Here is a 53,170-nt window from a genome sequence, read left to right on the forward strand (position 1 = left end):
CCGCCGATCGGACTATCCGCGGGCAAGGCCGCTACAAGGGCCGGGCTACCCCGCCACCCGTGACCGATCAACAGTGTCTGACCGGCGAGAGAACGGCATCGTGGAGCCTGCGGGGTCGCCACGTCCCTGGCTGCTCACCCACTCATCGCAGCGAGTCGAATTGTCTGCGCTTCGCTTTGGACTGGCACACCCGATTGCTCGCCACCATCAATCCTCTGACGGAACCGGAACACGAACAGGACACCACACAGGCCGGTCGTTCTGCCGCTTCCGCGAGCGCGGATCGACGCGCGCGACTTCGACTCGTCGCCTCGACGACGGGCCAGCCGCACACGTCGACTGACTTCCCCGACAGCGACAGGCAGCGACGCGCAGCGTGACCCTTGTCCGTGCTGAAGCGCAGATAGCGCAGCCCTGAACCGGCAACAGGAACGGCTGCTGCAGAAGGACTTTCCCCGGCGGGTCGTGGGCCGCCGGATGTGGCCGCACCGACCCAGCGGCCACCCAGCGGCGCGCGTGGCGAACGAATCCGACCTGGGACGGGGAAACACCCGCACCCGGCAACTGACGCGGTAGCGCGGCACTGCGAGTCCTGTGTCGCACCGCGCTTGACCGTCTCGGACGTACGGAGCGTGGATACACGTGCGCCGCGCGTCAGCGCGGCACACGAATGTCAAGCGCTGTAAGAGAAAGGAGCGCGAAGATGGCCGAACTCACCGTTTCTGGCCTGCGCCCTGTAGTCCATTCCGGACCTGTTCGAGTCGCGTTCTACGGCAAGTGTGGAAGCGCCAAGGATGCGCCGCTTTCGCTTCTGCGCCAACTGCACGCGGTCTCGGTCGCCCTGTCCGAGCGGACGCCGATCTCGGCCTGCTTTGCCGACATCGGCGTCTGGAATCGTTGGCGGGACGGCGCACCGAGGGTCCTGTCATTGGCAGGGCACCAGGTCCGAGGTGGACTCGTCGAACTGCTCCAGCAGGCACACGACCGGACTCGCGACTTCGACGTGTTGGCCTGCTTCGACGACTCACGCCTACCCAGGCGGATGACCGAGCGCCAAGCCGTACTCCGCGAACTGACCGCGTGCGGAGTTGGCGTCGCCACCCTCACCACCGCCGTGTCAGAGGACTTCCCCGGCTCGGCCACGGCGCATCAGCAGGCGTGGTCGCCGGGGTTGTTGGACTGGACCGCAGACGCGGAGAACCTGGCTCACCGCCTCACCGACCGGTCGGGCTGGACTGATGGCACGGGTGGTGATGCGCGGTGACGGAGGCACACAACACCCGCCGACGGCGTCCGCCCGGCAGGACAGACGCCAGAAGGCCACAGTCGTCCTCGGCCAGTCGGCGACGCAACGCCAAGACTGGCCAGCGAGCCGAGACCGAAGCACCGGAGGTGGTCTTCGACATCACGCTGCTCGACGGCCCCGACGGCGAAGCCCTCGCCCACCAGCAAGCCCGCGTGCTGAGGGAGGTGACCGCATGGCTGGCCCAGAACTCGTCCGCAAGTGGGCGGACGACCGCCCAGTAGGCCGCGCCCGCAGCCCGTACCGCCGACACGACGACACCGGAACCGCCGAGACGCGGCCTCGGCTGCTGCGCTTCGCGTGGGCGGGCCGTACCTCGACCTACGACCAGCAGGACCCCACGCTGTCGCTGCCTCGCCAGTACCGCGCGTCCCAACTCGTGCTGCCCGAGGACGCGCTCATCGTGGCGAACTTCTACGACATCGAATCCGGCCGCAAGGACCTCGCCGCCCGCGGCCAAAGCACCGCGCACGAGCAGTTCGACATCCCGATCCCGCGTGACGGCGGTATCCAGGACCTGCTCGCCGAGGCCGAGCGCCCGGACCGGCGCTTCGACTACGTCATCTGCGAGTCCATCGACCGCATCGCCCGCCGCACCTACATCGGCACCGATATCGAGAACCGGCTCGAGCGCGCCGGGGTGCGGCTGCTGGCCGCCGACGAGCCGTTCACCCTCGCCCACGACGGCACCGGCCGCAAAGCCAAGGTCGCCACCCAACTGCTCACCCGCCGGGTCAAGCAGGGCATCGCCGAGTTCTACGTGATCGAGATGCTGGAGAAGTCCTGGGACGGGTTCGCCGTGCACACCGAGGAGGGCTACAACGTCGGCAAGCCGTGCTACGGCTTCCAGGCCAAACGAGTCCCGCATCCGGTCCCGGCCAAGCGCGCCAAGGGCCAGAAGAAGACCTTCCTCGAGCCCAACCCAGTCGAAGCACCGGTCGTCAAGCGGATCTTCCAGTGGCGACTGGAGGAGCGACTCGGTTACGAAACGATCGCCGAGCGGCTCAACCTCGACCTGGCGACCAACCCGCCGCCCACACCGATCAACCCGTCTCGGGCTGTCGGCCGGTGGACCTACTCCAACGTGCGCGACGTCCTCACCAACCCGAAGTACACCGGGCACATGGTGTGGAACCGCCGCGCCCGCAAATCCGGCGGCAACGTACTCAACCCCGTCTCGGAGTGGATCTGGTCACCCGAACCCGTGCACGAGGTGCTGGTCGACCTCGACACCTTCATCCAGGTCCAAGAGGTCAGCGGCCACCGGTTCGGCTCCCGCACAGCCGCCGGGCCCAACACCAAGCATCCCCAGACCAAACGCTCCTACCTGTTCCGCACCTACCTGTTCTGCGACCTGTGCGGGCGGCGCATGAACGGCAAGACCCGCAAATACGTCTACTACGCCTGCGCCCCCAAGAAGGGCTACGTCCCAGCCGGCCATCCGGCCGCAGGCGGGGTCTTCGTACGGGAAGACCACCTGCTCGACAAGATCAACTCGTTCCTGTCCGACCACGTCTTCGGCGACTACCGCCGCCAACTACTCGACGCCAACCTCCGCTACCTCGACACCACGATCCAACAGGAACGAGAGCAACAGGTCGCCGGACTCCGCCGGGCCATCGCCGACACCGACCTCAAGATCAAGCGAACCATCCGCAACTTCGAACTCGTCGACGACCCCGACGAGGACTTCGTCCGCGACATCAACCATCGGCGTGCCGAACTCCGCACCCAGAAGGAACAACTCGAAGCCCAACTCGCCGAAGTCGAGCAGCGCATCCTGGCCACCCCCAACCCCGACCTGATCGACGCACTCCCCGTGACGAAGATCGAAGTCGACCAACTACCCGAAGAGCTCGCCCGCGCCCTCTTCGAAGCCCTCCGGCTGGAGATCCGCTACAACAGAGACACCCACACCGCCACCTGCCGGGTCACCCTGACCGGCCCCACCATCACAGCCGCCAGCCGGGTCGCCCACGACGCCGCCGTCATATCGCTCGACCAGGCACGCCAGCGCCGTGAGCAGCGCAAACAAAGCAAAAGGGAACAGGAGTCACCCACAGCGGGTGACAATCCTGTTCCCATCCTTGTAGTGCCCCCGGTAGGATTCGAACCTACGACACCCGCTTTAGGAGAGCGGTGCTCTATCCCCTGAGCTACGAGGGCGTTGCCCCGACAGCCTAGCGGCAGCCGGGGGCGCCGCGTCACCGCATTCGGTTGAACATCGCTCGATGGTCGATCGCCCACTGCTCGAACGTGCCGGGAGGCCGCCCGAGGATCCGGTTGACGTGCTCGGTCACGTACTCCGCGCCACCCGCTCCTGCCCAGCTCGTACCCAGGCTGACCTGCGCAATCGCTTCCGCCGGCATGCCTGCGGCCTCCAACTGTGGGCGAAGGCCGACATCGACGGTCCGCACCGGGCGGCCGAGCACGCGTTCGAGGACGGCTGCCTGATCGTCGAACGTGAGCAGCTCCGGGCCGGTCACGTCGTAGCGCCGACCGTCATGTGTGCTGTCGAGCAGGGTCGCCACCGCGACCGCGGCCACGTCGCGTGGGTCCACGATGGGTTGGCGAGCCGTGCCGAACACGTTCGGGATCTGGTCGCCTTCGGCGATCATGGCCTGGTACCGCAGGAAGTTCGACGCGAAGCTCGGCGGCCGCAGGACGGTCCACGCCAACCCGCTCGCCGCGATGGCCTCCTCCGCTTCGACGTGCCACGCGCCCACCGTGGCACCCTCGAAAGGCTCGCCACTGCCGATCGCCGACAGTTTCACGATCTTCCGCACCCCCGCGGCCGTGGCCGCGTCCACCAGCGCGATGTCGTGCTCCGCGGACGGCACGGGCGGCACGGTGACCAGGAAGACGGCGTCGACGCCGGCGACCGCGGCGGTCAGCGACACCGGGTCGGTGAAGTCGGCGCGTACCGCGTTCGGCAGGTCGACGGGGTTGCGGGACATGGCGCGGAAGGGCACGCCGCGGTCGGCGAGCAGCCGGACGACGTGCCCGCCGATGGTGCCGCTGGCGCCGGTGACAAGGATCATGGACCGACTGTCGTGCCCGCACCGGCCGGTCTATAGGAAGTTTCGGCACGGCTCGTTGTCGGCGGTCGCGGTTACCGTGGCGGCATGGGAACGCTTGTGGTGCCGAACGAGTTGCGGCCGTGGGTGGTGGGCATCGACGTGGCGGCCGCGTCGGGTGCGGACGCGGTCGACTTACCCGACCACGCCACCACTCTCGTCGTGCGCACCACTCCCGGGGAGCGACGTTCGGTGGTCGTGATGGGGCCGAGGACCCGCGCGGCGTACCACGTCGCCGATCCCGGGCCGTCGTGCGTGCGCGTGCGGCTGCGGCCGGGACGTGCGCAAGCCCTGCTCGGACGGCCTGTCCGGGATCTCGCCGACCGGGTCGTCCAGGTCCGCGTGTTGCCCGGCCTGGACGTCGACGGCCTTGTCGAGGACCCGGTCGGTGCGTTGGCGGTCGCGGTCGCGGAGCGCGGGGTGGGCGACGACCTGGTCGGTGAGGCGGCCGAGTTGCTCGCGGAAGAAGGCGTGGCAGCGACGGCGCGGCGGCTGCACGTCAGCGAGCGGCGACTACGTGCGCTGTTCGCCGACGGCGTAGGGCTCTCGCCGAAGCACTTCGCGCGGATCGACCGGGTGCGGTCGGTGCTCGCGACCGCGTCCGGCAGGCGGTGGGCGGACGTCGCCGCGTCGGCCGGGTACTACGACCAGTCGCACATGACCAGCGAGTTCCGCCACCTCATGGGTGTGCCGCCCGCCGCGTACGCCGCGGGTCGGCGGCCCGTGGCGCGCCGCTGCGGCTGACGTCATCCACAAGTTTGTTCGAAACGCTTGACATGCTTAACGCTTGCGTTAATAGTTGTCATTGTGCGAACCGAAGTGGACGAGGTGCTCGTCGCCCTCGCCGACCCTGTCCGGCGGCAGGTGGTCGACGAGTTGCGGCAGGGCCCCAGACGGGCCGGCGAGCTGGCCGACTCGGCGGGGATGAGTTTCCCGGCGATCAGCCGCCATTTACGGGTGCTGCGTGCCTCCCGGCTGGTGGAGGTCCGCGCGCTCGACGAGGACGCGCGAGTGCGCGTCTACCAGCTACGGGCGGAGCCGTTCGCGGCGCTGCGTGCCTGGCTCGACCAGGTCGAGGCGTTCTGGACCGAACAGCTCGACGCCTTCTCCGACTACGCGAAGAAGAGGAAACAGGAATGACCGAGGCCAACGTGGCGGTCGAGGTGGAGGTCGACCCGGCCACCGCGTTCGACCTGTTCACGAGGGACATCGCCGCGTGGTGGCGGGCGGACCGCTCGCTGTGGGGCGCGCCGGACGGTGAGCTGCGCTTCGAGAACGGCGCGCTGATGCAGGGCGACATCGAGATCGGGCGGGTGTCGGCGTGGGAGCCGGGGCCGCGTCTCGCCTTCAGCTACGGCCCACCCGGGGTCGACCCCGCCGAGCGGACCGACGTTGAGGTGCGGTTCGAGGCCGTACGAGGTGGCACACGGGTCGTCGTGCGGCACGGCGGCTGGGAGAAAGCGAACTGGGCAGGGCTTTTAGCGGGCTTCGCCCGGCACTCACTGGAACGGATGCTGCTCGCCCGGCTGGGGGACTTCCTCGACGCGATAGCGGACGGGAACGTCGAGTTCTTCGCGCGGAACCTGACGGACGAGGCGATGCTGATCTTTCCCGGTGATGGCAACACGTACACCAAGGAACAGTGCGTCGCCGCCATGGTCGACCACCCCATTTACCACAAGTACGAACTGACCGATCCACACATTGTCCACATTGGAGACTCGACGGCGGTGCTCACGCACCGGGCCACCGTCATGCACGAGCAGCACGAACGACCGATGTCGGTCGCGGTGTCGTCGGTGCTCGTGCACCGGGACGGCGAGTGGCGCCTCGCGCTCCACCAGTGGACCCAGTGAAGGGGAGAAACCATGTACTACGTGATCCGAGCGCCGGACCTGCCGCGCGCCAAGGAGTTCTACGCGACTGTGTTCGGCTGGACCTACACCGACGACAACCACATCCAGGGCAGCTCTCCTGCCGGCGGGCTGGCCGAGGGAAGCCCGGGTACCGATCTGTACTTCGAGGTACCCGATGCGCAAGCGGCCGTGGCACGGCTGCGTCAACTGGGTGGGGACGCTGCCGACCCGGTGTCGTACACGTCGGGGTGGAGTTGTACGGCCGAGAATGGCTCGCTCGCGTTGTGGCAGCCCGCGGAAGGATATGCGCAGACCAGCCCCAAATGCGCGGAAGGCGACCTTTTCTACTACGTCGTTCCGGTGGCGGACGACTCGGTGAAAGATCGTTATCAGGCAGCGCTGGGTTGGGAGTTATCGACGGGTTCCCATCCGAACGGGTGGAACATCGAGAACTCCGCGCCACCCGGTGGTCTCTTCGTGGACCACGCCGGACGACCTGACCTGTACTTCCGGGTGGCGGACGTCGACGAGGCCGCGCGACGCATCCGGGACGCCGGCGGAACGGCCGGGGAAACGCAACCCAATTCGGCAGGCTGGCACGCCGCGTGTCGCGATGATCAGGGGGTGGAATTCAGCATCGGCTCGCTGCGTCAGAACTGACTTCCCGTACTAGGGTTCCTTCCGACGGCGGTTTGTGGGAGGGGGTCCGGGTTTGGGTGACGGACGGCTGGAGATCGACCGCATCTCCAAGCGCTATGGCGACGTGGTCGCCTTGCGGGACACGACTTTTGACGTCCGGCCAGGCGAGCTTTTCGGATTCGTCGGCAGCAACGGCGCGGGCAAGACGACGACCATGCGCATCACGCTCGGCGTGCTCGCCGCGGACTCGGGTGAGGTGCGCTGGAACGGCGAACGGATCACGCTCGAGACCCGGCGGCGCATCGGGTACATGCCCGAGGAACGCGGGCTCTACCCGAAGATGAAGGTCGGCGAGCAGCTGATCTACCTCGCGCGCATGCACGGCCTCTCGGCGGAGGCCGCCCGGCGTTCGATGGCGGACTGGACCGAGCGGCTCGGCGTCGCGCACCGGCAGGGCGACGACGTCCAGAACCTGAGCCTGGGCAACCAACAGCGCGTGCAGCTCGCGGCCGCGCTGGTGCACGACCCGAGCATCCTCGTGCTGGACGAACCGTTCTCCGGGCTTGACCCGATCGCCGTCGACGTGATGAGTGACGTCTTGCTGGACAAGGCGGCTGAGGGCATACCGGTGGTGTTCTCCAGTCACCAGCTGGAGCTCGTCGAACGGTTGTGCCACCGCGTCGGGATCATCCGAAGTGGACAGATGGTCGCGATCGGCGAGGTCGACGAGCTGCGGTCCAGTGGCGCGGTCGAGCTCGTGGTCGTCGCGCCGAACGCCACGACCGGCTGGGCGTCCGGTCTGCCGGGCGTCACGGTGCGCGAACAGGACGGTGCCCGCACCGTGTTGGAACTCGCCGACGACGCGGACGACCAGGTCGTGCTGCACGCGGCGCTGGCCACCGGGCCGGTGACCGAGTTCAGCAGGCGGCGGCCGTCGCTGACCGAGCTGTACCGGGAAGTGGTGACGCAGGAAGCCAGTGAGGGCACGGTGCCGGAGTCCGCGCAGGACAAGGTAGGTGTGACGGCATGACCGCTCCGGATGTCCGGCTCAGCTCGTGGGACGCGACGCGGCTCGTCGCGAGCCGCGAGGTCACCACGAAGATGCGGTCGAAGGCGTTCATCATCACGACCGTCGCGACACTCGTGCTGCTCATCGGGTTCGCGTTGGTGATGAAGCTGTCCGGCGGCTCGGGCGAGACGGTCGGCGTCACACAGCAGACGCAGGTGCTCGCCGAGCCGTTGAAGGCGACGGCGGGGCAGATCGGGCAGAGCGTCGGCACGAAGGTCGTCAGCGAGGAGGAGGGCAGGAAGCAGGTCGCGGACGGTGCGCTCGACGCCCTGATCGTCGGCGGCGTCGACGGTCCGCTGCGGGTCGTGGTCGAGAAGGACCTCGACGGCGACCTCGAGAACGCGCTCAACGTGCTCGCGGGGCAGCTCGCCCTCGACCGGGAGATCACCGCGCTCGGTGGTGACCCGGTGCGGGTCCGGTCGTCGGTCGTGGGTGCGGCCGTGGACGTGGAGCCGCTGGAGGAGCCCTACCCGTACCAGCCGGAGCAGCTGGTGCTGGGCATCGTCGCGGGCATCCTGATCTACATGTCGTTGCTGCTGAACGGGCAGCTGGTGGCGCAGGGGGTGGTCGAGGAGAAGTCCAGTCGCGTGGTCGAGTTGCTGTTGTCGACCATCCGGCCGTGGCAGCTGATGGCCGGCAAGGTACTCGGCATCGGGTTCGTCGGGTTCGTCCAGATGGTGGTGATCGGCGGCGGTGGTATCGCGGCGGCGCTCGCGCTCGACGTGCTGTCGATATCCGCGTCGGCCGCCATCGGCACCGTGGTGTGGCTGATCGTGTGGTACCTGCTCGGGTTCGTCATGTACTCGCTGGTGTTCGCCGCGCTCGCGGCGTTGGTGTCGCGGCAGGAGGACGTCGCGGGCGTGATCACGCCCGCGCTGATGTTCGTCATCGTCGGTTACGTCGTCGGCATCTCGGTGCTGCCGTCCGAACCGGACAACACGCTCGCGGAGGTGCTGTCGGTCATCCCCGTGTTCGCGCCGACGTTGATGCCGATGCGGCTCGCGATGGGTGGCGTGCCGGTGTGGGAGGCCGTCGTCTCGGTCGGACTCGTCGTCGTGCTGATCCCGCTGCTGGTGTGGTTGGCGGGGCGGATCTACGCCAACGCGGTGATGCGCAGCGGGGGCAAGGTCAAGCTGCGTGACGCGATGCGACCCGCATAACCGCTGGTCACTCAGGGCAACGAGGTACGATCATTACTGTCAAGTAGACCCGCCATGACCGCCCACTGTCGGGGAGGCGTTCGTGATCAAGGTGCTGCTCGCGGATGACGAAGATCTCGTCCGCTCAGGACTCCGCACAATTCTGACCAGCGCCGGCGACATCGAGGTGGTCGCCGAGTGTGACGACGGGGTGCACGTTGCCGACCTCGTTCGGCAGCACCGACCGCACGTCGTGCTGCTCGACATCCGGATGCGGTCGGCCGACGGCATCGTCGCGCTGCGTAAGATCCGCGCGCTCCCGGAGCCGCCGGTCGTCGCCATGCTGACCACCTTCGACGTCGACGAGTACGTCCAGGAGGCGCTGCGCATCGGCGCGAACGGCTTCCTGCTGAAGGACACCGAACCGGCTGTGTTGATCAAGGCCGTGCGTGACCTGGCCCGCGGCGGCGCGGTGCTCGACCCGAAGGTCGCGGCCCGCGTGCTGTCGGCGGTCGCGGACGGTGAGCGCGCGGCCGAGCCGGCCCGGCGACTGCTGGCGTCGCTGTCCGACCGGGAGCGGGAGGTCGTCGCGCTCATCGGCCAGGGGCTGTCCAACGCCGAGATCGGCAGCGCACTGCACCTGTCGGAGGCGACGGTCAAGGGCTACGTGTCGGCGGTGCTCGGCAAGATCGGCGCGGTGAACCGGGTGCAGGCGGCACTCGTGGCGTACCGGGGCGGCCTGATCGCTTGACCTCCACCTTGCTTGAGGTCCAAGACTGGGCCGCATGCGAGCGGTAGAGGTGACGAGGCACGGTGGGCCGGAGGTCCTGGCAGTACGCGAGGTGCTGGACCCGGTACCGGCCGATGGCCAGGTCGTGGTTGAGGTGGCAGCGGTCGACGTGTTGTTCGTCGACACGCGGATCCGACTGGGCTGGGGCAAGGAGTGGTTCCAGGTCGAGCCGCCGTACGTGCCGGGTAACGGCGTGGCTGGCCGGGTCCGCGAGGTCGGCGGAGGCGTTGACGAGTCGTGGCTGGACCGCCGCGTGCTCGCGTACACCGGCGAGAACGGCGGCATGACGCCAACCGGCGGCTACGCGGAACGCGCGGTGGTGCGCCTGTCCGACGTGGTGCCCGTCCCGGATCGTCTGGGCCTGCCGGAAGCGCTGACGCTGCTTCACGACGGTCCGACGGTCGTGGGAATTCTGGAAACGGCGGACGTGCGGCCGGACGAACGAGTGCTGATCACCGGCGCGGGCGGCAGCCTGGGCACCTTGCTGATCCCCATGCTGAAGGCACGCGGTGCGGTAGTGGTCGGCGCGGCGAAGGGCCCTCGCAAACTGGACTTCGTTCGAGAATGGGGTGCTGACGAGGCCGTCGACTACGCACAGCCGGACTGGCCCACGCGGGTGGGCGGTGTGGACGTGGTGCTGGACGGTACGGGCGGTGACATCGGCACCACGGCGTACCGGCTGGTGAACCCGGGCGGCCGGTTCCTGGCCTACGGCTCCTCCGCGGGTGACTTCGCAACCACGGAGCCAGCGAGAAGCGGTGTGCGGGCGGTGTCGATTCTCGACATCGGCAAGGGGGTGGATCGAAGCGCGGCAGTGACGGACATGCTCGCGGCCGCGGTGGACGGCACGATCACCCCACTGGTGGGTCAAACTTTCCCGCTGGACAAGGCGGTAGCGGCCCACGAGGCGATCGAAGCCCGCCAGACTGTGGGAAAGACACTGCTGATCCCATAACGAGCGGACATCGAGCACGACCCGCGTGGCCTCCGGCCCCGGAATCAAGCGTAGTGGCGGGCACCGACAATCGGCGGCGGGCAGTGGGCGGTTGTCCACAGAACCGTTGTGAGCGCGGGTTTGTCGGTGCCGTGCCGTAGCGTGGTTCGAGGGGGCCGGAGGCCAGACCTCAGCGCGCCCTGCCCGGGTACGGCAGCAGCGCCATCTCCCGGGCGTTCTTGATCGCGGTCGCTACCTGGCGTTGTTGTCGCGGGGTCAGGCCGGTCACCCGGCGGGCGCGGATCTTGCCCCGGTCCGAGATGAACTTGCGCAGCAGCGCCGCGTCCTTCCAGTCCACACTCGACACACCTTCCTGCGCCAGCAGGTTCCGCTTCCTGCGTGGCGCGCCTGGACGCGGCCTCACCAGCTCGACTTGCTGACGCCGGGCAGTTCGCCGCGGTGGGCCATCTCCCGCAGCCGCACCCTCGACAGGCCGAACGTGCGGAAGTACCCGCGCGGCCTGCCGTCGACCGCGTCGCGGTTGCGGATCCGTGTGGCGGACGCGTCGCGAGGCTGACCGCGTAGTTCACGGGCCGCCGCCTCGCGCTCGGCCGTGCTCGAACCAGGGGCGGCGATGATCTTCTTCAGTTCCGCGCGGCGCTCGGCATAGCGGGCCACGATCTCGCGTCTGCGGTCGTTCCTGACGATCTTGGACGTCTTCGCCATCAGCGCTCCTCGCGGAACTCGACGTGTACGCGCGCCACCGGGTCGAACTTCCGCAGCACCAGGCGGTCCGGGTCGTTGCGGCGGTTCTTCCTCGTGACGTACGTGTAGCCGGTGCCCGCCGTCGACCGCATCTTGACGATCGGCCTCAGTTCGTTGCGTGCCATCTAGATTCGCTGTCCCTTCGCGCGTAGCTCGGCGACCACCGACTCGATGCCGCGCCGGTCGATCACCTTCATTCCCTTCGTGGACACCCGCAGCCGCACCCACCGCTGCTCACTCGCCAGCCAGTACCTGCGTCGCTGCAGGTTCGGCCGCCACTGCCGCGTCGTGCGGCGATGCGAGTGCGACACCTGCTTGCCGAAGCCGGGTGCCCGGCCCGTGACCTGACATACCGCCGACATCACACCTCCACGTATCGACAACGATTTCCATCTTCAGGTATTCCACTGTACGGTAATGACAATGATTGTCGATAGCGGGGAGGTTTGTCGTGCAGGACACCCGGTTGGTGCTGGTCACGGGGTTGGACCGGGGCGTGACAGGTTGGGTCGCAGGCCGGCTCCTACGCGAGGAGCCGGGCACGGTCGTCGTGCGCCACGACCTCAGCGGGCTCGCGGAAGGCATCGTCCGCCGCACGGTGCGCACCGCTGACGGGCCGCCGAGCGAGACGGTCCTCGAACTGGCGCACGGCTGCGTCTCCTGCACGCTGCGCCTGGACACCCTCCCTCTGCTGCGTGCGCTGGCCGCCAAACCGGACGTGCGCCGGATCGTCCTGCACCTCGACCCGGGCGTCGAGCCCGAGCCCGTCTGCTGGGCACTGCACAACGTGCTGGTCGGCGACGTCACGATCGCCGACGTCGCCACCGTCGAAGCCGTCGTCGCGGTCGTCGACGAGGGGCGCTGGCTGACCGCCGCGACCGGCGACGAACCGCTCGGCCTCACGCCGGAGGACGACCGCACGCTCGCCCAGGTCGCCATCGGACAGGTCGAGTTCGCCGACGCGATCGTGGTCACCGGTCAGGCCGCCGACGGCTGGGCCGCCGCCCGCGCCACGGCTGTGCTGGACCGGCTCGCGCCCGCCGCGCCGCGAGCTTCGTCGGTGCACCGCCTGCTCGACACCATCCCGGCCAACGCCCGCCGCGGTGAGGTGACCGACGCGCACGCCCCGCTGCTGGCCTGGAGTCCGCCGTTGGAACCCGACTGCGGCGTGGCGCTGACCGTCTTCGAGGCGCGTCGGCCGTTCCACCCGGGCCGGCTGCACGAGGCCATCGACGTGCTGCTGGAGGGCGTGGTTCGCACGCGTGGCCGGATCTGGGTCGCGACGCAACCGGACGTCGCGCTGTGGCTGGAGTCCGCGGGCGGCGGGCTGCGGGTCGGACACGCCGGCGCGTGGCTGGCCACCGTGGACGACGCCGCGTGGCAGCGCGCGAGCGAGCACCGCCGCGCGAAGGCGGCCGTGGACTGGCACCCGAGGTGGGGCGACCGGATGCAGGAGATCGCGATCCTCTCGCACGACGCGTCCCCAGGTCACCTGGTCGCGACGCTGCGCGAGGCGCTGCTGACCGACGAGGAACTGGCCGCCGACTGGCACGGCTACGAGGACCCGTTCCACGCGTGGGAACCATTGGAGGACAAGGCATGAAGAAGAACATCCATCCCGACTACCACCCGGTGGTGTTCCGGAACGCGTCGACGGGCAGTCAGTTCCTGACCCGTTCGACCGCGACGTCCACAGTGGACATCGAGTGGGTGGACGGCAACCGCTACCCGCTGGTCGTCGTCGACGTCACCGCCGACTCGCACCCGTTCTGGACCGGCGGACGACGCATCGTGGACAGCGCGGGCCAGGTCGAGAAGTTCCACCGCCGTTACGGAAAGCGAGGCAACTGATGGCCGTCCCGAAACGGAAGAAGTCCCGCAGCCGCACCAGGTCCCGCCGCGCGCAGTGGAAGGCGGCGGCGCCCGACCTGGTGGAGGTGACGACCCCGGACGGTCGGAAGCTCAAGGTTCCGGGGCGTCTGGTGGCGGCGGCTCGCCGGGGTCTGTTGTAGCGCCGGCCGACGGTGGTGCCAGCGAAACGCTGAGATTGTCCGCCCCCAGGACGTAACGTCGGCCCCCACCCATTCCCGGGGGCTCCCCGCTTGCCAGTCTACCGGTGCTTGCCGACGGTGGGGGTGATGTCGATCTTGGTTGTGGACAACCGGTGCGGCTGTGGACAAGTCACCGCGGTGACACGTCGCCGAGTTGTTTGGTGCCGTCCGGGGAGTCTCGCCACTGGGCGAACGGTTCGTTCAGGTGCCAGCGGGTGCCGTCGTGGTCGAGGAGGCGGAGCGCGCAGTGTTCGGGGTTGGACAGCGACTCGAACAGGTCGATGCTCCACGAGAACATGCGCCGGCAGAGCAACCGCATCGTCAGGCCGTGGGAGACCACCAGCACCGTGTTCGGGTGGGACGGGTCCTTGCCGATGCGCTGTTCCAGCTCGTTCAGGAACGACGCCACCCGGTCGTCGACGTCGGCACCGGACTCGCCGTGGGGGAGGCGGTAGAAGAAGTGGCCGAACTCGTGGCGGCGCTGCTTCTCCAGCTCCTGTTCCACCGGGTCCTGCAGGTTGCCCCAGTCCTGTTCGCGGAGCCGCGGCTCCGGGACCACCCGTTCGGTGGGCACGTCCAGCAGCGCGAACGTGCGCTGGGCGCGGACGTACGGGCTCACGTACGCGGCCACCGGACCGTGCAGCAACGCGCGCACCGCCGACCCCGCCGCCCTCGCCTGGGTCTCGCCTCGGACGGTCAGTGGCAGGGCGTGGTCCGGGGTTCTCGTGTAGGCCAGCTCGTCGACGTTGCCGAGGCTCTCCGCGTGGCGCAGCAGGATGATCCGCACGGCACTATCGTGCCCCGTCCGGACCTATTACAGTTCGACCGCCGGCCTATACGAGGAGTGTCACATGATCAAGTATGTCGCCTTGTACAAGCAGCCCGCCGATCCCGAGGCGTTCGAGAAGGCCTACTTCGAGCAGCACAAGCCGTTGATCGACAAGGTTCCCGGGCTGGTCCGCCAGGAGATCGCTAAGGTCGGGCGCACCTTCGTGCCCAACTTCCTCGAAGGTTCCGAGCCCTACCTGATCGCCGAGCTGTACTTCGAGTCGAAGGACGCCATGAAGGCCGCCTTCGCCTCCCCCGAGTGGCAGGCCTCCGGCGCCAACCTGACCGAGATCGGTGGCATGGAGCTGGTCGCGATGTTCTCCGCCGAGGTGGTTGAGTGACGCGCTTCGCGGCGGTCGTCGGCGGCGGGACGATGGGGGCGGGCATCGCGCACGTCCTGCTCGCCGCCGGGGACCGGGTCACCGTCGCCGAGGCCGGGGACGAGCGGGCGGCCGCGGCGAAAGAAGCAGTGGCGCGGTCGCTGCGGAAGGCCGAGGAGCGCGGGAAGCTCGACGGGACCGCCGACGAACTCCTGGCGCGGCTGGACGTCGTGAGCGCGGTGGACCGGCTGGCGGGCGACGTTCAGCTGGTCATCGAGGCCGTGCCCGAGGACGTGGCGCTCAAGCAGCGCGTGCTCGCCGACATCCGGCGGGCCTGCCCGGCCGCGTTGCTCGCCTCCAACACCTCGTCGCTGTCGGTGCGGCAGCTCGGCGACGACGTGATCGGCATGCACTTCTTCAACCCGGTGCCCGTGCAGACCCTGCTGGAGCTGGTCGTGCACGACGGGCTCGGCGCCGAGCAGGTCACCGCCGCCCGGGAGTGGGGTGAGTCGCTCGGCAAGACGGTCATCGAGGTCCGGGACTCGCCCGGGTTCGCCACGTCACGGCTCGGGGTGGTGGTCGGGCTCGAAGCCATCCGCATGCTCGAGGAGGGCGTCGCGTCCGCCGAGGATATCGACACCGGCATGCGGCTGGGCTACGGCTGGCCCATGGGGCCGCTGCGGCTCACCGACCTCGTCGGCCTCGACGTGCGGCTTTCCATCGCCGAGCACCTGACCCGGGAGCTGGGGCCGCGCTTCACGCCGCCGGATCTGCTCCGAAACAAGGTGGCGCGCGGCGAACTGGGTCGCAAGACTGGGCGGGGATTCTTCGACTGGGACTGACAGGGAGCGCATGTGATCGTCCGGCCACCTCGGGATGATGACGACGAGCAGATCTACGAGGTTTCGAGGCTGGCGTTCGGCGGTCCGCGTCAACCGGAGCCGCGCTCGCTGTGGTCGGCCCAGCCGGGCTGGCACGGCCTGGTCGCGGAGCTGGACGACCGGGTCGTCGGCACCCTGAAGGTCCGCGACTACCGGCAGTACTTCGGCGGTGCCGCCGTACCCATGGGCGGTGTCGCGAACGTGGCCGTCGCGCCCGGCGCGCGCGGGCACGGCGTCGCGAACGCGCTGATCGACGCGATCCTGCCGGAGATGCGTGACCGCGGGCAGTGCGTCTCGGCGCTGTACCCGTCGGTGCCGCCGCTCTACCGCGGCCGCGGCTGGGAGCAGACCGGCAACTACGAACGCGTCACGCTGCGGCCCGAGTACTTCGCGATGCTGCCCAGGCCGGCCGAACGGCTCGTCATGCGCCGGGGCGCGAAGGACGACATGCCCGGCCTGCACGACTGCTACCAGCGGTTCGCGCGGGACGTCGACGGCATGCTCGACCGCGCCACCGACTCGTTCAAGGTGGAATGGCTGCTCGACCAGGACATCCTCGAGGTCGTGCCGGGAGAGGACGGCACGGTCCGCGGCTACCTGACCGGTGAGCGACCCGACGGCGAGAAGCTCGTCGTCCACGACCTCGTCGCCGACGACGTCGACACGCTGCGCACCCTGTTCGCGAACCTCGCCCGCTGGGCGGGGATCATCGAGCAGATCTCGCTGCGGATCGACGACCCGGCCTGGTGGCAGCTGGTCCTGCCGCAGCCGGTGCTGCACGACGTGCGCAACCACCCGTGGATGCTGCGGGTCGTCGACCTGCCCGCCGCCGTCGCCGCGCGGGGCTGGCCCGTCGCCGCCCACCTCGCCGACACGGCCGTGGACATCGAGGTGGCCGACGAGCACGCGCCATGGCAGTCCGGCAGGCACCGGCTCGTCGTCGAGTCGGGCACCGTCCGGTGCGAACCCGGTGGTCAGGGCACGGTGCGGCTGCACGCCCGGGCGCTCGGCCCGTGGTTCGCGGGCTCCGCGGACACGGCCATGCTGCGGCGGGCCGGCGTGATCGAGGGTGACCTGGTGGCGGCGCGTGTCCTGGATCTCCTGACCGGTGCGCCCCGGTTACCCCGAATGGCCGATTCGTTCTGACCTTCTCAGGCAGGTCTCAGCACGGCGGGTAACACTGACCGCATGCGCATCCTCGTTGTCGACGACGACCGTGCCGTCCGCGAGTCGCTCCGGCGGTCTCTGCAGTTCAACGGCTACCAGGTCGACCTGGCCAGCGACGGCCAGCAGGCACTCGAGTCGGTGACGAACTCCCGGCCCGACGCGATGGTGCTCGACGTGATGATGCCGCGCCTCGACGGGCTGGAGGTGTGCCGGCGGCTCCGCGGCACCGGCGACGACCTGCCGATCCTCGTGCTGACGGCCCGGGACACCGTGTCGGACCGGGTGTCCGGCCTCGACGCGGGCGCCGACGACTACCTGCCGAAGCCGTTCGCGCTGGAGGAACTGCTGGCCCGGCTGCGTGCGCTGCTGCGCCGCCGCACGTTCGACACGAGCGGACCCGCGCCGCAGGTGCTCGCCTTCGCCGGGCTGGAGCTGGACCCGAACACCCGCGACGTCAAGCGCGGTGACCGGTCGATCAGCCTGACCCGCACCGAGTTCGCGCTGCTGGAGCTGCTGCTCGCGCACCCGAAGCAGGTGCTGACACGCAGCCGCATCCTCGAGGAGGTGTGGGGCTACGACTTCCCGACCTCGGGCAACGCGCTCGAGGTGTACATCGGCTACCTGCGCCGCAAGACCGAGGCCGACGGTGAACCGAGGCTGATCCACACCGTGCGCGGCATCGGCTACGTGCTGCGGGAGACACCTCCGTGATGTTGCTGTCCGGGGCAGCGACGTCAGCGAAGAAACGGGTGTCGCTCCGGTCGCGGGTGACGTTGCTCGCAGCCAGCTGTGTGGCAGGCGCGGTGGCGTTGGTGTCGCTGGGGGCGTACTGGACCGTCCGGGAGAACCTCTACGCGCAGCTCGACGAGTCCCTGTGGCAGAAGGCGCAGGCCACGGTCGACAACAAGTGGATCATCAAGACCCCGTCCGGCGACCAGCTGCCCGTCGGCCTCCTCGGGTTGTCGGGGGTCGAGGTCGCGGTCGTCGACGACACCGGCCACGTGTCGATCGGCACGACGGAGAGCCTGCCGCCGGTCGGCCCGAAGGAGATCGCCGTCGCGAAGGGCGAGGCGCCCAGCATCCGCACCGACGCGAAGAGCGACTCGCGGGTCGTCGCCGTGCCCTACCAGGGTGACGCGCTGGTGCTGGCGCAGTCGTGGGGGCCGACGAAGAGGCAGCTCGCGGACCTGTCGCTGGTGCTGCTGCTGATCGGCGGCGCGGGGGTCGTGGTCGCGGCCGCGGCGGGCACGGCGGTGGCACGGACGGGCCTGAGACCTGTGCAGCGCCTGACCCGGGCCACCGAACGGGTCGCCCGTACCGGTGACCTGCGACCGATCCAGGTCGACGGCGACGACGAGCTGGCCCGCCTGTCGCACAGCTTCAACCTCATGCTGTCCGCCGTGTCGGACGCGCAGAACCGGCAGCGGCAGCTCGTCGCCGACGCAGGGCACGAGCTGCGCACGCCGCTGACGTCGCTGCGGACCAACCTGGAGCTGCTGCTGTCGGCGGAGAAACCGGACACCCCGCAGCTCTCGGAGCACGACCGCGTCGAGATCCACGCCGACCTGCGTGCCCAGCTGGACGAGCTGACCCAGCTCATCGGTGACCTGGTGGAGCTGGCCAGGGAGGACGCGCCGCCCATCGCGCACGAGCGGGTGGACATGGTCGAGGTCGTCGAGCAGGCGCTCGCGCGCGCTCGGCGACGTGCCGGCGACGTGCACTTCGAGGTGGACCTGCAGCCGTGGTTCCTGGTCGGCGAGCCGCACACGCTGGAGCGCGCGGTGCTGAACCTGCTGGACAACGCGGTGAAGTTCTCGCCACCGGACGGGACCGTGCGCGTCGACCTGCGGCCCGCCGCGCACGGCTACGCCTTCCTCCAGGTCGCCGACGCCGGTCCCGGCATCAAGGACGCGGACCTCCCGCACGTGTTCGACCGCTTCTACCGCTCCGACGAGGCACGGACCCTGCCCGGCTCCGGGCTGGGGCTCGCGATCGTGAAAAGCGCGGTCGAACGGCACGGAGGTGCGGTGTTCGCGGGTAGATCGGCCGACGGCGGGGCACTCATCGCGATGAGGCTGCCCGGGAGTTCAGAGCCGATTCTGTAACTCCGCATAGGTTGGTCTCAGGCCGTTCTCAGGACAGAGGCGGAAGGTGGTCACATGAGCGGAGCTTGCGGAGCGAACCAGAAGGCACCGGACCGCGAGCGGCTTCCCGGAGCCCGCGAGGGGGAGGCATGAGCGAGGACAACCGGCCCGCCGCCGGTCAGCCCGACGGCCCGGCGGACGAGGGGACGCGGAGCGAGTGGGCGGCACCGGATTCGCCCGCCACGCAAGGGAAAGCGGGCGGCGAGGAGCCCGTTGAGCAGGCCCCGGTAGCCGCACCGGACGCGAGTGGGTCTGCCGACGGGACACCGGGCCAGCAGGCCGCGCAGTCCAGTGGGTGGGCCGCGCCCCAGCAGAGCGAGTGGGCCCGGCCGTCGTACCCGGCAGCCCCGGCGCCACAACAAGGCCAGTGGGGTGCTCCTGCGAACCCGCCGACGCGGGAGCAGGTGCTGTTCGGGTCGGCCGTCGGCGCGCCGACCCCGCCCACCGGGAACTACCTGCCCAACCCGAACCCGCCCAGCCGCCCGCAGCGGGACGTGCCACCGCGGCAGGAGCGTCGCGGCAGCGGCGCGCTCGTCGCGGGGGTCGCCGCGCTCGCGTTGCTCGTCGGCGGTGGCGCGGGGGCGGTCGGCGGGTACGTCGTCGCCGACAACACGGCGAGCGCGCCGGTCGCGAACGCGCTCGACGAGAAGCCACCGGCCCAGCAGACCTCCGCGGCTCCCGCGGGGTCGGTCGAGGCGGTGGCGGAGAAGGTGCTGCCCAGCGTGGTTCAGTTGCAGGTGCGGGGCCGGTCCTCAGCAGGGGAGGGCTCGGGCTTCGTCATCAGCTCCGACGGGCTGATCGTGACGAACAACCACGTGGTCGAGAGCGCCGCCGACGGCGGGCGCATCGAGGCCGTGTTCCAGGACGGCACCACCGCCACCGCCTCGATCGTGGGCCGCGACCCGACGTCGGACGTCGCGGTCGTCAAGGCCGAGGGCAGGACGGACCTGCCGGTCGTCGAGCTGGGCAGCTCCGACGCGCTGAAGGTCGGACAGGGCGTGGTGGCGATCGGGTCGCCGTTCGAGCTGTCCGGCACCGTCACCTCGGGCATCGTCTCCTCGCTGCACCGGCCCACCCGCGCGGGTGGCGAGGACGGTTCGCAGGCGACCGTGCTGGACGCGATCCAGACCGACGCCGCGATCAACCCGGGTAACTCCGGTGGGCCACTGGTCAACATGCAGGGCCAGATCGTCGGCATCAACTCGGCCATCTACTCACCGCGGGCCGCGAACGGGCAGGCCGGCTCGGTCGGCATCGGGTTCGCCATCCCGATCGACCAGGCCAGGCGCACCGTGAAGGAGATCGCCGAGACCGGCAAGGCGACGCAGACCGTGCTCGGGGTGAGCGTCCGCGACGGCGAGGACGGCGGCGCGCTGATCGCCGACGTGGTCGCGGGCGGGGCCGGGGAGAAAGCGGGCCTCAAGCCGGGTGACGTGGTGACCAAGCTCAACGACCGCCGGATCGACTCGTCCGACGCGCTCGTGGCCGCGGTCCGGTCCCACGCGCCGGGCGACAAGGTTCGGCTCGAGTTGGACAACGGTTCGCGCACAGTTGAGGCGACTCTTGCCGGTCAGACGGTGGAACCACAATGATTGACTCGGGAACCAGTTGAGTCCTCCGAAACGCTCGGCCGCAGGACGCGGCCGAGACCAACTCCGGCTCGATGCCCCCGGGCCGGGAAGAGCTCCAAGCGGGGCTCTGCGCGACGCCGCACGCGGACGGTAACCCCTCGCTCGCCCGCGTGCGGCGTTCGCCTGTCCGGCACCGTCAGCCGACCACGGGACGGGTGCGGGCGCGTTTCAGTTCGAAGAACCCGGGCGTGCCGGACACCAGCAGCACGCCGTCCCACAGCTTCCCCGCCGCCTCGCCGCGCGGGACCGGGGAGACGACGGGCCCGAAGAACGCGGTCACCTCGCCGTCCGGGGCGGTCACGTGGATCGCCGGGGTGCCGAGGTCCTCACCGACGGGACCGAGCCCGGTGCGGTTGCCGTCGAGCAGCGCGTCGTCGAGGTCGGTGGTGCCTGCCGCGTCCGCCAGGTCCGCGGGCAGGCCCGCCTCGGTGAGGGCGGCGGCGTACAGGTCGCGGCCGAGGGGTTGTTTCTCCAGGTGGATGCGGGTGCCGAGCGCGGTGTAGACGGCACGCACCTCGTCCGGGCCGTACTTCTGCTCGACGGCCTTCGCGACCCGTGCGGGACCCCACGCGGTGTCCAGCCACTCGCGGTACCAGGCCTCGACCGCGCGCCCCTCGTTGAGCACGGCGAGGGACAGGACGTGGAAACGCACCCGGACGTCCCGCACCCGCTCGACCTCGAGAAGCCACCGCGACGCGATCCACGCCCAGGGGCACTTCGGGTCGAACCACATGTCCACGTTCGTCATGCGGCCAACACTAGGAACTGGATTGGTCCCGTCCAAGTGCCAATCTCGACCGATGCTGTTGGGCCAATCCGACGATGACGACCGCGACCCACACGATCCCGAGCGCGACGGCGAGCCCCGTGCCGTAGTCGCGGTCGTGCAGGCCGGGGTTGGTGGCGCCGCCGTACGGCCGCCACAACAGGGGCACGCTGAGCAGCGTCAGCACACCGGTCAGCACGGCCCCGACGGTGACCGGCGCGTGCCACGGCCGGGGCAGGAACTTCGTGAGCCCGAGCCCGACGAGCCCGACGACCGGTGCGACGAGTCCGTCGTGGACGATCGGCCCGCCGACGAACCAGGCCGCGCCCTGGACGGCGTTGACCGTGCGGGAACTCGCGAAGTCCCACGCGAGGACGGCGCCGTAGCCGAGCAGGGCGAGGCCGGTGAGCGCGAGGAGCCAGCGCATCAGAGCACCTCCAGGCGGTGGACCCACTTGGTCTGCAGGACGCCGGGCCGGCTCGGCGCGATGACGCGCGCCGGGAAGCCGTGGTCGAGCGCGAGGGTTTCGCCGTTCAGCCGGAGCGCGAGCAGCGTTTCCGGGTCACGTGTATGGGTTCCGGGGAGCGTGCTCGTGCGGTAGGCGCCGCGACGTTCCAGCGAAGTCACGTGCACTTCGCTGCCCTCGGGTGCGCCGACCAGGTCGATGAGGTCGGCGATCGGCACGCCGGTCCAGGTGGCGGACTGGCTCCACCCCTCGACGCACGCGATGGGCAACTCGGCGGTGCGTTGCGGCAGGTCGGCCAACTGCGCGAGCGACAACCGCGTGGTCCCGGTCCGCGTCACGATCTCGAGCCGCCACCCGGGGTCGACGGTGACCCGCGCCGCCCCCGCGGTCCGGTTGACGGGCAACCCCTGCGGCCCGCGATCGGACCGCCACGACAGCGGGGAGACGTCGCGCAGGAACGGAACAGTGGCCCCGGCGGTGGCGACGACGGCGACTCCAGAGGCGAGGAAACCGGTCCGCAGGAAGGCGCGGCGGGACGCGTCGACGGGCGTGGCGAGCCCACGCCGCACGATCGGCAACTTGACGGCGACGTGCAGCAGCACGGACCCCATCGCGATCCACGCGACGGCGTAGTGGGCGGCGAGGAAGTAGAAGGACCAGGGATAGTTCTGGGCGACGTTGAAGAGGCCGGTGGTCAACTCGAAGAAGGCGGCGCCGGAGAGGACGAGGATGGAGAGGCGTTCAAGCGCGTGCGGCAGCGACCGGACGACGGGGCGGCTGAACAGCTTCGGGTAGACGGACCAGAGCTTCGCGAGGAGCAGCGGGATCGCGGCCACGCCGGCGACCACGTGCACGCCCTGCGTGATCCGGTAGAGGTCGGCGGGACGAGCGGGCCACCAGAACCACGACGGCGGGTGCTGGATGAGATGGCTGAGCAACCCGGTGACGAAGCAGAGCAGGAACGCCACCCCGAGCCAGAGCCCGATCCGGGCGGTGACCTTCTCGTGGTGGGCGGGGCCGCGGAACTTCGCCTCGTCGGGTTGAACCCGCTGGATGAACCGGCCGAGCCCGCTGTCGGGAGCAGGCATGAACCTGTGGACAACTCCCCGCGACCGCAGGGAACTGTCGGTGCTCGCCGTTACGCTGGTTTTCGGGGGGCCGGCGGCCGTCTTCCTCTCCTCCGAGGTCATGACTTCGTCAGCTCCGTGAACCAGCGGCCGCCCGCCGCGTGTAGCCAGGCGACGGCAAGTCCCGCGCGGTCCGCCGTCTCCGGCACCGCGTCCGCGCCCAGCCACGCCCACTCGAACCAGCGGGCGTCCTCGGTGTCGCCAGTGGACACCCGCACCTGCCCACACCGCAGCCCAGCGCCCGGCGGGTCCACCTCCACGAGCGCGCTGCCGCCCGCACGCAACAGCTCCCGCACCCGCCCCAGCAATCGCACCGGGTCGCCGCCGATGCCGATGTTGCCGTCCGCCAGCAGCGCGTGCCGCCACGTGCCCTCGCCCGGTTGCGGGTCGAACACGTCCCGCTGGATCGCCGGTGCTCCCGCCTCGATCGTCAGCCGCACCGCCACCGCGGACACGTCCGTGCCCAGCGCGGGCACCCCGCGCTCGCTCAACGCCGCCGTCAACCGGCCCGGACCGCAGCCGATGTCCAGCGTCGGGCCGTGGCAACTGCTCAACAACAACTCGTCACCGGGGTCCGGCGTCGCCCGCCAGCGCTCGGTCGGCAGGCTGATCCGCTCGCCTGTCGCCAGCTCCAGCCAGCACCGCTCGCCGAGCAGTCCCGGCTCGAAATGCGTGTCGATCATCAGACCGCCTCCCGGAACGCGTGCGCGAACCGCGACGCGGGGACCTGTGCCGCCACCCGGGCCGCGTCCTCCACGGTGTCCACATCGGACAGCACGGGTAGGTGGTCGACGCGCAGACCAAGTTCCCGCAACGCGAACAGCGTCAGCTCGCCCGTGTCCGGCCGCGACATCGGCACCGTGCGCAACACGTGCGCGTCGGCCGCCCGGCGCAGCCCCAGTGCCCACCAGCCGCCGTCCGCCGCCGGGCCGAGCACCGCGTCGGCCTCGGCCAGCCGGGTCAGCGCACCGGTCAGCAACGCGGGGCGCAGCTGGGGGGTGTCCATCCCGACCTGGAGCACGGGTGAGTTCGGAAAGCGCTCTCCGACGTCGGCGTGCGCGTTCGCCAGGCGGTCGGCGAAATCGGTACCGCGCTGCGGGATCACCACACAGTCGGAGAGCGCTCTCCCAAGCTCGGCGGATCGCTCCGCTGCCCCGAGGTCGCCGGTCAGCGCGCACACCGGTACCGCGTCGGCGACCGCACGCACACAGTCCACTGTGTCCAGCAGCGCCGCCGCGGCGAGCCGGGCCGCGTGCCGCGGACCGACCGCGGGCGCCAGCCGAGTCTTCGCGAACCCGGCCACCGGCGCCTTCGCCACGACGAGCAGCACGGCGGTCATCGCAGCACCGCCGCCATGTCGCGCACCGCGCGCATCGTGCCGCGCACCGACCCCGACACCTTCGACCGCGTGCCCGCCGCCCTCGGCCGGTAGGTGACGTCGCGCTCCACGACCGTCCAACCCGCGTCCGCCGCGCGTACCAGCAGTTCGAGCGGATACCCGAACGCGCGGTCGCGCACCCCGAGTGCCAGCAGGTCCGCCCGCCGCGCGGCACGGGCAGGCGCGATGTCCGACACCGGCAGCCCGCGCCGCCGCACGATCGTTGCCAGCACGCGGTTTCCCACCCGCGCGTGCCAGGGCCACACACCGCGGGAGAGCGCTCTACGACGGCCTACCGCGAGCCGTGCGCCCGCCTCGACCTCGGCGACCAGCGCCACCAGTTCGCCCGGGTCCAGCGAGCCGTCCGCGTCGAGGAAGCACACGATCTCGGCGTCGGCGTGCGTGAGGCCGGTGTGCACGGCGGCGCCGTAGCCCTTGCGCGGCTCGTGGACGACGGTCGCGCCGTACGCGGCGGCGACGTCGGGTGAGCCGTCCGTGGAGCCGTTGTCCACCACGATCGCCCGGTAACCCGGCGGCAGCGCCGTGAGCACCCCGGGCAGCGCGGCGGCCTCGTCGAGACAGGGGAGCACCACGTCGACGGGTGCGGTCGAGGTCGTCATGTGTTTCGACGCTAGGTCCGCCCGGGACAGTGGAGAAACCCTTGCGGTGCTTACCGAATTGTGACGGCGGGGCAATCATTACGGAGTTCTGACGGGTCGCCGGACGAGCGTGCGGAGAGCGCTCTCCCGGCCTACGGTCCACCCGTGGTCCTCGCCCCTCCCGCGACGAAGAGAAGCGTCCGCGGCGACCTCGTCGTCGGCGCGGCGGCGCTGTGTTTCGTGTTCCTCGCGACCGCCGTGGGGTTCCTGACCGACGCCCGCAACTACGGCGCCGACCTGCACCCGAAGGCGGCGCCGCGGTTCGGCGAGTACCCCGTGCTGGCCGACCTGTACCCGCGGGTGGCGCCCGCCTCCCTGTGCGCGGTGGTGGTCGCGGTCGCGGCCGTCGTGTGGGGGCCGGTGCTGGCCGAACGCCTGCGGTGGCGCGTGCTGCTCGCCGCCGGGTACGCGCTCTCCGTGGCCTGGATCTTCGCGTTGGCGCTGGTCGACGGCTGGCAGCGCGGGGTGGCGCACAAGCTCGCGTCCGGCGGCGAGTACCTCGGCGTCGTGGACGAGATCACCGACATCCCGGTGTTCCTCGCGACGTTCTCCTCCCGGATCCTCGACTTCCAGCCGGACTCGTGGCCGACACACGTGTCCGGTCACCCGCCGGGCGCGACGCTCGTGTTCGTGTGGCTCGACCGGATAGCGCTCTCCGGCGGCGGCGCGGCCGGTGTGGTGTGCGTGCTCGCGGGCGCGGCGGTGGCGGTCGCGGTGCCGGTGACCGTCGCCGCGCTCGGGCGGCAGGACCTCGCGCGTGCGGCGGTGCCGTTCGTCGCGCTCATGCCCGGCGCGATCTGGATGGGTGTGTCCGCCGACGCCATGTTCGCGGGGGTCACGTCGTGCGGGATCGCGCTCTTCGCACTCGGCGCGAGCCGCGGCGGGCGACTGCTGTGCCTGGCGGGCGGTGTGGTGCTCGGGTTCGGGATCTTCCTGTCCTACGGACTGCTGCTGATGGGCCCGATCGCGCTGGCCGTCGTGCTGGTGACGAAGAACTGGAGAGCGCTCTCCTACGCCGTGCCCGGCGCGCTGGCCGTGGTCGCGGTGTTCGCGCTCGCCGGGTTCTGGTGGCTCGACGGGTACCACCTGGTCGTCGAGCGCTACTACCAGGGCATCGCGTCGCACCGGCCCTACTGGTACTGGGTGTGGGCCAACTTCGCGTGCCTCGTCCTCGCCGTCGGGCCCGCCGCGGTCGCCGGGCTGCGCCGCACGGACTTCCTCGCGTTCGGGAAACCGCTCTCCGGGCTCGTCCGCGGCGCGGCGCTCGCAGTGGTGACCGCGACCGTCACGGGACTCTCGAAGGCGGAGGTCGAACGCATTTGGCTACCGTTCGCGGTGTGGTTGGTGCTGGCGGCCGTGCAGCTGCCGCCCGAGTCGCGACGCTGGTGGCTCGCGGCGCAGGCGGGACTGGCGCTGGTGGTCGACCACGTGTTGCTGACGACCTGGTGAGGTGGCCGTGATTCAGACGACCCAGTCGACCGTGCTCGTCGTGGACGACGACCTGACCGTGCGGGACGTGGTGCGGCGGTACCTGGAGCTGGCCGGGCACCGGGTCGCGCTCTCCGACAACGGCGAGGACGCCCTCGCGTGGATCGCCGAGCACGACCCCGACCTGGTCGTGCTGGACCTGATGCTGCCGGGCATCGACGGGCTCGAGGTGTGCCGCAGGCTGCGGCAGACCAGCGCGGTGCCGGTGGTGATGCTGACCGCGCTCGGCGAGGAGGAGAACCGGATCGCCGGGCTGCAGCTGGGCGCGGACGACTACGTGACGAAGCCGTTCAGCCCGCGCGAGCTGGCGCTGCGGGTGTCGTCGGTGCTGCGGCGGTCGGGCGGTTCGGCGCCGTCGACGGACGTGGTCGACGGTGACCTGCGGCTCGACGCCGGTGCCCGCCGCGCGACGCTCGCGGGTGCCGAACTGTCTTTGACGACCCGCGAGTTCGACCTGCTGGCGTTCCTGATGACCCACCCCGGCGAGGCGTTCACGCGTGAGCAGCTGCTGGAGAAGGTGTGGGGCTGGGACTTCGGGGACCAGTCCACTGTGACCGTCCACGTGCGACGGTTGCGCGAGAAGATCGAGAGAACACCCGCGAAGCCGTCCCGCATCGCGACGGTGTGGGGAGTGGGATACCGCTATGACCGCACGTGAACAGCCGCCGATGATCGACCCGAGCGAGCCGTTCGGTGCGATGGTCACGCACGCGTTGCACATCCTGCCGTTCGCGCTCGCGTTCGTGCTGCCGGTTGTGGCGATCGGCGGAGTGGTCCTGTACTGGGTACGCCGCCGGTCCCTGACCACGACGATGACCGTGCTGGTGCTCGTGCCGCTGGTCGCGACGCTGACCGGGGTGCTGGGCATCAGCGGGTTCATGTTCAACACGACCCTGACCACGATGTCACTGGTGTGCCTGCTGGTGCTGCTGGTGACGGTGCCCGTGGCGCTGCTGCTGGGACGTGCGATCGCGCGCCGCAGCGTCTGGGAGCGCGAGGCCCGCGAACGCGAACGTGCGGCGGAGGCGTCCCGGCGGGAGCTGGTGGCGTGGATCAGCCACGACCTGCGCACCCCGCTGGCGGGCATCCGCGCGATGGCGGAGGCGCTGGCCGACGGGGTGGTGTCGTCGCCGCCGGAAGTGGCGGGGTACGCGAGCCGGATCAGCGGCGAGACCAACCGGCTGTCGGGAATGGTCGACGACCTGTTCGAGCTGTCGCGGATCACGGCCGGTGCCCTGCAGCTGACGATGTCGCAGGTGGCGCTGCGCGAGGTGGTGTCGGACGTGCTCGCGGCGCAGGTGCCGGTGGCGCAGCGGAAGCGGGTGCGGGTGCTGGCCAACGCGGCCACGGCGCCGGTCGTGCTGGGGTCGGATCCGGAACTGGCGCGGGTGGTGCGCAACCTGGTGTCGAACGCGATCCGGCACACGCCGCCGGACGGGACGGTGGCGGTGGCGGTGAACGTCGACGGCCGGGACGCGGTGCTGGCCGTCGACGACGGGTGCGGCGGCATCCCGGACGCCGAGTTGTCGAGGGTGTTCGACGTGGCGTTCCGGGGGAGCTCGGCACGGACGCCGTCACGGACGGGCGAGGAGCAGGTGGGCGGCGGGCTGGGGCTGGCCATCGCGAAGGGGTTGGTGGAGGCGCACCGGGGGCGGATCGACGCGCGCAACCTGGGGCCCGGCTGCCGGTTCGAGGTCCGGCTGCCGCTGGCGTCGGTGTGAGGCGTGGCCGCCACGGCACTGGGCCGAACCACGTCCGCCAGACGCCTCCGGCCCCCTCGAACCACGCTACCGCACGGGGGTGACAGGCGAGGACGTTCGCTGTGGTGGTTGTGGACAGGTGGTGCGGCTGTGGACAACCGCCAGGTCGGGGACCTCGACTGTCGGTGGGTTGCCCTACGCTGGTGATCGGGGGCCGGCGGCCGCCCTCACGTCAGCGCCGCCGCGGAGCGCAGTGGGGCCTGCGCGAACTCGGCTATTCCTTGCTCGAACGTGATCTTCGCTGTGAAGCCCAGTTTCTCGCGGGCTGCCGTCGGGTCCGCCACCACGTGCCGCACGTCGCCCGGGCGGGTGCCCCCTACCACCGTCGGTGCCGGGCCCTCGCAGGCTTTCGCCAGCTCCGCGGCCAGTTCGCCGACCGTGTGCGGTGTTCCCGAGCAGACGTTCACCGGGACCAGGGTGCCCGGCGGTGTCGTGGTTTCCGCCGCCAGCACGTTGGCTTCGGCCACGTCCCGCACGTGCACGAAGTCCCGTCGCTGGTTGCCGTCCTCCAGCACCGTGGGCGACTCACCTCGTTCCAGTGCCGAACGGAACAGGGACGCCACCCCCGCATACGGTGTGTCGCGCGGCATCCGCGGGCCGTAGACGTTGTGGTACCGCAGTGCCCACACGCCGCCGCCGGTTTGGCGTGCCCACGCCGACGCCAGGAACTCCTGAGCCGCTTTCGTTGCCGCGTACGTGCTTCGCGGGTCGAACGGGGCGTCTTCCGGGACCAGGCCCGGACGCAACGGCTCGCCGCAGCGCGGGCACGGCGGGTCGTAGCGACCATCGTCCATATCGGACCGCCGACGTGGGGCCGGGGGGACCACGCCATGGGTGCGGCACTCGTAGCGGCCTTCCCCGTAGACCACCATCGACGAGGCCAGCACCAGCCTGCGCACCCCCGCCTCGTGCATCGCGGCCAGCAGCACCGCCGTGCCGTAGTCGTTGTGCAGCGCGTACTCCGGGGCGTCCGCGGGGGAGACGCCGTGGCCGACCACCGCCGCCTGGTGGCACACGACGTCCACGCCGGCCAACAGGCCCGCCAGTAGCGCCGGGTCTCTCACGTCACCCACCACGCCGGAGTACGTCCCGGGCCCGCCGTGTGCCTTCGGTAGCAGGTTGTCCACCAGCACGGGGTCGTGGCCGTGTTCGGACAGGGCCTCCGCTATGTGGGATCCGATGAAGCCGGCGCCGCCGGTGACCAGCACTCGCATGGTGGCGACCGTAGGCCCGTCCGCGGTGGTGGGCGAGTTCGTGCCGCCTCACGTCACCGAACCGTCAGATTTGTGTGGTCGCCGGGCAGGACACCGGGCTCACCTACAGCGAGTTCGTCGACGCGCGGGACTTCGATCTCGACCTCGACGAGGAGTTCGAGTTCGGGTTGCGGCACGTGCTCGCCGGCCTGGCGGGTTGCCGATGGCGGAGCGGTAGGTCCGGCTACGGTGAGCGCATGGAACGGAGCGCGCAGCGGCTCGGCAGAGCCCTCATCGTGATCGTGGACGACCGGGTGGCGCACGGGGAGCACGAGGACACCGTCGGGCCGCTGGTCACCGAGCTGTTGGAGGAGAACGGGTTCATCGTGGACGGGACCGTCGCGGTGGCCGGGGAGACCGTGGACATCCGCAACGCGCTGAACACCGCCGTGATCGGCGGCGTCGACGTGGTCATCACCGTCGGCGGGACCGGGGTGTCGCCGCGCGACGTGACGCCGGACGCCACGCAGGGTGTGCTGGACCGCCCGATCCCGGGCATCGCCGAGGCGATCCGGTCGTCCGGGCTCGCCGCGGGCGCGGTGGACGCGGGCATCTCGCGGGGGCTCGTCGGGATCTCCGGCAGCACGCTGGTGGTCAACCTGGCCGGGTCGCGGTCCGCGGTCCGCGACGGGATGGCGACGCTGTCCGCGCTGGTGCCCGCGGTGATCGACCAGCTGTCGGCCCTGGACTGATGCCCGACCGGCCGCGTCGGGAGCGTGAGCCCGACCTCGACGAGATCTTCGGCGACGTACTCCCGTCGACGACCTCCGACGAGCGCGACCCGGCGCCGCCGGAGGAACCCGACGACTGGTACGAGCGGGAACGCCCGCCGCACCACGACCGCGACTGACCGCCCGAGACACACGAGAGCGCTGGGAAGCACTGCCTTCCCAGCGCTCTCGTCGTGCTCAGGTCAGTAGGGCCGCTGCGGAGGCATGCCGCCGCCCTGCGGAGGCATCCCGCCGTACGGGGGCATGCCACCCTGCGGGGGCATGGGCGGCTGCTGCGGGGCGCCCATGGACACGGGCTGCTGCTGCTGGCGGAGCAGGTCGCGGATCTCGGTGAGCAGCTCGACGTCCGTCGGCTCGGCCGGGCCGGGCTCCTCACCGCGCTTGCGCCGCTCCTGGATCTTCTTCAGCGGCATGACGATCAGGAAGTAGACGACCGCCGCGACGATCAGGAAGTTGATGATCGCGGTGATGATCGCCGCGAAGTCGACCGTGGATTCCGGGTTGCCGGACACGATCGTCCACGCGAGGCCGGTGACGTTCGCGCCGCCGATGGCCGCGATGAGCGGTTTGATGAAGTTGTTGGCGATGGCGGTCACGATCGCGGTGAACGCCGTACCGATGATCACGGCGACGGCGAGGTCCACGACGTTCCCGCGCATCAGGAAGTCCTTGAAACCCTTGAGCATCGGCGGGCTCCTTTCACTCTGGTCTGACGCAGCAGCGTAGTGACCTACGGAGGGTGCGGGGCGGTGGGCGCGGGCTCACGGATGGGCTCACCCGATCGAGGTATTTTGGTGCCGTCAGCGGAGGGTCACCGCCACCGGACGGCCCAGGGACGCGGCGGCCACTCTCGTCGCTTCCGCTCTCGGGAGGGCCAGCACGACCAGGCGGCCGTCCGCCGTGTTGTCCGCCGGGCGGATGGTCAGGACCGCCGCGTTCTCGGCCAGGACCTCGGCCTCCGAAGCCGCCGAAGCTTCCGAAGTCTCCGTGGTCGCCGAGACCGTCACCACGTCCACGCGTAAGCCCGGGGTCAGCAGGCCCGCCACCGCCGGGTCGGCCAGCCGGAACGGCACGGCCGCCGCCGAACGGTCACCCGTGGTCAGACGCGTGTTCTCCGCCCCGAGCAGGCGGGCCGACGTGACGGGTTCGCCCGCCGTTGTGGCGCCCGCCAGCACCCGGCCCGCCACCTGGGACGGGTTGGTCAGCGCGGCGGACGGGCGTAACGCCGGGGCCAGGTGCGACACCGTCACGTCCGTCGCGCGCAGCGTCGTGCCCGGGGGCAGGTCGCGGGCGGCCACCAGCATCGGGACCGTGTCGGCGTTCCGTGCCTGGGGGCGGAGCGCGAGCACGGCCGCGGCCAGCAGCAACAGCACGGCCACCGCCCGGCGGACGGCGAGTCGGCGCGGCCAGCCGCGGAGGGGGAGTTTCATGGGGCCGACGGTACGGCCGGGGGACGACGCGGGCGGGTTGTTACCGGCCGGTTGTGGACAACTCGGTCGGCTGTGGACAGATCGTCAGGACGCGACCTTGTCCGTGGAGGACGACGACGTGGTCGAGGACGACGTGGTCGAGGACGACGTCGTGCCCGAGGAGGACGACGACTTCTCCGACGAGGACGACTTGTCCGACGACGACTTGTCCGAGGACGAGGACGACGAGGCGGTCGTCGACGACTTGCTCTCCGAGCGGCTGTCGGTGCGGTAGAAGCCGCTGCCCTTGAACACCACGCCCACCGAGCCGTACAGCTTGCGGAGCTTGCCGCCGCACTCGGGGCACTCGGTCAGCGAGGGGTCGCTGAAGGACTGCACCGCGTCGAAGCGGTGGTCGCACGCCGTACACGCGTACTGATAAGTGGGCACCGGTGGCTCCCTCTTCACCCAGGGTCGCTGGCACTCGTGACGATGGAGTGCTAACGACCATGATGCGCCAACGCGGCACCGTAGCGCAAACGCCCTCTAGCGATTCACGCGAAGCGCAAGAGGCCGCGGTTGGGTGTGAGGACCGCCGTCATCCTGATGTCGTGCGGCTCCGTGGGCAGCGCCTCGAAAATCTCCTGGTCACGCACGACGGCCACCAGGTGGGTCCCGGTGGCCGTGTCCGCGAGCGACCGGTCGTAGTGACCAGCGCCACGTCCGAGGCGAACGCCGTTCCGGTCCACCGCGAGCGCGGGCACGAGCACGAGGTCGGCGATCCGCAGCGCGAACGACCCCAGCAGCTCGCCGATCGGCTCCCGCAAGCCGTACGGACCTGGGCGTAGCGAGTCCTTGCCCTGGTACCAGCCCCAGTCGAGCGGCCCGTCACCGGTCACCACCGGGAGCAACACCCGGGCACCGAACTCCGCGAGGTCCTCCAGCATCTGCGCGGACCCCGGCTCCGAACCGATCGGCACGTACGCGCACACGGTCTGGCCGGGACGCACGATCCTGCCGCTGGTCAGGTGGGTCGACAGCGAGATGGCCTCGGAAAACCGCACCGCGGCCGGCACCCGTCTGCGTTCGGACAGCAGCTCCTTGCGCCACCGCCACTTGGTGTGTGCGGCTGACTGACTTGGATCACTCCCAGGCCGGGCCACGACATGAGGTTAGAGTCGTTGTCCATGGCGCAATCCACCGCAGTCACTTCCGGCCACGGCGCCGCCCAGGCCGCAGGCATCCGAACCGCCATAGTTCCGGCCGCCGGCCTGGGCACCCGGTTCCTGCCGACCACCAAGTCCGTACCGAAAGAGCTGCTCCCGGTGGTGGACACACCCGGGATCGAGCACGTCGCCACCGAGGCCGCGGAAGCGGGGCTCGAGAGACTCGTCATCGTCACCTCGCCCGGCAAGGACGCCGTCGCACAATATTTCCGGTCGCAACCGGAACTGGAGGAGGAGCTGCGCGGCCGCGGCAAGGAGAAGCTCGTCGCGAAGATCCAGCGCGCCCCCGGTCTGCTGAAGAAGGTGGAGACCGCGATCCAGGAGAAGGCGCTCGGTCTCGGCCACGCCATCGGCTGCGCCGAGGACAACCTCGACGCCGACGAGCAGGCCGTCGCCGTCCTTCTGCCCGACGACCTCGTGCTGCCACGCGGCGTGCTCGGCCGCATGCTCGACGCCCGCGCCAAGCACGGCGGCACCGTCCTGTGCGCCTTCGACATCCCGAAGGAGCAGATCTCCGCGTACGGGGTGTTCGACGTCGAGGACACCGACGACCCCGACGTCAAGAAGGTCAACGGCATGGTGGAGAAGCCGCCCGCCGAGGAGGCGCCGTCGACCTTCGCCGCGGCGGGCCGCTACCTGCTGGACCGGGCCGTGTTCGACGCGATCAAGCGCATCACGCCGGGCGCGGGCGGCGAGCTCCAGGTGACCGACGCGATCGCGCTCATGATCGCCGAAGGACATCCCGTCCACGTCGTCGTGCACCGGGGTGGACGTCACGACCTGGGCAATCCTGGAGGTTTCCTGCGTGCCGCCGTGGACTTTGCGCTCTCCGACCCCGAGTATGGGCCTGAACTGCGCGAGTGGCTGCGCGGACGAATCCAGGAGTAGCGGACACACGGTGAGGTCACCGCGATGAGGTCAGTCGACGAGCAGCTCGGGCGGGCGCTCGCCGCCGCAGTGCGACCCGCACCCGTGCGCGTGGCCATCTCCGAGGCGCAGGGACTGCTGTGCGCCGAGGAGGTCGTGGCCGAGCGGGCCTTGCCGGGGTTCGACCAGGCCGCGGTGGACGGCTACGCGGTGCGCAGCGTCGACGTGCAGGCGGCGGGCACCGACCCGGTCCTGCTGCCGGTGGTCGGGGAGATCGCCGCCGGGTCCCGGCAACCGCGCAGGCTCCAGCCGGGGCAGGCCGTGCGCGTCGAGACCGGCGCGCCGCTGCCCACGCTCGCCGACGCCGTCGTGCCGCTCGGCTACACCGACGGCCACCACGCACGCGTGACCGTGAACCAGCCGGTGCCCTCCGCCGCGTTCGTCCGGCGCACCGGCGAGGACGTGCAGACCGGGGATGTCGCCGTGCGGCGCGGGTCGGCGATCGGCGCGGCCCAGGTCGGGCTGCTCGCCGCCGTCGGCAGGGCCAAGGTGCTCGTGTACCCGCGGCCCCGGGTGTCGGTGATCTCGCTCGGCGACGAACTGGTCGACATCGACCGCACCCCCGGCCAGGGCCAGGTCTACGACGTCAACTCGTACTCGCTCGCCGCCGCCGCCCGGGACGCCGGCGCCGAGGTCAACCGCGTCGGTGTCGTCGCCAGCGACTCGCGGCGGCTGCGGGAGACCATCGAGGGCCGCCTGCTGCTGAGCGAGATCGTGGTCATCGCGGGCGGTGTCGGCGGCGAGACGGCGCAGGAGATCCGCTCCGCGCTGTCCGAGCTCGGCGACATCGACATGACCCGCGTCGCCATGCACCCCGGCTCCGTGCAGGGGTTCGGGCGGCTCGGGCCGGACGCCGTGCCCACGTTCTTCCTGCCGAGCAACCCGATGAGCGCGCTCGTCGTGTTCGAGGTGATGGTGCGCCCGCTGATCCGTGCCGCGCAGGGCAAGCGCAACCCGCACCGGCGCCAGATCACCGCCCGGCTACTGTCCCCGATCGTGTCGGTCAAGGGACGCCGCGGTTTCCTGCGCGCACAGCTGCTCCGGGACGAGAGCAACGGCGAGTACCTCGCCCAGCCGCTCGGCCAGTCCGGGTCGCACCTGCTCGCCTCGCTCGCCGAGGCCAACTGCCTGATCCTCGTCGACGAGGAGACCACCGAGGTCGTCGTCGGCGAAGAGGTCCAGGTCAGTTTCCTGGCCCAGCGTGGCTGAGTTGAACCACCGACAGGGCCCTGTCGGCCGCCACCCCGGATGGCCGGCTCGCCTCGGACCGCTGCGCGTGCGCGCCGGGATCCTGGAAGTTCGCAAACCCAGACTGTCCGACGGCGCGGCGTGGAGCCGGATCCGCCGCCGCGACCGGCGCCACCTCGAGACGTGGGAACCGACCGCGCCGGGCGACTGGGACAACAACAACGCCACCTTCGCGTGGCCCGGCCAGTGGTCCACACTCCGCGGCCTCGCGCGGCGCGGCATGTCGCTGCCGTTCGTGATCACCGTCGACGGTGCGTTCGCCGGACAGGTCACCGTCGGTAACATCGTCCGCGGGTCGCTGTGCTCGGCCTGGATCGGTTACTGGGTCGGCACCCACGTGGCCGGTCGCGGCGTCGCGACGGCCGCCGCCGCGCTCGTCGTCGACCACTGCTTCCGCGAGGGCGGACTGCACCGGCTCGAGGCCACCGTGCGGCCGGAGAACACGCCCAGCGTCCGCGTTCTGACCAGGCTCGGCTTCCGTGAGGAAGGGCTTTTCCGCAGGTATCTCGACGTCGCGGGCGCCTGGCGCGACCACCTCTGCTTCGCGATGACCACAGAGGACGTCCCGAGTGGACTCGTGTCCCGGCTGGTCGCCCAGGGGCGCGCTGAGCACGTGTGATCACCCGGACGCGCGTCGGCGCGCCTCCGACACAGATGTGACTGTTGTGACTAACGTGGCAGACGAGTCGTCGCACGTAGTCACACATGTCTGCGCGGGGGAGGTGCCGAGGCATGCCGAGCTCACTCGTCGTGGTCGCGCTCGTGGTCGCGTGGCTCGTCGTCCTCGTGCCGATGATCGTGCGCAAGCGGCAGGAGGTCGCGAAGACCGGCGACTCGGAGCTGGGTGCGCGCGTGCTGCGCAGCGGTGACGGAGAGGCGGACACGGGGGCGGAACCCGAGGCGGAACTCGACACATTCGACACGGAGGAGGCCGCCGTGCACGAAGACGACGCTGTCCGGGATGATTTCGAGGAAGAATTGGTGGCGAACGTCACTGACGCCTCGGAGGGTGTACCGGATGACGACCCGGGCCAGGCCGACATGAGCTACTACGAGGACTTCCCCGCGCGCCGCTACCGGCCCGGCAGAGGTGGCTTCGACCCCGAGGCCGCCGCCGTCATCGCGCGCGCCAAGTACGCGTTCCGCCAGCGCGTCGTCCTCGCCATGATCGTCGGCGCCGTGCTCACCGCCGTCGGCGCCGTCGTCTTCTACCCGCCGCTCTGGTGGGCACACGGTGCCGTCGACCTCGCCCTCGTCACCTACCTCGCCTACCTGCGCCGCCAGGTCCGCATCGAAGACGAGATCCGCGAGCGCCGCCTCGCCCGCATGCAGCGGGTCCGGCGCGCCCAGGCCCTCGCGCGGCCCCGGTACGTCGAGGAACCGAGGACCGTCGAGGAGTACGTCGAAGAGGTCTACCAGGACGAATCCGAGCCCGAGGTCCGCCGCGAACGCGTGCTCGACGGCCCCGCCGCACCCGTCACCCACCGCGGCAACGCCGTGCTCGTGGACGTCGACGACGAGGACCCCGCCTTCGACGACCTCGACGACCCCGGCAACTTGCCCTACCGCCGTGCGGCAGGCGAATAGCGGTCTGATACGCTCTCCGAGCACACAGACCAGGGGCTGTAGCGCAGTTGGTAGCGCGACTCGTTCGCATCGAGTAGGTCCGGGGTTCGATTCCCCGCAGCTCCACGCATGGGAGGCGAGTGCTCGCGGAGAGCGCTCGCCTTTTGCGTTTCGCCATTGTGTTGGGGGGCCGAGCCCCCCATCCCCCCACGGTGCGGTTTCTTCCTGACCCAGCCTGGGCGTCTTTTGGGGCCAGGAGTCAGTGCTCTTGGTGCCTGACCCGGCGTGGGCGTCTTTGGGGCCAGGAGTCAGTAGTCAGTGCTGTTGGTGCCTGACCCGGCGTGGGCGTCTTTCGGGGTTGTTACCAGTCTTGGTCGCTGTTGTAGACCGAGTTGACGTAGTTGTCTTCGTCTTCTTCTTGTTTTTGGGGCTTTGGTTGTGCTGGTGGGGTTGCTTGTGTGTCCTGCAGGGTTTCCAGGGTTTTTGTTACTCGGGGGTCCTCTCGGAAGGTGTTCAGGGTTGTTGTCAGTGCTGCTTCCGCCTTCCTTTGTGCTTCTTGTTGGGTGGTCAGGATCAGGGTGGCCAGGGTTGTGGGGGGTAGCTTCAGTGCTGCTGGGGTCAGGTGTAGTGCTGTTTGGTGTTTCGCTGTTGCTTCTGCTCGGACGGTGCCGTCCTGGGACTCGGCTGTGTGTGGGGTCGTCAGGGATGACTGGATGTCCGCCAGCGTCGTGTGGATGGGGTCGGGCACCTGGTCAGGATAGGGCGGCCGCCGGGTGGGTTTTGGCGTTTTCCCTCGGGTCGCCGGGGTGGTCCGATAGCGTCTCGGGGCGCGGTCTTCGTCTGTCTAACCGCTGGGCTTGGAGGGGCTATGCCGGACGGGTTTCAGGTGGAATCCGGGTTGCTGCGGAGTGCCGCCGGGTCGGTTGAGGAGTGTTGCTCCCTGATCGAGTCCGGGCGGAAGTCCGGTGCGGCCGCCACCGTGGGTTCCGGGTTGGCCGGGTTCGCTGTCGCCGGCGCCTGTACCTCCGCCGGGGAGGCGTCCGGGGCGGCGTTCACCGCCGTCGCCAAGTCCTGGCGGGCCTGGTCGGACGCCGCCGACCGCGGTGCCGCGGACTACTCGCGCAGCGATACGGGTGGCGAGATCCTGATCCGTGGCGCCGGCGCGGACCTGGTGGTGTGACCGTGGCTGTCGGCAAGACGCAGGCGCTGCACGGGGACATCGCGGCGCTTCGTGCCCAGGCGGAGGAGTTTCGTGCCAACGGCGCCCTGTTGCGGTCCGGCAACCAGGCCGCTGTCCGGGTGCTCGGTGACCTGCTCGGCACCTGGTTCGGCACCGCCGCCAACGCTGCCGCCGAGTCCATGGGGCGGGCCGAGCAGCAGGTTCGGAAGCTCTCCGACGCCCACACCGACGCGGCCGACGCCGCCTCCGCCGGCGCGGACGGCATCGAGGGGTACCAGCGGGTCGCCCGTGCGGCCATCCTGCAGGCCGAGGCCGAGGACTTCACCGTGGCCGAGGACGGGGCGGTGACCGCACCCTCCGCGCTGCTGTACGTCGCGGGCGACGCCGATCCAGGGCAGGCCGTGACCGCGCAGCACGCCCTCGACGAGAAGGCGCGCCAGTACGAGACGACCATCAAACAGAACCTCGCCGGCATGGCCGCCGAGGACGCCGAAGCCGCCGCGGCGATCAGCAGCGCCTTCGCGAACCTGTCCGAAGAGGACATGAACCCCGAAGGGCCGCCGTCCGACCACAACGTCGAAGACCGCTCCGGCGACCCGCTCTACCCCAACGGGGAACCGAGCCTGTCCGACATCGACCAGGGCGACTTCGGCGACTGCTGGTTGCTGGCGGCGCTCGGCTCGACGGCCATGACCGACCCGCAGAAGATCAAGGACCTCATCACCGACAACGGTGACGGCACCTACACCGTGCACTTCGCTGACGGCGACGTCACCGTCAGCGACGACGCGCTGCTGGACCAGGGCAACGACCAGGCCAAATGGGTGGCGATCGTCGAAACCGCGTACGCCGAGCACGAAGGCGGCTCGTACGACGAGATCGAGGGCGGGGACGCCAACGAAGCCTACGAGGACCTCTTCGGCGCCAACACCGGCAGCTTCGACCCCGACACCACCAGCGACCTGTTCTTCGGGGACAACAAGTCGCCCGACGACTCGTACAACGACATGCGGGAAGCCCTCGACGACGGGCGGCCGGTCACCGCGAGCGTGCGCGACCGGATCGGCATCGACGGCGGGCACGCGCTGATCGTCACCAACGTGTACGAGCGCGACGGCGTGCAGTACGTCGAGCTGATGAACCCGTGGGCCTCGAACAGCGACGACATCATCAACGGTGTCGAGGCTGCGGGCGGAGAAGCCCATTCCGACGGGAGGATCGTCATGAACATGGACGACTTCTCGGAGGAGTTCTACAAGGTTCGCTACGTAGAGGACTGGGATTAGTGAAGCGGGCCGTGGCCGCGATCCTGTTGGCGATGGCGGTCGGTGCCTGCTCAGCGGACCAGAAGGAGCAACCCATGCGGACCGACACCACGACCACCGAGCGGCCGGTCGACGGCGGCGACCAGGCGACCGACCCGGCCGAGCCGATCACGGAACTGGTCGCGGACGCCGACCTGATCGTCACGGGCACGGTCGTCGAGGCCGCACCACCCGTCGACGGCACGACGTACGGCCCGCAGACCGCCACGATCGAGGTCGAGACCACGCTGAAGGGCGACGCCGCGCCGGGGAAGCTGGCGATCACGAAGCCCGAGTCGTCCTACTTCCTCGCCGAGCGCACCGCCGCGTCGACCGACCGGAAAGCCCGCTCCGGCGGCATCTTCGTCCTGCGGAACACCGGTGACACGCCGACGCTGTTCGGCCACGTCGGAGTCCACGACCACGAGTTCGCGCCGCAGTGGTTCGCCCGCGCGCTCGCCGGCCTGCCCGCCAAGCTCCCACCGCCCACCACCGACCAGCTGGCGGACTGGGCGACCAGGGCGGACGTGATCGTGTTCGCCGCCGCCACCGGTGACGCGGGCAGCGTCGAGACACACACGCCACGGCTCGACTGGGCCGGGACCGGGACGCTGGAACCGATCGAGGTGCTCAAGGGCGACCTGGCCGGAGCCGTCGCGGTGACCAGAGGACCGCAGCCGACCACCCCAGGCGGCACCTGGGGATTCCCGGTGGGGAGGGAACGGACCGGGGTGTTCTTCCTCGACACGTCGAGCAGGCCGCCGACGGTCGTCAACACGGCCGCGCCGTGGGACGTGCACGTCCAGCAGGTCCGGCGGCTGCTACGGCGCTGACGTCGTCATGAAACCGGCCACGAGCCGCGCCACCTGACGGGTCAGCTCCTCCGGGTCGCCCGTGTGGTGGGCCAGGTGGCCGTCCAGCCACAGGCTTGCCAGACCGTGCACCAGGCTCCACAACGTCAGCGCCAGGACGTCCTCGTCCGCCTGCCGCAACACGCCCGCCGCCATGCACGCCGCCACCGTGTCGGTCAGCGCCGTGAAAGCCTCGTCGGCCGCTTCCTTGCCCTGAGGGCTCTTGTGGGACTGCGTCAGTTCCGGGCGGAACATCAGCTGGAAGTGGGCCGGGTTGTCGTGGGCGAAACGGACGTACGTCTCGATCAGGGCCGGGAGGGCCTCGGCAGGCGTGCGTGCCTCCGCCTGTGTGGTGCGCAGTGCCGTGGCCAGGTTCTTGAAGCCGTCGTCGGCCAGAGCCGTCAGTAGGGCCGCTCTGTCCGGGAAGTGGTGGTAGGGGGCGCCCGGGCTCACACCCGCGGTCCTGGCCACCTGGCGGAGGCTCACCGCGCCGATGCCCTCGGTCCTGATCAGGTCCAGAGTCGCCCGCAGCAGGGCATCCCTCAGCGCGCCGTGGTGGTAGTTCGTCCTGGGCACGTGATCAGCCTAGGTTGCCGCCGCCACACCGCTCATGTATACAGTGCTCAGATCATGTGAACGCTGTATAGATTGGGTGGTCGGCATGAGTGGACGGGTGTTGGTGACCGGGGCTTCCGGCTTCATCGCGCGGCATGTGGTCGCCGAGCTGCGGGGAGCCGGGTACCGGGTGCGGGGGACCGCGCGGCGGGACGTCGACGGCGTGGACGAGCTGGCCCGGGCCGATCTCGGGGCCGACGCCGGGTGGGCCGAGGCCGTCGACGGGTGCGACTACGTGATGCACGTGGCCTCGCCGTTCCCGGTCGGGGTGCCGTCGTCGGAGGACGAGCTGGTGCGGCCTGCCGTGGACGGGACGTTGCGGGTGCTGCGGGCCGCGAAGGAGGCCGGCGTGCGGCGGGTCGTGGTGACGTCCTCGGTCGCCGCGATCGCCAGCGGGCACCGGGACACGGTGGTCCGCACCGAGTCCGACTGGTCCGACCTGGAGCGCAGCGCCGCGTACGCGAAGAGCAAGACGTTGGCCGAGCGGGCCGCTTGGGACTTCGCACAGGAGTCGGGGCTCGAGCTTGTGGTGGTCAACCCCGGGATGGTTCTCGGGCCGCTGTTGTCCTCTGGCGTCAGCACCTCCGTGGACGTCGTTCGGCGGTTGCTGGTCCGGGAGGTGCCCGGGTCGCCGAAGATGGGGTTCCCGGTGGTGGACGTGCGGGACGTGGCGATCGGTCACCGGCTTGCCATGGAGTCGTCGATCGCGGCCGGGCAGCGGTACGTCCTCGCCGGGGACTTCGTGTGGATGCGGGAGATCGCCGCCGTTCTCGCCGAGGCGTTCGGCCCGCGTGGCTACCGCGTGCCCACCGGGGTCATGCCCACCTGGCTGTTGCGGATCGTCTCGCGGTTCGACCCCTCTGTCCGCCAGGCCCTCGACTTCGTCGGACGGACCGAGTTCGTGAGTGCCGACAAGGCCCGGGGCGAGCTCGGCTGGACCATGCGGCCGGTGCGGGACACGATCGTCGACACCGCCGAGCGCCTCATCGAACTGGGACTGGCCCCGAACCCGTCGAAGAAGAAGGTGGCTGTCTAGTCCAGGCAGAACTCGTTGCCTTCCGGGTCCTTCATGACGATGTGGCCCGCGCTCAGCGGTGGCGACGGTTCGTGGCGTTCGTGGCGGGTGGCGCCGAGGGCGACCAGGCGCTCGGCTTCCTTCTCCAGAGCCGCCATGCGTTCGTCGCCGCGCAGGCCGGGAGCGGCGCGAACATCCAGGTGCACGCGGTTCTTGGCGGTCTTTCCTTCCGGGACCTTCTGGAAGAACAGGCGCGGGCCGTTGCTCGTCGGGTCGACCAGGGCGGACGCGTCGTTGCGGTGTTCTTCCGGGATGCCCATGGCCGCCAGGGCCTCGTCCCATGTGGTGAAGCCCTGAGGTGGGGCCTGGAGTTCGTAGCCCATGACCTCGGCCCAGAAGGCCGACAACGCGGCCGGGTCGCCGCAGTCGACGGTGATCTGTACTTCGCGGGGCATGTCAGGTGGTCTTCCTGGTGTGGGCGTAGAGGTCGCGCAGCAGGCACACCTCTGACAGGTGGTGGATCGTCTCGCGGTTGATGTGGAGGATCAGGGCGGCCAGCGGGTGGTCGGCGTACCGGCCTTCCGCCTCGCCGCACGGGCGGGCCAGCTCATCCTCGCCCAGCGACTCGACGCCCGCCAGCCAGGTTTCGTACTCCTCGTCCAGCTGGGCGAGGGCCTCCTCGGCAGTCGCGGCGTAGGCGAACGAGTCGTAGTCCGTCGGTTTCCCGCCGAAGTGGGACGCGCTGCGCATCGCCAGCACGCCGACGATCACGTGGCCCAGGCGCCAGGCGATCGTCGTGAACGGAGGTGGGACCGGCTCCGGGAACGCGAAGTCGATGGTCATCTCGCCGGAACCGGCCTGCACCGGGGCTGTGCCCGTGCCGCGGGGGCGGACGCTCCAGCTGTTCGGCGCCGGTTCCCAGAAGTACTCGTCGTCGGTCATGCCGTCGAGACGGGGACGCAGCTGGTGCGTCCAGTGCCAGGAGAGCTGCTCGCGCAACAGCGGGTTCCAGTTCATGGCCGAACCCTGTCACGGATAGCGGACAGCTACGTTCCGCGATTCGTGCGACGATGACGTCCGTGACCGTCGAGGGGACTACCGAGCGGGTGCTGCGGCTCCTCGCGCTGCTGCAGCGGCGGCCGTCGTGGACCGCGGGAGAACTCGCCGCCGAGCTGGGGGTCACCGACCGGTCGGTGCGGCGGGACGTGGAGCGGTTGCGGGCGCTCGGGTACCCGGTGCACGCCACGGCCGGGGTCGGCGGTGGCTACCAGCTCGGGGCCGGGACGCGGTTGCCGCCGCTGCTTCTCGACGACGAGGAGGCCATCGCCACCGCGGTCTCCCTGCGGATGGCGTCCGGCGGGACGGTCGCCGGAGCCGGGGAGGCGGCGTTGCGGGCGCTCGCGAAGCTCGACCAGGTGATGCCGCCGCGGTTGCGTGCCGAGGTGCGGGCGGTGCACGGCGCCACCGAGACGCTCGTCGGACCCGGCGTGGAGATCGACGCGGAGTTGCTCGTGACGCTGGCGCGGGCCTGCCGGGACGCGGTGCGGGTGCGGTTCACCTACACCGGGCGCGACGGCGCCCCCGGTGAGCGGACGGTCGAGCCGGTGCGGATGGTCGCCACCGGGCGGCGCTGGTACCTGATGGCCTGGGACGTCGAGCGCGCCGACTGGCGGACGTTCCGGCTCGACCGGATGCGGGACGCGGCCGCCACCACCTGGCGTTTCCGGGCGCGGGAGCACCCGGACCCGGTCGCGTACGTGCAGCGTGCCGTCACCGAGGCGCCGTACCGGCACGTCGCCCGGATCCGGCTGCGTGCCCCGGTCGAACGGGTCCGGGAGCTGGTGCCGCCGCAGGTCGGGCGCGTCGAGGACGACCGCGACGGCTGGTGCGTGCTCGTCACGGGTGGCGTGGAGCTGGACTTGATCGCGATGCACGTGGCCCGGCTGGGCTTCGAGGCCCGGGTGCTGGCACCACCCGAGCTGCGGGAGGCCGCCGCTCGTCTCGCCCGCCGGATGGCCGAGCTCAGTCGATGACGTCGGCGCCGTCCAAGGCGGCGTCCATGGCGATGCCCGCGAACTCCACCGGCAGCGCCACGAGCACCGCGTCGCCCTCCGGCCTGCCGCGTTCCTTGATGGTGAGGCCGATCAGCGCCAGCATGCCCGCGAGGTGGCGGGTGCACCGGTCGGCGAGAGGTTCGGGGTCGACCAGCGGCACGACGTCGTCGCGTTCCCACGCCTCCACCGCACGCCGCGCCAGCTCGGTGGGCAGCCGGACCACCACGGGCGGCAGGTCCGCCTTCCGCAGGAGCTCGCCCAGCTCGGCGAGGGTCGCCGCCTCGGTCGCTCGTGTGTCCATGACCTCAGGATCCCGGGCGCGGCAGGTCCGCGCATCCGGGAACGCGCCGCCCCTGGACGCGCGGGCACCGCAGCACGTCGTCGCGCGCATGTCGCCGATTGACTTCATGTCGACTTCAAGTCGCAGCATGGGGCCATGTCCACACTGCGTGATCTGCTCGACGCCTTCGACGAGCTGCCCCAGGCCACCGAACTGCGTGCCCGTTCCTACCACGACCTCGGCGAGGTGGTCGTCGACGTCGGCTGCGGCGGCGGGCGCGCGGTCGGCGAGCTGGCCCGGCTCGGCGCCCGGGCGATCGGGGTCGACCGGGACCCGGAGATGGTCGCGGCCGCCGCGGCGCGCTGGCCCGCCGGCGAGTTCCACGTCGGCGACGTCACCGCGCTGCCGCTCCCCGACGCGTCGGTCACCGGCTACCGCGCGGACAAGGTCCTCCACGTCGTCGAGGACCCGGCCCCGGCGCTCGCCGAGGCCCGGCGCGTGCTGCGGCCCGGTGGGCGGGTCGTGCTCACCGGGCAGGACTGGGACGCGATCGTCGTCGACTCCGCCGACCCGGACCGCACCCGTGCGCTCGTGCACGCCCGCGCCGACACCATGCCGAACCCGCGTGCGGCACGCCAGTACCGCAACCTGTTGCTGGACAACGGGTTCACGGACGTCACCGTGGAGGGACACATGAGCGTGTTCACCGATGCCCTCGCGCTGCCGATGCTGGCGGGCATGGACGACGACCGGTGGTTCGACGAACAGGCCGACCGTGCCGCACACGACCGGCTCCTGGTCGCCGTTCCCGTGTTACTAGCCGCTGGGACTCGCGGCGATTGAGTGCCGGTCAAGGCGCGTTGCCCCCGCGGTTTCCGTTTCCCACCATGGGATGCGGGTGGTGCGTCCCCGCAGAGCCGCTGGCCGGCAGCGGCGCTCACGACAGCCACGCTGCCGGCCAGTTACCAGTGGGCAAGTTCTTTCCAGAAGATGACGGCTCGCGTAACTCGCCACCCCGGGCAGCGTGCGGATGGTCCGATTTCCTTCCCTACCAAGGAGGAAACCATGGGAACCATCAGAAGCGGGGCTCTCGTCCTGGCGCTGCTGGCGCCGCTCGCCGTCGTCACGACTCCCGGCGCATCGGCGGCCGAGGCGGCGACCACGCACACGATCAAGGTCGTCACCTACAACGTCGGGAACGCGGGCGGCCTCCGGGGCGACCTCGTCGACCTCATCCGGGCCGAGCGGCCCGCGGTCATCGGACTGCAGGAGGTCGCCGACCGCGAGACCGCCGTGAAGGAGGCCGCGGCCGCGACCGGGTACGTCGCGATCTACGAGTCGGATCGCAAGGCGGTCAAGCACAACGCCATCCTCGTGCGCGGTGACATGACTGTCGCCGCCCACGGCGCCCGCGAGATCTCGCCCGAGACCAGGGTGCACCCCGCGACCCCCGGCACCGGACCGGAGACACCCGACAGCTGCGGCTGCCTCGTGCCCCCGAAGTACGTCAACTGGGTCCGTGTGCGCGGCGGCGGCCACGTGTGGGTCGTCGGCGTCGTGCACCTCACCCCGTCCGCCCAGCGGTACGACCTCAACCGCGAACTGCACAACAAGCAGGTCCGCAACAGCGCGGAGTGGTTCGCGACGCGCGCGGCCGAACCGGTCATCATGGGTGACTTCAACGCCCAGCCGGGTTCGAACCTGATGGACGGGCTGCGGCGGGTGGCCAGGCCGTTCAGCGCCCCGAGCTTCGGCGACGCGCGTATCGACCACGTGTGGACCAAGAAGGACGCGACCGGATCGCGGGTCGCCGCCCTGTCCGGCTACGGCAGCGACCACCGCCCGGTCCGCGTCCGCGTGACGGTGCCCCGATGAGCGGCAGACTTCGTCGCGCCATCGCGGCGACCGCGGTCGCCGTCGCGTGCGGTGCGGGCCTGCTGACCGCGGTGCCCAGCGCGGCAGGCGCGACCGGACCACGTGACGAGTCACTGGACTTCCGGTTCCCCGCCGCGGATCCGATGCGTGTGCCGGGCACGAACACCTTCGTCGCGTTCGGCGCCAGCATGCGCGGCAACAAGCTGCCGTACACGAGGTTCGCGTTCTCCGGCGGCACCTTCCAGCGCCGCGGCGCTGTCGACGGCGACGCCTGGAGCGACGTCCGGTTCCCCGACGGCTACTGGGCCAGGCCGAGTTCACCGCTGTGGACGCCTGCGATGTATCCGCGCCGGGAGGACGGCCGGATCGTCTACTACCTGTTCTACAGCGCGGCGGTGCCCGGCCCCGAACCCGCGGGCCAGGCCAAGCACTGCATCGGCTACGCCACCTCGCTGCGCTACACGGGCGGGTTCGTCGCCAACGCCCATCCGCTGTTCTGTCCCGAGCGCGGGTGGGCGATCGACGGCGACATCAGCAGGAGGCGGGACGGCGTCTTCCTGACGTTGCGCAACGGTGCGTGGACCCGGAACCGGGTCACCGCGCTGGGGGCCGCCAGGCTGGAGTTCGACCGGCCCCGCCACGTGCGGCGGCTGGGGGAGAGCGACGTGAAGAAGCTCATCGACAACGCCGACCTGGAGTGGACCCACCACCAGAGTCCGCCGGACGACGTGCTCACGATCGAGAACCCGAACGCCGTCCGCATCGGTGGCGAGTGGTACCTGTTCTACTCAGGGAACAACTGGTACGCGAACCGGTACGCCACGGGTGTCGCCTACTGCGGGACCGCCCTGATCGACAACCGGTGCACACCCATGTACGAGCAGCGGGCGTACTTCTCCTACCGGCCCGACCCGGACGGCGAGCCGCGGTTCCGGCCGGGGCTGCCGGACAGGTTCCGCAAGAAGGGCCTGCCGGGCAACAAGCGGGGACCCGGCGCGTTCAACGCGTTCCAGGCGCCTGACGGCTCGTGGTGGGCGACGTGGAACTACATCACCGACGCCAGCCCGCTCGACGATCCGGCGCGACGGAGCAGGCTCGGGCGGTTGACCGTGACGGGCAGCGGACCCACCGCCGAGTTCAGCGTGACCTGGTAGGTCGCGGCGGCGGGCACGGTCGCCGTGCCCGCCGCCGCTTCGTGACGGACGACGCCTTGCGCGTGGCACCGGCCATCGGCGAAGCTCCGGGGTGGCCATGCGCACGCTGATCATCGACAACTACGACTCGTTCACGTACAACCTGGCACACCAGGTCGCTGCGGTGACGGGTGTGGCGCCGACGGTCGTGCGCAACGACGAGCCGGTCGACCTGGACGCGTTCTCCCACGTGATCCTCTCGCCGGGACCGGGGCGTCCGGAGCGGGCCGCCGACTTCGGCGTCTGCGCTGAGGTCATCCGCACCACGCACCTGCCGCTGCTCGGGGTGTGCCTCGGCCACCAGGGCATCTGCCACGTGCACGGGGGTGCGGTGGGGCCCGCGCCCCGGGTCCGCCACGGTGAGACGTCGGCGATCCACCACGGCGGCACGGGGTTGTTCTCCGGGTTGCCGTCCCCGTTCACCGCGGTCCGGTACCACTCGCTGGCGGTCACGCGGCTGCCCGACGTGCTCGAACCCGTCGCCACCAGCGACGACGGGGTGCTGATGGCGGTGCGGCACCGGACGCGGCCGCAGTGGGGCGTCCAGTTCCACCCGGAGTCGATCCGCACGGCGCACGGGCACCGGCTCATCGCGAACTTCCTGGACCAGCCCCGGCAGCGGCCGTCCGTGACCGTCCACGCCCGTCGCCCCGCGCCGGTGGTCCGGCACCGGCGGGTGCGGACGGCGGCGAGCGCGGAGACGGTCTTCGACACCCTCTATGCGCGGGCCGACTTCGCCTTCTGGCTCGACAGCGCCGACGAGGGCGCGGCGGGTGGCCGGTTCTCGATCCTCGGCGACGCGAGCGGGCCGCTGGCGAGGGTCGTCACGGCGGACGTCACGGCGGGGACGGTCACGGTGCGCCGGGCGGACCGCGCGGACGAGGTCGTGCGGAGCGGGTTCCTCGACTGGCTGGCGGCGGACCTGGCTCGTCGGCCGGTCACACCGCCGGACCTGCCGTTCGACTTCGCGCTGGGGTGGGTGGGTTACCTCGGGTACGAGCTGAAGGCCGAGTGCGGCGCTCGTGCCGAGCACCGGTCACCGCACCCGGACGCGGCCATGATCTTCGCCGACCGCGCGATCGTCGTCGACCACGCGACGGACGAGGTGCACCTGCTGACCCTGACCGACGACGACTGGCTCGACGACACCGAGCGCCTGCTGGCGGGCCTGCAAGATCAACTCGCCCCCCAGGACAGAACCGAAACCCCCACCCATTCCCGGGGGCGTCCCGCCGTGCCAGTCTACCAGGGGGGACCGGCGGGGGGCCCGAAGTCGATCTTGCCTGTGGACAACTCGGTGGGCTGTGGACAAGTCGCCGAACTCGGGACCTTGCGCGCACGGCACGACCGGGCCGAGTACCTGGATCTCATCGCCGCCTGCCAGGACGAGATCGTCGCGGGCGAGACCTACGAGGTGTGCCTCACCAACGAGCTCACCGCCGACGGCAAGCTCGACCCCTGGCCCGCCTACCGGCGCCTGCGCAGGGCCAACCCCGAGCCGTTCAGCGCGCTGCTGCGGTTCGGTGAGCTGAGCGTGCTCTCCGTGTCACCCGAACGGTTCCTGCGGGTCACACCGGACGGCGTCGCGGTCTCCCAGCCCATCAAGGGCACCCGGCCGCGCGGCGCCACCCCGGCCGAGGACGACGCCCTGCGCGACGGCCTGGCCACCGCCGCGAAGGACCGCGCCGAGAACCTGATGATCGTCGACCTCGTGCGCAACGACCTCGGCAGCGTCGCCACCCTCGACGGGGTGACCGTCGAGCGGTTGTTCGCCGTCGAGACGCACCCGACCGTGCACCAGCTGGTCAGCACCGTCCGCGCCACGCTCGCGCCCGGCCGCACGGCCGTCGACGTGGTGCGCGCGGCCTTCCCCGGCGGGTCCATGACCGGCGCGCCGAAGCTGCGCACGATGGCGATCATCGACCGGCTCGAGGGCGGTCCCCGTGGCGTGTACTCCGGCGCGCTCGGCTGGTTCTCGCTGTCCGGCGCCGCCGACCTCGGCATGGTCATCCGCACGCTCGTCGCCTCCGCCGACCGCGTGTCCTACGGTGTCGGCGGGGCGATCATCGCGTTGTCCACTCCGGACGACGAGGTGGCGGAGACCGTCGTGAAGGCCGCGCCGCTGCTGCGCCTGATCGGCCAGGAATTCCCAGGGGAAGGGACGCGATGACGATCCTCGACGGGCTCGACCACCCGATCGTGCAGGCCCCGATGGCGGGTGGCGGGTCGACGCCCGAGCTGGTCGCGGCCGTGTCGAACGCGGGCGGGCTCGGGTTCCTCGCCGCCGGTTACCTGAGCGCCGACGCCGTGCGTGACCAGATCACCCGGACCCGCGCTCTGACGGACCAGCCGTTCGGACTCAACCTGTTCGTCCCCGAACGCACCAGGGTGGACGACGCGGCCGTGGCGGCGTACGCGGCCGAGCTGGCCGCGGAGGCCGACCGGTACGGCGTCGCGCTCGGCGACCCCGCCGGGGGCGACGACGACTGGGACGCGAAGCTGGCGCTCCTCGCGCGGGCGCACGTGCCGGTCGTCGGCTTCACGTTCGGCTGCCCGGCCGCCGACGTCATCGCCGAGGTGAAGCGGCACGGCTCCGAGGTGTTCGTGACCGTCACGTCCGCCGACGAGGCCCGCGAGGCCGTCGCCGCCGGTGCCGACGGGCTGGTCGTGCAGGGTCAGGAGGCGGGTGCCCACCGCGGCACCTTCACCAACGAGGGCGTCGACCACACCGGGCTGATTCCGTTGCTGCGCAAGGTGGCCGCCGTCGCAGGCGTGCCGCTGGTGGCCACCGGCGGGCTCGCGACCGGCGCGGACGTGGCGGCCGTGCTGGTCGCGGGTGCGGCCGCCGCGCAGCTGGGCACGATGTTCCTGCCCTGCCCGGAGAGCGGGGCGAACCCGCTCCACCTCGCCGCGCTCGCCGCCGGTGACACCGCCACCGCCGTCACCCGCGCGTTCACCGGCCGGCCCGCACGCGGGCTGGTGAACCGCTTCCTGTCCGAGCACTCGGCAGCGGCCCCCGCGGCCTACCCGCACGTCCACCAGCTGACCCGGGACCTGCGGAAAGCGGGCGACCCGCAGGCCATGTCGCTGTGGGCAGGGCAGTCGTACGAGTTCGCCAGGCCGGTGCCCGCCGCGGACCTGGTGCGGGAACTGGCGGACGGGGCACGGACGGCACTGGCCGCCGCCGCACGGCGCTGGGCTTAGCGAGATAGGCGCGCAGCACGGCCGCGCCGATCCTCGGCAGGTCACCCGTACCGCGATACACCAGGTACAGGGGCTCGCGACGGGGCTGGAACTTCGCCTTGAACGCGTGCAGCGAGCCGAACCCGTACAGGGGCTCCACGAGCCTGCCCATGCCGTCCAGCACGCGCTGCACCGCGGACGCCCTGTGGTCACCGGTACGGACCAGCGGCGCGCCCGACAGCGACACCAGCTGGGCGCCCTCCTCCTGGAACGTCATGCAGGCCTCGGCGATCAGGAACTCGACCACCGGCCGGAAGCCGTCGGCCTTGCGGCGCATCATGTCGAGCGTCCAGCCGCGTGGTGTGCCGTCCTCGCTGAGGACCGGCAGCCAGGACGTGACGCCGTGGACCGTGCCGTCGGCGTCGACCGCGAGGCCGACGCGGACCCGCGGGTCCATGGCCTCGGTGACACCGCCGAGCGTGAACCCCAGCTCCGGGGTGCGCCTGCCGCGCAGCCAGCTCGCCGAGACCTCGCGGACCTGCCGGATGATCGCCGGGCTCTCGTCGGCCAGGGTGACCATGCGGAACGTGACGCCCTCCTTGGCGGCGCGGTTGCGGGCGGTGCGGACGTCCTGCCACTTCCTGCCGCGGAACTCGAGGCCGGGCAGGTCGACGACGGTGTCCTCGGCGACCTGGACCCGCTTGGCGCCCACCGCGTCGGCGGTGTCGGCGGTGACGGAGAACCACGCGGGGACGAGGCCTTCGCGGTCGCAGTACGCCGCGAACTCGGCCGGTGCCGTGCGTCGGAAGGATGCGGAGCCGACCGGGTCGCCGATAACGATCGCGACACCGTTGTGTCGCCGGAAGGCAACGTAACCGTCCACTCCGTACAGGTACTCGGTGCCCGGCCAGGTCGTCATCCACGACAGGGTGCCGCCGCCGTGGGTTTCGAGGAGTTCGACGGCGCGGTCGGAGCCGGTGACCTTCGCGGTGCGGCGGACGAACAGCGGGCCGAGCGGCAGCGCCACCGCGACGGCGACCAGGTGCACGACGTCGGCGAGGTGCCCGATCACGAACAGTGACCCGATGGCATAGGCGACGAGACCCGTCCGGGTCCAGAAACGCCACCGCGGGGCGAGGGTGGCGGTGCCGACCGCGGCGGCGGCCAGGGCCCCGCCGGACGGGCCGACGTCGAGTGCCGACGTCAGCGCGCTGCCGGTCGCCGCGACCAGTGCGGCGGCCACCACAACCCCGGTGACGTGGCCGATCGACCAGACCAACGCCGCCCGCGCGGTGCCGAGCCGGTGCTCGGCGAACCCCACGAACGCGGCGAAACTCGCCAGCACCGCCACGTAGCACAATGGGGTGATCGCGAACGGCGCTCCGGTGAGGACGGTCCACCAACGCCCCTCCTGGAAGGCGGCGTAACCGTACGCAACGTGATCACCCCATGGGTGTTCCGCTACCTCGGTGACAAAAGTGCCAAGGAGGACGCCAAGGGTGGTTATGACGACGAGTCCGCCTACGGTGAACGGGTGACGGCGTAACACCTGGGTTGGCACGGTGTCCTCCTTGTTCGGCACACGAACAAGCCTCGCCCGGACCACGCGAGGAGGCACTGGCGCCACCACCCGGGTTCTGGGTAGGGCCAACCCCCCGCTACCGTGAGTCTGATCTCGTCGACCGACCACTCAGGACACTTGGAAAGACACGCGAATGAGCCGTTACATCCGGGCCTCGGTGGCCCTCGCCTCGGCAGTGGCCGGGGTCGTCCTGTTCGCCGCGCCTGCCTTCGCCCAGTCTGACGACGACCCGGTGTCGGGGGACGACCGGGCAACCGCCCACTCGGGCAACGTGGTGGGGGAGAAGGACTGCGCCACGCTGTACCCGGGCAGCCACGAGGTCACGGCTGACCTGACCGCCACGGCCGACGGCGAGGGCGAGAACGGCACCTACCTCGACATCACGGCCGTCGCGGACGGCGTCGAGGTCCTCGGTGTGATCGTCAAGGGCGGCAACGCGTACAACCAGTACGACGTGACCGCCCTCGGCGACCTGCCGTGGCTCGACCTGCACTCGCCGATCAACGCCAGCGGCAAGCCCGCCGCCATCAGCCACTGGTTCGCCTGCGGCATCGGTGAGAGCACGACGACTCCCACCGAGCCCACCGAGACCACCACCACCACCACGACGACGACGGACGACTCGACGCCCGCCACGACGACCACCACGGGCGGCTCGGAGGTCAGCGGCACCGAGACGACCACGACGTCCGCCGACGTCGCGCCCGCCGCGCAGGACGAGGACCTCGCCGCGACCGGCTTCAACGGCGGCTGGCTCGTCGCGCTCGCCGCGGGCCTGCTGCTCGCCGGTGGCGCGGTGCTGACGCTCCTGCGGATCCGCGCACGTAGCTGACCCTTTCTCGACCACACGGGACGCCTCCGAACCGGGGGCGTCCCGTTTTTTGTCGGTGGCCCGTGTCATGGTGTCGGCATGACAGAACTTCCGGCGTGGCTGCGGCAGGGGGTCGACGCGATCTCCGCCTGGCAGGACTCGTTCGCGTCCTTCGAGACGCACCCGAGTCAGCACGTCGACCCCGACGCGTTCAAGGCCGGTTTCGAGGAGCTGGTCGACCGGCTGGGCGCGGCCAACTACCCGTACTTCCACCCGGACTACGCCGGGCAGATGCTCAAGCCGCCGCACCCGGTCGCGGTCGCCGGCTACCTGACGGCCATGCTGGTCAACCCCAACAACCACGCCGACGACGGCGGCGCGGCCACGTCCAGGATGGAACGTGAGGTCGTCGCCGAGCTGGCGGCGATGTTCGGGTTACCGCAGCACCTCGGCCACCTCACCGGTGGCGGCACGGTCGCGAACCTGGAGGCGCTGTTCGTCGCGCGGGAGTCCCATCCCGGGCGCGGGGTGGCCTACAGCGCGGACGCGCACTACACGCACGCCCGCATGTGCCACCTGCTCGGTCTGGAGGCGCACCCGGTGCCCGTCGACGCGGCGGGCCGGATGTC

General features: G+C 70.8%; 64 protein-coding genes, 2 tRNA genes and 2 pseudogenes (1 of these 68 cut by a window edge). 41 read left to right on the forward strand and 27 right to left on the reverse strand.

Going from position 1 to position 53,170, the window contains the following annotated elements; genetic code table 11:
• Positions 1–703: 703 nt before the first annotated feature.
• Entirely contained in the window at positions 704–1,264 is a 561-nt protein-coding gene (locus ACIBVP_RS27865; RefSeq protein ID WP_396109316.1) for a hypothetical protein, read from the forward strand.
• Here the strand turns inward: ACIBVP_RS27865 and ACIBVP_RS27870 are convergent.
• Complete coding sequence (locus ACIBVP_RS27870) at positions 1,215–2,108, reverse strand: hypothetical protein (protein WP_396109317.1); 894 nt, start codon at positions 2,106–2,108, stop codon at positions 1,215–1,217. The genes ACIBVP_RS27865 and ACIBVP_RS27870 overlap by 50 nt on opposite strands.
• Between ACIBVP_RS27870 and ACIBVP_RS27875 the strand changes: the two are divergent.
• Positions 2,073–2,495 (forward strand): annotated as a pseudogene (locus ACIBVP_RS27875) (recombinase family protein); the annotation flags it as partial. The gene ACIBVP_RS27870 and the pseudogene ACIBVP_RS27875 sit on opposite strands and share 36 nt — an antisense overlap.
• On the opposite strand, the gene ACIBVP_RS27880 reads toward ACIBVP_RS27875, so the two are convergent.
• From ACIBVP_RS27880 to ACIBVP_RS27895, 4 genes are all read right to left on the reverse strand, one after another.
• On the reverse strand, positions 2,496–2,840 hold the full coding sequence (locus ACIBVP_RS27880) for a hypothetical protein (protein ID WP_396109318.1): 345 nt from the start codon (positions 2,838–2,840) through the stop codon (positions 2,496–2,498).
• Entirely contained in the window at positions 2,841–3,146 is a 306-nt protein-coding gene (locus ACIBVP_RS27885) for a hypothetical protein (protein WP_396109319.1), read from the reverse strand.
• Positions 3,147–3,396: 250 nt separating this feature from the next.
• Positions 3,397–3,469, reverse strand: a tRNA-Arg gene (locus ACIBVP_RS27890).
• A 38-nt stretch (positions 3,470–3,507) separates the two neighbouring features.
• On the reverse strand, positions 3,508–4,344 hold the full coding sequence (locus tag ACIBVP_RS27895) for an NAD(P)H-binding protein (protein WP_396109320.1): 837 nt from the start codon (positions 4,342–4,344) through the stop codon (positions 3,508–3,510).
• 84 nt (positions 4,345–4,428) lie between these two features.
• On the opposite strand from ACIBVP_RS27895, the gene ACIBVP_RS27900 reads away from it, so the two are divergent.
• The 8 genes from ACIBVP_RS27900 to ACIBVP_RS27935 all read left to right on the forward strand — a co-directional run bounded on the left by ACIBVP_RS27900 (position 4,429) and on the right by ACIBVP_RS27935 (position 10,828).
• A complete protein-coding gene (locus ACIBVP_RS27900) occupies positions 4,429–5,124 on the forward strand; it encodes a helix-turn-helix domain-containing protein (protein ID WP_396109321.1) in 696 nt (231 codons plus the stop codon).
• Positions 5,125–5,187: 63 nt separating this feature from the next.
• Positions 5,188–5,520, forward strand: a complete 333-nt coding sequence (locus ACIBVP_RS27905; protein ID WP_396109322.1) for an ArsR/SmtB family transcription factor — start codon at positions 5,188–5,190, stop codon at positions 5,518–5,520.
• Positions 5,517–6,236, forward strand: coding sequence for a DUF4440 domain-containing protein (locus tag ACIBVP_RS27910; RefSeq protein ID WP_396109323.1), 720 nt, complete (start codon positions 5,517–5,519; stop codon positions 6,234–6,236). Before ACIBVP_RS27905 ends, ACIBVP_RS27910 begins: the two co-directional genes overlap by 4 nt.
• Before the next feature lie 12 nt (positions 6,237–6,248).
• A complete protein-coding gene (locus ACIBVP_RS27915; protein ID WP_396109324.1) occupies positions 6,249–6,896 on the forward strand; it encodes a VOC family protein in 648 nt (215 codons plus the stop codon).
• Positions 6,897–6,948: 52 nt separating this feature from the next.
• The gene (locus tag ACIBVP_RS27920) at positions 6,949–7,905 is read left to right on the forward strand and encodes an ABC transporter ATP-binding protein (protein WP_396109325.1); all 957 of its coding nucleotides are present in this window, start codon (positions 6,949–6,951) and stop codon (positions 7,903–7,905) included.
• Entirely contained in the window at positions 7,902–9,104 is a 1,203-nt protein-coding gene (locus ACIBVP_RS27925) for an ABC transporter permease (protein WP_396109326.1), read from the forward strand. Before ACIBVP_RS27920 ends, ACIBVP_RS27925 begins: the two co-directional genes overlap by 4 nt.
• An 82-nt stretch (positions 9,105–9,186) precedes the next feature.
• Complete coding sequence (locus ACIBVP_RS27930; protein ID WP_396109327.1) at positions 9,187–9,834, forward strand: response regulator; 648 nt, start codon at positions 9,187–9,189, stop codon at positions 9,832–9,834.
• A gap of 34 nt (positions 9,835–9,868) precedes the next feature.
• A complete protein-coding gene (locus tag ACIBVP_RS27935) occupies positions 9,869–10,828 on the forward strand; it encodes a zinc-binding dehydrogenase (RefSeq protein ID WP_396109328.1) in 960 nt (319 codons plus the stop codon).
• A 169-nt stretch (positions 10,829–10,997) separates the two neighbouring features.
• Here ACIBVP_RS27935 and rpsR read toward each other — a convergent pair whose 3' ends face one another.
• From rpsR to rpmB, 4 genes are read right to left on the reverse strand one after another with little or no spacing between them, the layout of a single operon-like run.
• Complete coding sequence (gene rpsR / locus ACIBVP_RS27940; RefSeq protein WP_396109654.1) at positions 10,998–11,234, reverse strand: 30S ribosomal protein S18; 237 nt, start codon at positions 11,232–11,234, stop codon at positions 10,998–11,000.
• Complete coding sequence (gene rpsN / locus ACIBVP_RS27945) at positions 11,228–11,533, reverse strand: 30S ribosomal protein S14 (RefSeq protein ID WP_396109329.1); 306 nt, start codon at positions 11,531–11,533, stop codon at positions 11,228–11,230. The genes rpsR and rpsN overlap by 7 nt, the downstream gene beginning before the upstream one ends.
• Positions 11,533–11,697: a 50S ribosomal protein L33 gene (rpmG, locus tag ACIBVP_RS27950; protein WP_396109330.1), complete on the reverse strand. Its 165-nt coding sequence runs from the start codon at positions 11,695–11,697 to the stop codon at positions 11,533–11,535. The genes rpsN and rpmG overlap by 1 nt, the downstream gene beginning before the upstream one ends.
• The gene (gene rpmB, locus ACIBVP_RS27955) at positions 11,698–11,934 is read right to left on the reverse strand and encodes a 50S ribosomal protein L28 (protein WP_396109331.1); all 237 of its coding nucleotides are present in this window, start codon (positions 11,932–11,934) and stop codon (positions 11,698–11,700) included.
• 89 nt (positions 11,935–12,023) lie between these two features.
• Between rpmB and mrf the strand changes: the two genes are divergently transcribed.
• Genes mrf through rpmF form a run of 3 tightly spaced genes read left to right on the forward strand, consistent with a single transcriptional unit; the run spans position 12,024 to position 13,584 of the window.
• Positions 12,024–13,175, forward strand: coding sequence for a ribosome hibernation factor-recruiting GTPase MRF (gene mrf / locus ACIBVP_RS27960; protein ID WP_396109332.1), 1,152 nt, complete (start codon positions 12,024–12,026; stop codon positions 13,173–13,175).
• Complete coding sequence (locus tag ACIBVP_RS27965; protein WP_396109333.1) at positions 13,172–13,423, forward strand: type B 50S ribosomal protein L31; 252 nt, start codon at positions 13,172–13,174, stop codon at positions 13,421–13,423. The genes mrf and ACIBVP_RS27965 overlap by 4 nt, the downstream gene beginning before the upstream one ends.
• Positions 13,423–13,584 carry a 50S ribosomal protein L32 gene (gene rpmF / locus ACIBVP_RS27970; RefSeq protein WP_396109334.1) on the forward strand — a complete coding sequence of 54 codons (162 nt, stop codon included), beginning with the start codon at positions 13,423–13,425 and terminating at the stop codon, positions 13,582–13,584. The genes ACIBVP_RS27965 and rpmF overlap by 1 nt, the downstream gene beginning before the upstream one ends.
• Before the next feature lie 169 nt (positions 13,585–13,753).
• Here rpmF and ACIBVP_RS27975 read toward each other — a convergent pair whose 3' ends face one another.
• Positions 13,754–14,410 (reverse strand): histidine phosphatase family protein, encoded by a 657-nt coding sequence (locus ACIBVP_RS27975; RefSeq protein WP_396109335.1) that lies wholly within the window; start codon positions 14,408–14,410, stop codon positions 13,754–13,756.
• A 64-nt stretch (positions 14,411–14,474) separates the two neighbouring features.
• Here ACIBVP_RS27975 and ACIBVP_RS27980 point away from each other — a divergent pair, with 64 nt between their 5' ends.
• From ACIBVP_RS27980 to ACIBVP_RS28005, 6 genes are all read left to right on the forward strand, one after another.
• Positions 14,475–14,792 carry an EthD family reductase gene (locus ACIBVP_RS27980; protein WP_396109336.1) on the forward strand — a complete coding sequence of 106 codons (318 nt, stop codon included), beginning with the start codon at positions 14,475–14,477 and terminating at the stop codon, positions 14,790–14,792.
• Positions 14,789–15,613, forward strand: coding sequence for a 3-hydroxyacyl-CoA dehydrogenase family protein (locus ACIBVP_RS27985; protein ID WP_396109337.1), 825 nt, complete (start codon positions 14,789–14,791; stop codon positions 15,611–15,613). Before ACIBVP_RS27980 ends, ACIBVP_RS27985 begins: the two co-directional genes overlap by 4 nt.
• A gap of 12 nt (positions 15,614–15,625) precedes the next feature.
• Complete coding sequence (gene eis, locus ACIBVP_RS27990; RefSeq protein ID WP_396109338.1) at positions 15,626–16,798, forward strand: enhanced intracellular survival protein Eis; 1,173 nt, start codon at positions 15,626–15,628, stop codon at positions 16,796–16,798.
• 42 nt (positions 16,799–16,840) lie between these two features.
• On the forward strand, positions 16,841–17,530 hold the full coding sequence (locus tag ACIBVP_RS27995) for a response regulator transcription factor (RefSeq protein WP_396109339.1): 690 nt from the start codon (positions 16,841–16,843) through the stop codon (positions 17,528–17,530).
• Positions 17,530–18,924, forward strand: a complete 1,395-nt coding sequence (locus ACIBVP_RS28000; RefSeq protein WP_396109655.1) for an ATP-binding protein — start codon at positions 17,530–17,532, stop codon at positions 18,922–18,924. The genes ACIBVP_RS27995 and ACIBVP_RS28000 overlap by 1 nt, the downstream gene beginning before the upstream one ends.
• A gap of 128 nt (positions 18,925–19,052) precedes the next feature.
• Entirely contained in the window at positions 19,053–20,555 is a 1,503-nt protein-coding gene (locus ACIBVP_RS28005; RefSeq protein ID WP_396109340.1) for a trypsin-like peptidase domain-containing protein, read from the forward strand.
• Positions 20,556–20,730: 175 nt separating this feature from the next.
• Here the strand turns inward: ACIBVP_RS28005 and ACIBVP_RS28010 are convergent, their stop codons facing one another.
• From ACIBVP_RS28010 to ACIBVP_RS28035, 6 genes are all read right to left on the reverse strand, one after another.
• The gene (locus tag ACIBVP_RS28010; protein WP_396109341.1) at positions 20,731–21,342 is read right to left on the reverse strand and encodes a disulfide bond formation protein DsbA; all 612 of its coding nucleotides are present in this window, start codon (positions 21,340–21,342) and stop codon (positions 20,731–20,733) included.
• A 10-nt stretch (positions 21,343–21,352) separates the two neighbouring features.
• Positions 21,353–21,787 carry a hypothetical protein gene (locus tag ACIBVP_RS28015; RefSeq protein WP_396109342.1) on the reverse strand — a complete coding sequence of 145 codons (435 nt, stop codon included), beginning with the start codon at positions 21,785–21,787 and terminating at the stop codon, positions 21,353–21,355.
• Complete coding sequence (locus tag ACIBVP_RS28020; protein WP_396109343.1) at positions 21,787–22,914, reverse strand: molybdopterin-dependent oxidoreductase; 1,128 nt, start codon at positions 22,912–22,914, stop codon at positions 21,787–21,789. The genes ACIBVP_RS28015 and ACIBVP_RS28020 overlap by 1 nt, the downstream gene beginning before the upstream one ends.
• A gap of 98 nt (positions 22,915–23,012) precedes the next feature.
• Positions 23,013–23,636: an SAM-dependent methyltransferase gene (locus tag ACIBVP_RS28025; RefSeq protein WP_396109344.1), complete on the reverse strand. Its 624-nt coding sequence runs from the start codon at positions 23,634–23,636 to the stop codon at positions 23,013–23,015.
• Positions 23,636–24,292 (reverse strand): DUF2064 domain-containing protein, encoded by a 657-nt coding sequence (locus tag ACIBVP_RS28030; protein WP_396109345.1) that lies wholly within the window; start codon positions 24,290–24,292, stop codon positions 23,636–23,638. Before ACIBVP_RS28030 ends, ACIBVP_RS28025 begins: the two co-directional genes overlap by 1 nt.
• Positions 24,289–24,951: a glycosyltransferase family 2 protein gene (locus ACIBVP_RS28035; protein ID WP_396109346.1), complete on the reverse strand. Its 663-nt coding sequence runs from the start codon at positions 24,949–24,951 to the stop codon at positions 24,289–24,291. Before ACIBVP_RS28035 ends, ACIBVP_RS28030 begins: the two co-directional genes overlap by 4 nt.
• Positions 24,952–25,095: 144 nt before the next feature.
• Here ACIBVP_RS28035 and ACIBVP_RS28040 point away from each other — a divergent pair, with 144 nt between their 5' ends.
• Genes ACIBVP_RS28040 through ACIBVP_RS28050 form a run of 3 tightly spaced genes read left to right on the forward strand, consistent with a single transcriptional unit; the run spans position 25,096 to position 28,199 of the window.
• Complete coding sequence (locus ACIBVP_RS28040) at positions 25,096–26,439, forward strand: hypothetical protein (RefSeq protein WP_396109347.1); 1,344 nt, start codon at positions 25,096–25,098, stop codon at positions 26,437–26,439.
• A 10-nt stretch (positions 26,440–26,449) separates the two neighbouring features.
• Positions 26,450–27,136 (forward strand): response regulator transcription factor, encoded by a 687-nt coding sequence (locus tag ACIBVP_RS28045; RefSeq protein WP_396109656.1) that lies wholly within the window; start codon positions 26,450–26,452, stop codon positions 27,134–27,136.
• A gap of 10 nt (positions 27,137–27,146) precedes the next feature.
• Entirely contained in the window at positions 27,147–28,199 is a 1,053-nt protein-coding gene (locus ACIBVP_RS28050) for a sensor histidine kinase (RefSeq protein WP_396109657.1), read from the forward strand.
• A 206-nt stretch (positions 28,200–28,405) separates the two neighbouring features.
• On the opposite strand, the gene ACIBVP_RS28055 is transcribed toward ACIBVP_RS28050, so the two are convergent.
• Positions 28,406–29,452 (reverse strand): NAD-dependent epimerase/dehydratase family protein, encoded by a 1,047-nt coding sequence (locus ACIBVP_RS28055; RefSeq protein WP_396109348.1) that lies wholly within the window; start codon positions 29,450–29,452, stop codon positions 28,406–28,408.
• A gap of 236 nt (positions 29,453–29,688) precedes the next feature.
• Here ACIBVP_RS28055 and ACIBVP_RS28060 point away from each other — a divergent pair, with 236 nt between their 5' ends.
• Both ACIBVP_RS28060 and ACIBVP_RS28065 read left to right on the forward strand, forming a co-directional pair.
• The gene (locus tag ACIBVP_RS28060; RefSeq protein WP_396109658.1) at positions 29,689–30,183 is read left to right on the forward strand and encodes a molybdenum cofactor biosynthesis protein B; all 495 of its coding nucleotides are present in this window, start codon (positions 29,689–29,691) and stop codon (positions 30,181–30,183) included.
• Complete coding sequence (locus tag ACIBVP_RS28065; RefSeq protein ID WP_396109349.1) at positions 30,183–30,341, forward strand: hypothetical protein; 159 nt, start codon at positions 30,183–30,185, stop codon at positions 30,339–30,341. Before ACIBVP_RS28060 ends, ACIBVP_RS28065 begins: the two co-directional genes overlap by 1 nt.
• Positions 30,342–30,404: 63 nt before the next feature.
• Here ACIBVP_RS28065 and mscL read toward each other — a convergent pair whose 3' ends face one another.
• The 4 genes from mscL to ACIBVP_RS28085 form a co-directional block, all read right to left on the reverse strand.
• Complete coding sequence (mscL, locus tag ACIBVP_RS28070; protein WP_396109350.1) at positions 30,405–30,908, reverse strand: large-conductance mechanosensitive channel protein MscL; 504 nt, start codon at positions 30,906–30,908, stop codon at positions 30,405–30,407.
• A gap of 114 nt (positions 30,909–31,022) precedes the next feature.
• The gene (gene cpaB, locus ACIBVP_RS28075; protein WP_396109351.1) at positions 31,023–31,652 is read right to left on the reverse strand and encodes a Flp pilus assembly protein CpaB; all 630 of its coding nucleotides are present in this window, start codon (positions 31,650–31,652) and stop codon (positions 31,023–31,025) included.
• Between the two features lie 84 nt (positions 31,653–31,736).
• Positions 31,737–32,081, reverse strand: a complete 345-nt coding sequence (locus ACIBVP_RS28080) for an FmdB family zinc ribbon protein (protein WP_396109352.1) — start codon at positions 32,079–32,081, stop codon at positions 31,737–31,739.
• Between the two features lie 104 nt (positions 32,082–32,185).
• Entirely contained in the window at positions 32,186–32,794 is a 609-nt protein-coding gene (locus ACIBVP_RS28085; RefSeq protein ID WP_396109353.1) for a 5-formyltetrahydrofolate cyclo-ligase, read from the reverse strand.
• Positions 32,795–32,818: 24 nt separating this feature from the next.
• On the opposite strand from ACIBVP_RS28085, the gene ACIBVP_RS28090 reads away from it, so the two are divergent.
• From ACIBVP_RS28090 to ACIBVP_RS28110, 5 genes are all read left to right on the forward strand, one after another.
• A complete protein-coding gene (locus ACIBVP_RS28090) occupies positions 32,819–33,745 on the forward strand; it encodes a UTP--glucose-1-phosphate uridylyltransferase (RefSeq protein WP_396109354.1) in 927 nt (308 codons plus the stop codon).
• Between the two features lie 24 nt (positions 33,746–33,769).
• Entirely contained in the window at positions 33,770–34,993 is a 1,224-nt protein-coding gene (glp, locus tag ACIBVP_RS28095; protein WP_396109356.1) for a gephyrin-like molybdotransferase Glp, read from the forward strand.
• Positions 34,986–35,651 (forward strand): GNAT family N-acetyltransferase, encoded by a 666-nt coding sequence (locus ACIBVP_RS28100; protein ID WP_396109357.1) that lies wholly within the window; start codon positions 34,986–34,988, stop codon positions 35,649–35,651. Before glp ends, ACIBVP_RS28100 begins: the two co-directional genes overlap by 8 nt.
• A gap of 113 nt (positions 35,652–35,764) precedes the next feature.
• On the forward strand, positions 35,765–36,619 hold the full coding sequence (gene glpR, locus ACIBVP_RS28105; protein WP_396109358.1) for a gephyrin-like molybdotransferase receptor GlpR: 855 nt from the start codon (positions 35,765–35,767) through the stop codon (positions 36,617–36,619).
• A 32-nt stretch (positions 36,620–36,651) separates the two neighbouring features.
• Positions 36,652–36,724, forward strand: a tRNA-Ala gene (locus tag ACIBVP_RS28110).
• A 235-nt stretch (positions 36,725–36,959) separates the two neighbouring features.
• Here the strand turns inward: ACIBVP_RS28110 and ACIBVP_RS28115 are convergent.
• Positions 36,960–37,346, reverse strand: coding sequence for a YbaB/EbfC family nucleoid-associated protein (locus ACIBVP_RS28115; protein ID WP_396109359.1), 387 nt, complete (start codon positions 37,344–37,346; stop codon positions 36,960–36,962).
• Positions 37,347–37,466: 120 nt separating this feature from the next.
• On the opposite strand from ACIBVP_RS28115, the gene ACIBVP_RS28120 reads away from it, so the two are divergent.
• From ACIBVP_RS28120 to ACIBVP_RS28130, 3 genes are all read left to right on the forward strand, one after another.
• Positions 37,467–37,778, forward strand: a complete 312-nt coding sequence (locus ACIBVP_RS28120; RefSeq protein WP_396109360.1) for a hypothetical protein — start codon at positions 37,467–37,469, stop codon at positions 37,776–37,778.
• Positions 37,779–37,780: 2 nt separating this feature from the next.
• Positions 37,781–39,064: a C2 family cysteine protease gene (locus ACIBVP_RS28125; protein ID WP_396109361.1), complete on the forward strand. Its 1,284-nt coding sequence runs from the start codon at positions 37,781–37,783 to the stop codon at positions 39,062–39,064.
• Positions 39,065–39,138: 74 nt separating this feature from the next.
• The gene (locus tag ACIBVP_RS28130; protein ID WP_396109362.1) at positions 39,139–39,915 is read left to right on the forward strand and encodes a hypothetical protein; all 777 of its coding nucleotides are present in this window, start codon (positions 39,139–39,141) and stop codon (positions 39,913–39,915) included.
• Here the strand turns inward: ACIBVP_RS28130 and ACIBVP_RS28135 are convergent.
• A complete protein-coding gene (locus ACIBVP_RS28135; RefSeq protein ID WP_396109363.1) occupies positions 39,904–40,509 on the reverse strand; it encodes a TetR/AcrR family transcriptional regulator in 606 nt (201 codons plus the stop codon). The two genes, ACIBVP_RS28130 and ACIBVP_RS28135, sit on opposite strands and share 12 nt — an antisense overlap.
• A gap of 85 nt (positions 40,510–40,594) precedes the next feature.
• Between ACIBVP_RS28135 and ACIBVP_RS28140 the strand changes: the two genes are divergently transcribed.
• On the forward strand, positions 40,595–41,584 hold the full coding sequence (locus ACIBVP_RS28140) for an NAD-dependent epimerase/dehydratase family protein (RefSeq protein WP_396109364.1): 990 nt from the start codon (positions 40,595–40,597) through the stop codon (positions 41,582–41,584).
• Here the strand turns inward: ACIBVP_RS28140 and ACIBVP_RS28145 are convergent.
• Both ACIBVP_RS28145 and ACIBVP_RS28150 read right to left on the reverse strand, forming a co-directional pair.
• Positions 41,581–42,018, reverse strand: a complete 438-nt coding sequence (locus ACIBVP_RS28145) for a VOC family protein (protein ID WP_396109365.1) — start codon at positions 42,016–42,018, stop codon at positions 41,581–41,583. The genes ACIBVP_RS28140 and ACIBVP_RS28145 overlap by 4 nt on opposite strands.
• Before the next feature lies 1 nt (position 42,019).
• Positions 42,020–42,580: a DinB family protein gene (locus tag ACIBVP_RS28150; protein ID WP_396109366.1), complete on the reverse strand. Its 561-nt coding sequence runs from the start codon at positions 42,578–42,580 to the stop codon at positions 42,020–42,022.
• 62 nt (positions 42,581–42,642) lie between these two features.
• Here ACIBVP_RS28150 and ACIBVP_RS28155 point away from each other — a divergent pair, with 62 nt between their 5' ends.
• Entirely contained in the window at positions 42,643–43,596 is a 954-nt protein-coding gene (locus ACIBVP_RS28155) for a helix-turn-helix transcriptional regulator (RefSeq protein WP_396109367.1), read from the forward strand.
• On the opposite strand, the gene ACIBVP_RS28160 is transcribed toward ACIBVP_RS28155, so the two are convergent.
• Positions 43,586–43,918, reverse strand: coding sequence for a hypothetical protein (locus ACIBVP_RS28160; protein WP_396109368.1), 333 nt, complete (start codon positions 43,916–43,918; stop codon positions 43,586–43,588). The genes ACIBVP_RS28155 and ACIBVP_RS28160 overlap by 11 nt on opposite strands.
• A gap of 135 nt (positions 43,919–44,053) precedes the next feature.
• On the opposite strand from ACIBVP_RS28160, the gene ACIBVP_RS28165 reads away from it, so the two are divergent.
• The 5 genes from ACIBVP_RS28165 to ACIBVP_RS28185 all read left to right on the forward strand — a co-directional run bounded on the left by ACIBVP_RS28165 (position 44,054) and on the right by ACIBVP_RS28185 (position 50,169).
• A complete protein-coding gene (locus ACIBVP_RS28165; RefSeq protein WP_396109369.1) occupies positions 44,054–44,740 on the forward strand; it encodes a methyltransferase domain-containing protein in 687 nt (228 codons plus the stop codon).
• 222 nt (positions 44,741–44,962) lie between these two features.
• Positions 44,963–45,772 carry an endonuclease/exonuclease/phosphatase family protein gene (locus ACIBVP_RS28170; protein WP_396109370.1) on the forward strand — a complete coding sequence of 270 codons (810 nt, stop codon included), beginning with the start codon at positions 44,963–44,965 and terminating at the stop codon, positions 45,770–45,772.
• Positions 45,769–46,926: a hypothetical protein gene (locus ACIBVP_RS28175; RefSeq protein WP_396109371.1), complete on the forward strand. Its 1,158-nt coding sequence runs from the start codon at positions 45,769–45,771 to the stop codon at positions 46,924–46,926. Before ACIBVP_RS28170 ends, ACIBVP_RS28175 begins: the two co-directional genes overlap by 4 nt.
• A gap of 97 nt (positions 46,927–47,023) precedes the next feature.
• Complete coding sequence (pabB, locus tag ACIBVP_RS28180) at positions 47,024–49,135, forward strand: aminodeoxychorismate synthase component I (protein WP_396109372.1); 2,112 nt, start codon at positions 47,024–47,026, stop codon at positions 49,133–49,135.
• Between the two features lie 2 nt (positions 49,136–49,137).
• Positions 49,138–50,169 carry an NAD(P)H-dependent flavin oxidoreductase gene (locus ACIBVP_RS28185; RefSeq protein WP_396109659.1) on the forward strand — a complete coding sequence of 344 codons (1,032 nt, stop codon included), beginning with the start codon at positions 49,138–49,140 and terminating at the stop codon, positions 50,167–50,169.
• 67 nt (positions 50,170–50,236) lie between these two features.
• On the opposite strand, the pseudogene ACIBVP_RS28190 reads toward ACIBVP_RS28185, so the two are convergent.
• Positions 50,237–51,499, reverse strand: a pseudogene (locus ACIBVP_RS28190) (bifunctional lysylphosphatidylglycerol flippase/synthetase MprF); the annotation flags it as partial.
• 364 nt (positions 51,500–51,863) lie between these two features.
• Here ACIBVP_RS28190 and ACIBVP_RS28195 point away from each other — a divergent pair.
• Together ACIBVP_RS28195 and ACIBVP_RS28200 are read left to right on the forward strand one after the other, a co-directional pair.
• A complete protein-coding gene (locus ACIBVP_RS28195) occupies positions 51,864–52,562 on the forward strand; it encodes a hypothetical protein (protein WP_396109373.1) in 699 nt (232 codons plus the stop codon).
• 78 nt (positions 52,563–52,640) lie between these two features.
• Positions 52,641–53,170, forward strand: the start of a protein-coding gene (locus ACIBVP_RS28200; RefSeq protein WP_396109374.1) for a pyridoxal phosphate-dependent decarboxylase family protein. Its footprint extends 829 nt past the window's final position; the window shows 530 of its 1,359 coding nt (coding positions 1–530); it begins with the start codon at positions 52,641–52,643; the stop codon falls past the right edge of the window.

The sequence above is a fragment of the Actinophytocola sp. NPDC049390 genome (assembly GCF_044466355.1).
Lineage (GTDB): Bacteria > Actinomycetota > Actinomycetes > Mycobacteriales > Pseudonocardiaceae > Actinophytocola.

Excerpts from the sequence above, each read along its gene's own strand:
- ACIBVP_RS28035 (WP_396109346.1), bottom strand. The coding sequence starts at position 24,951 with ATGACGACCTCGACCGCACCCGTCGACGTGGTGCTCCCCTGTCTCGAC.
- rpsN (WP_396109329.1), bottom strand. The coding sequence starts at position 11,533 with ATGGCGAAGACGTCCAAGATCGTCAGGAACGACCGCAGACGCGAGATC.
- glp (WP_396109356.1), top strand. The coding sequence starts at position 33,770 with ATGAGGTCAGTCGACGAGCAGCTCGGGCGGGCGCTCGCCGCCGCAGTG.
- ACIBVP_RS27965 (WP_396109333.1), top strand. The coding sequence starts at position 13,172 with ATGAAGAAGAACATCCATCCCGACTACCACCCGGTGGTGTTCCGGAAC.
- ACIBVP_RS28065 (WP_396109349.1), top strand. The coding sequence starts at position 30,183 with ATGCCCGACCGGCCGCGTCGGGAGCGTGAGCCCGACCTCGACGAGATC.
- ACIBVP_RS28010 (WP_396109341.1), bottom strand. The coding sequence starts at position 21,342 with ATGACGAACGTGGACATGTGGTTCGACCCGAAGTGCCCCTGGGCGTGG.
- ACIBVP_RS27865 (WP_396109316.1), top strand. The coding sequence starts at position 704 with ATGGCCGAACTCACCGTTTCTGGCCTGCGCCCTGTAGTCCATTCCGGA.
- ACIBVP_RS28195 (WP_396109373.1), top strand. The coding sequence starts at position 51,864 with ATGAGCCGTTACATCCGGGCCTCGGTGGCCCTCGCCTCGGCAGTGGCC.
- ACIBVP_RS27935 (WP_396109328.1), top strand. The coding sequence starts at position 9,869 with ATGCGAGCGGTAGAGGTGACGAGGCACGGTGGGCCGGAGGTCCTGGCA.
- ACIBVP_RS28005 (WP_396109340.1), top strand. The coding sequence starts at position 19,053 with ATGAGCGAGGACAACCGGCCCGCCGCCGGTCAGCCCGACGGCCCGGCG.
- ACIBVP_RS28150 (WP_396109366.1), bottom strand. The coding sequence starts at position 42,580 with ATGAACTGGAACCCGCTGTTGCGCGAGCAGCTCTCCTGGCACTGGACG.
- ACIBVP_RS28015 (WP_396109342.1), bottom strand. The coding sequence starts at position 21,787 with ATGCGCTGGCTCCTCGCGCTCACCGGCCTCGCCCTGCTCGGCTACGGC.
- rpmB (WP_396109331.1), bottom strand. The coding sequence starts at position 11,934 with ATGTCGGCGGTATGTCAGGTCACGGGCCGGGCACCCGGCTTCGGCAAG.
- ACIBVP_RS28000 (WP_396109655.1), top strand. The coding sequence starts at position 17,530 with ATGTTGCTGTCCGGGGCAGCGACGTCAGCGAAGAAACGGGTGTCGCTC.
- ACIBVP_RS27895 (WP_396109320.1), bottom strand. The coding sequence starts at position 4,344 with ATGATCCTTGTCACCGGCGCCAGCGGCACCATCGGCGGGCACGTCGTC.
- rpmF (WP_396109334.1), top strand. The coding sequence starts at position 13,423 with ATGGCCGTCCCGAAACGGAAGAAGTCCCGCAGCCGCACCAGGTCCCGC.
- mscL (WP_396109350.1), bottom strand. The coding sequence starts at position 30,908 with ATGCTCAAGGGTTTCAAGGACTTCCTGATGCGCGGGAACGTCGTGGAC.
- ACIBVP_RS28175 (WP_396109371.1), top strand. The coding sequence starts at position 45,769 with ATGAGCGGCAGACTTCGTCGCGCCATCGCGGCGACCGCGGTCGCCGTC.
- ACIBVP_RS27915 (WP_396109324.1), top strand. The coding sequence starts at position 6,249 with ATGTACTACGTGATCCGAGCGCCGGACCTGCCGCGCGCCAAGGAGTTC.
- ACIBVP_RS28170 (WP_396109370.1), top strand. The coding sequence starts at position 44,963 with ATGGGAACCATCAGAAGCGGGGCTCTCGTCCTGGCGCTGCTGGCGCCG.
- ACIBVP_RS28090 (WP_396109354.1), top strand. The coding sequence starts at position 32,819 with ATGGCGCAATCCACCGCAGTCACTTCCGGCCACGGCGCCGCCCAGGCC.
- glpR (WP_396109358.1), top strand. The coding sequence starts at position 35,765 with ATGCCGAGCTCACTCGTCGTGGTCGCGCTCGTGGTCGCGTGGCTCGTC.
- ACIBVP_RS28130 (WP_396109362.1), top strand. The coding sequence starts at position 39,139 with ATGCGGACCGACACCACGACCACCGAGCGGCCGGTCGACGGCGGCGAC.
- cpaB (WP_396109351.1), bottom strand. The coding sequence starts at position 31,652 with ATGAAACTCCCCCTCCGCGGCTGGCCGCGCCGACTCGCCGTCCGCCGG.
- ACIBVP_RS28025 (WP_396109344.1), bottom strand. The coding sequence starts at position 23,636 with ATGATCGACACGCATTTCGAGCCGGGACTGCTCGGCGAGCGGTGCTGG.
- ACIBVP_RS28160 (WP_396109368.1), bottom strand. The coding sequence starts at position 43,918 with ATGGACACACGAGCGACCGAGGCGGCGACCCTCGCCGAGCTGGGCGAG.
- ACIBVP_RS27900 (WP_396109321.1), top strand. The coding sequence starts at position 4,429 with ATGGGAACGCTTGTGGTGCCGAACGAGTTGCGGCCGTGGGTGGTGGGC.
- ACIBVP_RS27925 (WP_396109326.1), top strand. The coding sequence starts at position 7,902 with ATGACCGCTCCGGATGTCCGGCTCAGCTCGTGGGACGCGACGCGGCTC.
- ACIBVP_RS27980 (WP_396109336.1), top strand. The coding sequence starts at position 14,475 with ATGATCAAGTATGTCGCCTTGTACAAGCAGCCCGCCGATCCCGAGGCG.
- ACIBVP_RS28055 (WP_396109348.1), bottom strand. The coding sequence starts at position 29,452 with ATGCGAGTGCTGGTCACCGGCGGCGCCGGCTTCATCGGATCCCACATA.
- ACIBVP_RS28165 (WP_396109369.1), top strand. The coding sequence starts at position 44,054 with ATGTCCACACTGCGTGATCTGCTCGACGCCTTCGACGAGCTGCCCCAG.
- ACIBVP_RS28145 (WP_396109365.1), bottom strand. The coding sequence starts at position 42,018 with ATGCCCCGCGAAGTACAGATCACCGTCGACTGCGGCGACCCGGCCGCG.
- pabB (WP_396109372.1), top strand. The coding sequence starts at position 47,024 with ATGCGCACGCTGATCATCGACAACTACGACTCGTTCACGTACAACCTG.
- ACIBVP_RS28020 (WP_396109343.1), bottom strand. The coding sequence starts at position 22,914 with ATGCCTGCTCCCGACAGCGGGCTCGGCCGGTTCATCCAGCGGGTTCAA.
- ACIBVP_RS27995 (WP_396109339.1), top strand. The coding sequence starts at position 16,841 with ATGCGCATCCTCGTTGTCGACGACGACCGTGCCGTCCGCGAGTCGCTC.
- ACIBVP_RS28140 (WP_396109364.1), top strand. The coding sequence starts at position 40,595 with ATGAGTGGACGGGTGTTGGTGACCGGGGCTTCCGGCTTCATCGCGCGG.
- ACIBVP_RS28050 (WP_396109657.1), top strand. The coding sequence starts at position 27,147 with ATGATCGACCCGAGCGAGCCGTTCGGTGCGATGGTCACGCACGCGTTG.
- ACIBVP_RS28120 (WP_396109360.1), top strand. The coding sequence starts at position 37,467 with ATGCCGGACGGGTTTCAGGTGGAATCCGGGTTGCTGCGGAGTGCCGCC.
- rpmG (WP_396109330.1), bottom strand. The coding sequence starts at position 11,697 with ATGGCACGCAACGAACTGAGGCCGATCGTCAAGATGCGGTCGACGGCG.
- ACIBVP_RS28060 (WP_396109658.1), top strand. The coding sequence starts at position 29,689 with ATGGAACGGAGCGCGCAGCGGCTCGGCAGAGCCCTCATCGTGATCGTG.
- ACIBVP_RS28030 (WP_396109345.1), bottom strand. The coding sequence starts at position 24,292 with ATGACCGCCGTGCTGCTCGTCGTGGCGAAGGCGCCGGTGGCCGGGTTC.
- ACIBVP_RS27910 (WP_396109323.1), top strand. The coding sequence starts at position 5,517 with ATGACCGAGGCCAACGTGGCGGTCGAGGTGGAGGTCGACCCGGCCACC.